This is a genomic window from Flavobacterium succinicans LMG 10402, from assembly GCF_000611675.1.
Classification (GTDB): Bacteria; Bacteroidota; Bacteroidia; order Flavobacteriales; family Flavobacteriaceae; genus Flavobacterium; species Flavobacterium succinicans.
The window spans coordinates 115343-173013 of sequence record NZ_JATV01000007.1 but is presented as its reverse complement, the minus strand read 5'-3'; the positions used below and the strand labels follow the sequence as shown (position 1 = coordinate 173013).

The following is a 57671-nucleotide window of genomic DNA, read 5'->3' as shown; positions in this document are numbered from 1 at the left end:
CTGCGGTCCCATTTAAGGTATCTGGATTGGTTGGATTATTACCTAATACATTACCTGCATTTGATGTTCCTGTCGTTCCATTACCACCTGAAATAGTATCGTCTTGTGCACATATAACATTTGAGATAACAATAGGATCTGATGCTAAAGAAACACAACCTTCACTTGATTTAGCTGTTACTGAATAAGTTCCAGCAGCAAGCAAATTGAATACTCCAGTAGTGTTGGTATAAGTTGATCCATCAATACTATAAGTCATACCTACACCTGTAGGAGCAGTTATGGTTATTGTTCCAGCTACTACAGCACAAGTTGGTTGCAAAGTTGCAGAGGCAGTTGGTTTAGCTGGCAACGCATTTATAGTTAAAGGCGTTGTTACTTTTGTTGAACATCCTGAAGTGGTAACCGTATATTCTACCGTTACTGTTCCAGCCGTTACTCCTGAAACTACTCCTGAGGCATTGATTGTTGCTGTTCCTGTTCCATTTGCAATAGTCCAAGTTCCGCCTGCTGTTGTATTAGTGAATGCAGCTGTTGTTGCTCCAACACATACCGTAGTAGCTCCTCCTGCAATGGCTGCAACTACTGGCAACGCATTTATAGTTAAAGGCGTTGTTACTTTTGTTGAACATCCTGAAGTGGTAACCGTATATTCTACCGTTACTGTTCCAGCCGTTACTCCTGAAACTACTCCTGAGGCATTGATTGTTGCTGTTCCTGTTCCATTTGCAATAGTCCAAGTTCCGCCTGCTGTTGTATTAGTGAATGCAGCTGTTGTTGCTCCAACACATACCGTAGTAGCTCCTCCTGCAATGGCTGCCACTACTGGCAACGCATTTACGGTTACTGTCACAAACGCTGCCGCTGCTGATTCACAATCTACTCCATTCAAAGTAGAAACGGTTATACGTCGGTATTGAGTGGTTGCAGTTAAACCTGTTGGCGCATCATAAGTTGCTAAAGTAGCTCCTGATATTGTATTCCAAGTACTAAATGGACTTACAGAGCTCTCCCAACGGTAACTGATAGTTCCGAATCCTGTACCATCTGTAGTGCTAGTAAAGGCTGCTGGGTTACCTGAATTACATATTATTTCGTCTTTTGAAATTGCTCCCGCAGTAGGAGGACAACAAATATTAACTAAAGGATTTTTACTATCTCCAAGAGCTTGAGGAGAGCCAGCTTTAGTCGGCACCCCATTAGCATTGACAACATTACCTAAATTACTTTTAATAGGCAAATTATATGTACCAGATGTTGCTCCTACATTACCTCCAGAAATAGTTGAAGTAACAAGATCCGAACCTGTAAAATTAGCTGCGCCTTCTATAGCATCTGGGCAACCATCATTATCTGTATCAAGATCTAGATAATCTGGAATACTATCACCATCTGTATCAATAGCCGTAACACAAGTTCCTTTTGAAACTATAATATTATCCGTGTATTCATCAAACGAAACACCTATAGCTGCATTGGACAACCAAGGATAATTACTAGCAGGACCAAAATTAATTCCATTAGCAGTATATGAAGTCTCTGGAACACCAGCAACAGAGTATCTATAAGACTCATTATCAGCGTAAAGGGTTAAAATCCCTGAAGCATTTGGTCTTATATAGTATGATGTTTTTTGATGAAACCATCCTGCTACTCTTGAAGGAACACTAATAGTAGACAAAGCTGAATTAGGCTCTCTAATTAACGGCGCCATTGTATTATTTGTATCTGAAGATGAGTGACCATATATAAAAACAGCATCTGGAGCACCTACATAGTCATCTGCCCAAACGAAATCTTGCCCTGAAGCACCTAATGCAGTTCCAAATTCATTATTATTATTAGAACCGTCACTTTGAAACAAAGAAAAATCGCCTTCTACAGTATATTTAGCTCCATCATAAAGATTTAAACCTTTATAGACTACAAAGGAGGACATTGCTAGATTATCACCAAAATCAGTTCTATTGGCAAGAGCAACATTGGTAAGTGCCCCATTATAACCAGCTACATTAGCAAAAATTCCCGAATAAGAAGAGCTAGCATTATCTGGATCCGAATTATATCCTTCCAAAAAACCTTCTGTACCGGTAACTCCAGAAAAAGAACCTTTTGGAATACCTACACCAACAACGGCGTTTTCAAAAGCACTTGATTTAATAACAACCGATGATGAAGGAATACAATCATTCTCTAAAGCATCCAAAATCCCATCATTATCATCATCTAAATCACAGGCATTTGAAATTCCATCACCATCTGTATCTAATCCTAAAGCAGGATTCGAAGTTACAACCACATTGGCAGATGCAGCAGAAACACAACCTCCCGAATTAGCAACCGTATAAGAATAAGTATTTCCTGCTACTAAACCCGTTATAGTTTTTGTAGTGCCAGTTCCCGTAATTCCTCCTGGATTAATGGTCCAAGTTCCAGTAGTTGGCAAACCATATAATTCTACACTTCCTGTTACCAAAGCACAAGTAGGCTGAGTAATTGTCCCTATTATTGGAGCCGCTGGATTTACACACGAAGAAACTCCCAAAGTAAACACATCACCAGAGTTGAAGGTAATGTTATTAAATACAGCTTGGCTACCAACAAAAGAACTTACTGGTACTCTAGTTACTGTACCTGTCGTAAAGTCTCCATTACCGTCGGTATCAATCAACAAAACCAAATTAGAAGCGGTAGCACCCGTTAAAGTGATCCCAGTAAGATTAAAATTCAAACTTACATTTGAGATATTACTACCATCCGTATTGCTTAACTGCGTTTTCCATTCCCTATTTAATCTAGTGGAAATTGAAGATGGCAATTCTGTTCCTTGCTGTACAGGAAGGGCAGCACTACCCGTGTTGTTGGCAATAAGCATAAATTCTTTATCGCCGTTTATGGCAGTTCGGGCAGCATCCAGATTTAAACTAGTTAAATCCGAGTTGGTAGAAACGGTTAATATTGTGTTGTTATTTATACTTTTTGAAATGCGTTGATTCAATCCATAAAGATCATCACGCCCTAATCCAAAGACATCATATTTATAAGTTGCATTTGATGTCCAAACATCAGACCCTGCTGAATTTACATAACTATAAGATACATTTCCCGCAGTAGCACCCAATGTATCGGTACCTCCAGTAATGGTTACCCCATATTTTATGGCAAGATAGGACTCTACAGTTTTTCGTTCTACCTCTGTTAGAACTCTATCATAAACTAAAACTTCAGCGATTAAACCATTCAACTTACCTTCTGACGAAAGATTACTAGGGTCTGCCGAAAAATGTTTTCCCAACCTTACCATAGAAGGCAATGGTCTACCTGATCCAGTATTTGTAATATTAACCACTGCCTCATCTGTAGAACCATTTGCATACAAGCTATAAGTAACTGAACTTTCACCAGCGACATTTCTTTTTAAAACCCCTATCGAAGGCAATGTAAGCAAATTAAAATCGCCTGGGTTATAATAATCGCCTTCAGATCCTCCACCAAAAGAAAGTCTTCCGGTAGAAGGCACTCCCAAAGACATATCCGAATTAGTAGTCGCAGAACTACCACTAGGGTCGGAAATATCACCACCATACAACAATCCCGTAGAGTATTGACTAGAACCTACACCCGCAGTTTTAAAAACAACAAAAACGGTTTGGTTATTTAATGCCGGTGTACTCATCTGTACGGCATTACCCGCGCCCACGTTATTAACAAATTGAACAACCGGATTAAAATTGATATTATTATTACCTGCATCATAACGATAGGTTGGCATCGTTGGCAGAGGAGGTTCAGCATTTTCTCCTGGATGCTTTGTGGCAGCCACTCCATTTTGAGCGGTACCTCCCGACAGATCGTACCAAGTAGTAAGAGTTGTTCCTGTTGCTGGAACACCAGCTAGAGAATTTACCCCCTTATCCCCCTTAAACCATAAAACATTGTTTGCAACTTGAGAAAATAAAAAGGTTTGATAAAGAAAAACAAGAGAAAAAAAGAAAATTCTCTTGAGCGAAAAAGTAGTTTTTGGCATAATTAAATGATATTATCCTTAGTATTAGCATTTTAACCAAAACAATGATTTAAAAGAAAGATCAACACAATGTTTAACAATGTTTATTGTGTTAAAATATTTAAAATACTTAATTGGCGGCGCAAAAATAAATATTAATATTTTAAAATTGCTTTAAATCATTAATTATTAACCAAATCGCATGCTTTTATCGATATACTACACATTTAATCGATGAAATACACTTTATCAACTTCATAAGACTAAAATATTTCATGTTAAATAACTTATTTCACATAGTATTAGACATGTTAATTACTACTAAAATTGTAGTAAACAATTGTGAATAAAAAAGAAGGGAAACAATAATTTTAATGAAGAATATTCTTTCTTTTTAATAAAATATAAATCACAATCATTATAACAATTCCAGACTTTAAAAAAGAAAAAAAATAAAGCATTCCTGCCTTAAAAAAACACAGCGGAAAAATATATTGCATTTTTAAAAACCAACTCCAACAACAAAACAATTTGAAATCTAGTCCCTATAATTTGTAACTAATCCACTAAAACTAACCTTCTAATAGACAAGGTTAAAATAACTTCCAAATAAAAAAAATGCATTGAAACGAATTTCAATGCATTTTGAAGGGAATACTATTTTTGCTTTTTTCTATACTCTTTACAGAAAAAGTAAAACTATACTATCTAGAATAATTAGGCGCCTCTTTAGTGATCGTTACGTTATGAGGATGACTTTCATTAATTCCACTTGCCGTGATGCGAACAAAACGACCTGTTTCTTGTAAAGTTGGAACGTCTTTTGCACCGCAATATCCCATACCTGCACGAAGTCCACCGATGAATTGTTGCATGCTTTCGTTCAACTCGCCTTTATATGGTACGCGTCCAACAATTCCTTCTGGAACTAGTTTCTTCGCATCGTCTTCTACGTCTTGGAAATAACGATCTTTCGATCCTTCTTGCATGGCTTCAACAGAACCCATTCCTCTGTAAGATTTGAATTTTCTTCCTTCAAAAATAATAGTCTCACCAGGCGATTCTTTGGTACCTGCTAATAATGACCCTAACATTACGCAATCCGCTCCAGCGGCAATAGCTTTAGGAATATCTCCTGTATATCGAATTCCTCCATCAGCAATTACTGGTACACCTGAACCTTTGATAGCAGCAGCAACTTCAAGCACTGCAGAAAACTGAGGGAAACCTACACCCGCTACAATACGAGTCGTACAAATCGAACCAGGGCCAATACCTACTTTTACACCATCTGCACCATTTTCTACCAAGTACTGAGCTGCTTCTGGTGTTGCAATATTGCCAACAATAACATCAATTTGTGGGAACTTGGATTTTACTTCTTTTAATACATTAACCACTCCTTGAGTATGACCGTGAGCAGTATCAATAATGATAGCGTCTACTCCAGCATGAACTAAAGCTTCTGCTCTTTGCACTGCATCTCCAGTAACACCAATGGCTGCTGCTACACGTAAACGACCATAAACATCTTTATTAGCGATAGGTTTTTGAGTCAACTTAGTAATATCTCTAAAAGTAATCAAACCCACCAATTCGTACTGATCATTTACTACAGGCAATTTCTCGATTTTATGACCTTGCAAAACCACTTCAGCTTGTTCTAAAGAAGTTCCTTCAGCAACCGTAATCAAATTATCTTTGGTCATTACCTCAACAATAGGTCTTGAACTATTTTTTTCAAAACGCAAATCTCTGTTGGTCACAATTCCTTTTAGAATTTTATTTTCATCAACGATTGGAATTCCTCCAATACCATATTCTTTCATAGCCATTTTAGCATCGGCAACCGTAGAAGTCAAAGGCAAAGTAACAGGGTCGATAATCATTCCTGACTCAGCTCTTTTCACTTTTCGTACTTTGGCTGCTTGTTGCTCAATCGTCATGTTTTTGTGCAACACTCCAATACCTCCTTCTTGAGCCATAGCAATAGCCATAGCACTTTCGGTCACTGTATCCATAGCTGCGGATACAATAGGCACATTTAAAGTTATGTTTCTTGAAAATTTGGATTGAATACTCACTTCGCGAGGAAGAACGCTGGAGTAATTTGGAACTAATAATACATCATCGTAAGTTAAACCTTCACCGATAATCTTGGAATTGTGTGCTTTCATGGTGCAATTTCTAGTTGAATTGCGTGCAAATATAGACAATCTTAAGCAAAAAAACAGACAAACCCACTATTAATTATTTAAATTGCATTGTCTAACAAACTTGGAGCTACTTTTTTCAATACTAAAAACAACACTTATTAATTATAATCATGTTCGAATCCAGTTCAACCTCTATCCAAGGGCTTTCTTCAGAAAAAGTTATTGCCTCTAGAACAAAAAACGGTGCCAATTCAACCGAACATCAACAAAAAAACAACTTTTTGCACTCGCTCTTCGAATTGATTAAGGAGCCTATGTTCATATTATTACTCACCGCTACGAGTGTGTATTTTGTAACTGCAGATTATAATAATGGAATTTTTATGCTTTTGGCTATTATTTTGGTCGTATCCATTTCCTTGTACCAAGAATCAAAAAGTAGAAATGCCATTGAAGCGCTGTCTAAATTAACACAACCCAAAAGTAAAGTCATTAGGAATGGAATTGTTGTTGAGATTCCGAGTGAAGAAATTGTTTTGGGCGACTTTATACAGACGGAAGAAGGCACTTTTGTTCCCGCCGATGGAATCATCATCCAATCCAATGACTTTTCGGTCAATGAATCCATATTAACTGGAGAATCTTTATCGGTATCAAAAAATGAACAATCCGAAAACAAACAAGTGTATCAAGGAACCATAGTCGCAAGTGGACTGGCTATTTGCCAAGTTACCGCCATTGGAAGTCAAACACAATTAGGAAAAATCGGAAAAAGTCTAGACAACATCGTCGAAGAAAAAACGCCATTACAAATTCAAATTAGCAATTTTGTCACCTATATTTCTTTGATTGGTTTGGTTGCTTTTATCATTGTCTGGGGAATCAACTATTGGAATTCAAAGCTAATTTTAGACAGTTTGCTTAAAGCATTAACGCTTGCCATGAGTATCATCCCAGAAGAAATTCCAGTAGCTTTTACCACTTTTATGGCACTTGGTGCTTGGCGACTACTTCGAATGGGAATTATTGTAAAACAAACCAAAACAGTTGAAACTTTAGGAAGCGCCACCGTAATTTGTACCGATAAGACAGGCACCATCACCGAAAACAAAATGAGTCTTGCCGAATGGTTCACTCTTGATGCCACAACTGTTACAGCAACTCATTCCAACTTAAACCCCAAAAAACAAGAACTAAATAACGCAGCTATGTGGGCGAGTGAACCCATTCCGTTTGATCCTATGGAAATAGCATTGCATGACGCCTACACCATTTCCATTGCAACTGACGAACGTCCTCAATATAAAATGATACACGAATATCCTTTGAGTGGCAAACCACCCATGATGACACATGTATTCGAAAACAAAGAAGGACATCGAATTATTGCAACAAAAGGAGCACCAGAAGCCATTATTGCCTGTTCTAAACTATCTGAAACTGAGAAAGAAAAAATCAACACGGCTTTTCTCGCTATGACCAAAAAAGGATTTCGAGTATTAGGCGTTGGGACAACCGATTTTAACGGAACCAATTTCCCTAAAACACAGCAAGAGTTTGAACTAGATTTTAAAGGTCTTGTTGCTTTTTATGACCCTCCAAAAAAGAACATCAAAGCAGTTTTAGAAACTTTTTATAAAGCCGGAATTACCGTTAAAATAATCACAGGTGATAATGCCGAAACCACCGCTACGATTGCTCAACAAATTGGCTTTAAAAACCCTGAAAAAATACTCAATGGAAACGAACTAATGCAAATGAGTCCAGCTAGATTGAAAGAGAAAGTAATGGAAACTACTATTTTTACTAGAATGTTTCCTGAGGCTAAACTCAAAATCATTCAAGCGCTAAAAGACAATAATCAAATTGTAGCTATGACTGGTGATGGAGTAAACGATGGACCCGCTTTAAAATCAGCACACATCGGAATTGCTATGGGCAAAAAAGGGACAGAAATTGCCAAACAAGCCGCGAATTTAATTTTGGTTGACGATGATTTTTCTAAAATGACCGACGCCATTGCTATGGGAAGAAAAATCTATATGAATCTCAAAAAAGCCATTCGCTACATTATCTCTATCCATATTCCTATCATTTTAATCGTGCTTATTCCATTAGCTTTGGGATGGATGTATCCCAATATATTTTCACCAGTCCACATCATTTTCTTAGAAATGATTATGGGTCCCACCTGCTCTATCATTTATGAGAATGAGCCTATGGAAGACAATTTGATGACACAAAAACCAAGACCATTGAGCACCACTTTTTTCAGTTGGAAAGAAATCACCATTAGCTTAATTCAAGGACTATGGATAACCGCAGGATTGTTGTTCATTTACCAATTTGCCATAGCCAATCAGTATAGTGAAAGTGGCACTCGAACTATGGTGTTTTTGACCTTGATTTTCTCGAATGTGTTCTTGACATTAGCCAATCGCTCTTTTTACTATTCGGTGCTAACAACTTGGAAATACAAAAATAATCTTGTAGTGCTCATCATCGGAATCACGCTTTTCATTACAACTTTACTGCTTTTTATTCCTCCATTATCTAAATTTTTCTTATTCGAAAAAATCACTTTACTTCAAATTGGATGGTGTACTCTGGTAGCTGTAATTGCAGTCTTTTGGATTGAAATTTATAAATTCTTCAAAAGAAGAAAGAGCTAAAAAACACAAATTTCAAGAATAAAAAATCCCAAATCCCAACTATAACTTTGGAATTTGGGATTTACTATTTAGGATTTGCCCTTCGACTGCGCTCAGGATGATAAATTGGATTTTGGATTTTGTTTATTCCATTCTTATTCCCCATCCTTTTTCTCAGCAAAAATCAGATTAAGTCCTAATTGAAAAGAGGCACTTTGCGCCTTGACAACATCTCTAAGTTCTAACAAATTATCTGCCATCAAATAAAAATTTACAGGACCTATTTGTGTCGACAAACCCAAACCAATATTCTTACTCGAAAAAGAATCTACGGTATACGTAGCTTTGGCTTCTAAACCCGTGAAGAGTTTCTTTCTATAAAAAGCCGTCAACGCCATCATTGGAAGTCTTGGAGTAGACATAGCAAAATACTGCAATCCAACGGAGTTATTATATTTTGCAGCACCATCACTGGATTTACAATTACAATCTTTTTCTTCGGTTTGTCCGAAAGAATATTGTGCAGAAGCATTAAATTTCACCGGTCTCCACGAGGTATAACTTCCTTTTAAGGTATCTCTAGGAAAAGCATCTTCAAATTCTTGCGACACATTATTGCCTCCTGTTCCTGTAAAAAAATCTGGAAGAATGCCTTCATAGTTATATATCCCTTTCGCACGATAGCTTTCTACTTCTTTTGAATGACGAATAAAACCAACATCAAGCACACTAGCGGTAATTTGAATGTCTTTCTTGGGATAATAGGTGATTCCAACATCAAAACCCAAACCTAGATTCCCTCCTAAAAGCGCTCTTTTTTTGATGTCTTTGGCCACATCCGAGTCGTCATCTTTATCATCATATTTTGCAATTCCAGAGGTATTCAATAACATGTCAGCCGAGATCACTTGGTCATAAATACTTGCATTGTCGACAGAAGGAATGGTGTACAAATAACCAGAGTTTTTAGTAGAACGAGCATCGAAAATACTAGAATAAATCTTTCCTCTCACTCCCCAAATCAATTTTTCGCTTTGTCTTTTATTGTACCCTACATGAAAAACGGTTAACATTTCGGCACGAGCATTCAAATCACTCAGATTAAAATATTTTCCTAAATAATTTTGATTTCCGTCTAATGCCAAAAGAGCAAAATCTTTTGGAACATAACTCAATACATCTAATTCTTCATACATTCCAAAAGAAATATATGCAGTATTGTTCCAATCACCAACTTTAAATCCTCCTTGAAAAACCTCTGCTTGTTGGTTTACACTCACTTTATCATTTCTTGAAGTTGAAAAAATGACCTTGCGTAATTTGGTATTAAAATCAACGCCATCATCTGCAAACAAATCATAGGCAGAAAAGCCCGTAGAGCCTACATTTGCTGAAAATCCTGACAATAACGGAATTCCTGCATACCATTTGTAGCTAACATCAGCTCCAGGATTTAAAGATAATGATTGAGGAATTGCCGTAAAATTATATAAAACGGCTTTGTTTTGAGCGAAAAAAAAGTTGCCTACTGAAAGAAGCACAATCAAAGTAATTTTTCTCATTTAATATCAAAATAGGCGGTTATACTAGAACGTAATTTCAAATTTCCAACACTAGTAGCGCTCAACGGAGGGCCTGGCAATAGTGTAATTACAAAGGCAATTTTTTTGGATTGCTTTAGCAAATCAAGATTCGCTCCTTGATAGACTACTGTTCGTTTGGTAACATTAGAAGTTCCAGCATAAGCCGGAATATCCATTCGAATAGAACTTACTGGTGCATTGGCATTATCCAAAAAGAAAAGTTGAAGTTCAAAGTTTCGGTTGATCGTGTTATCCACTTCAAAAAACAAATCCGTTTGGATTAGATTTTTTTTAAAAAAAGTATCATCAAAAACTCCTAATTCTGGAGTGTCAATACTCACTGTTTGTTCCAAACCATTATTTACAAACTGATTTGCTACAAGATCAAAACTCGCCAAATTTCCAATAACTACAGGGCGAAGTTCAATATCATTGGCTTGGTCAAAATCAAGATCGCTGCTACAAGAAAAAGAAAACAGTATCAAAAAAAACACGAGTAGGGTTTTGTAGGCTTTCATTGCATTCACATTTTAATTATGGTTAAAAACGTATGTCCCTTTATTTTAGTATTCTAGATTAATGAAACTCCCCAAACAATTTAGAGGCTTCGTTGTAAGCACTCTCAAAACTCATCGCGCTCAAATTGGTGTTTTCCTTTTTAGCGGTAAAAAAAGAGAGTAGTTTTTCCGTAGGCATATTTCCAGTTAAACGATCTGTAGCCATTGGACAACCACCAAAACCCTGAATCGCTCCATCAAATCGTCTGCAACCAGCATGATAAGCGGCATCAACTTTTTCAAACCATTTATCTGGAGTAGTATGCAAATGAGCCCCAAATTCTATCGCGGGATATTTAGGAATCAAATTAGAGAACAAATGCGTAATAACTTCGGGGGTGGAACTACCAACCGTATCGGACAAAGAGAGAATTTTTACCCCCATTTGCGCCAATCGTTCTGTCCATTCGCCTACAATTTCTTCATTCCAAGGATCTCCGTAAGGATTTCCAAATCCCATAGAAAGATAGGCAATCACTTCTTTTTGGTTTTGGTCGGCAATTTCGAGAATTTCTTGTAAGGTAATTAATGATTCTGTAATCGTTTTGTGCGTATTTCGCATTTGAAAATTCTCAGAGATCGAAAAAGGAAAACCCAAATATTGAATCGGTTGATGCGATGCGGCATCTTTAGCTCCTTTTACATTAGCGATAATTGCCAAAAGCTTACTATCGTTTTTGGACAAATCCAATTGTGCTAAAACCGCAGCGGTATCCTGCATTTGAGGAATCGCCTTAGGAGAAACAAAACTCCCAAAATCAATACTATCAAAGCCTACTCGCAACAAAGCCTGTAAATAGGAAACTTTCCGAGCCGTAGGAATCCATGTTTTGATTCCTTGCATCGCATCACGAGGGCATTCGATAATTTTTATTGGCTCCATATGCATCAAAGATAGCAAAAGGAATTAAAGTTCAAAATCGAAAAATAAGAAAGTAAGGGAGTGATTAGTGATTAGTAACTAGTGATTAGTAACTAGTGATTAGTAACTAGTGATTTATCGACAGCCAATAGCTAAAAGCCAATTAGTCCTTTAACTAGCTTTTATGTGCTTAGTTTTAAATAATTTTCAATGACATTCAAAACATAATATAAATGTTTTGATTTCAGAATTGATCCAAAAAGGCACTATTTCATTTTCTTCAAAATCGCTTTATTGATCGCCTTAATCAAAGCGGGACCTTCATAAATAAATCCAGTGTACAACTGAATCAAACTCGCTCCTGCGTCTAATTTTTCTAAAGCATCTTCTGCAGAATGAATCCCTCCTACTCCAATAATTGGAAAAGCATGGTTGCTTTTTTGTGATAAAAATCGAATCACTTCCGTAGATCTCTTAGTCAAAGGCTTACCGGACAAACCACCCGCTTCCATTTTGGCTTCAGAAACCAATCCTTCTCTAGAAAGAGTTGTATTGGTAGCAATTAAACCTGCAATTTTGGTTTCGGCCATGATGTCAATGATATCCAATAACTGATCATCGGTCAAGTCTGGCGCGATTTTCAATAAAATAGGTTTAGGATTAGCTCTTTCTAGATTTTTACTTTGCAACGTTTGCAACAATTGAGTCAAAGGCTCTTTATCTTGCAAAGCTCTTAAATTTGGCGTGTTTGGCGAACTTACATTGACCACAAAATAATCCACATAATCAAACAAAGCTTCAAAACAAATTTCATAGTCCGAAGTAGCGTCTTCATTGGGTGTCAACTTATTTTTTCCAATATTACCGCCTATCAGCACATTGGTATTTGATTTTAAACGCTCTACAGCCTCCAAAACCCCTCCGTTATTGAATCCCATTCGATTAATAATGGCTTCGTCAGAAATCAATCTAAAAATTCGTTTTTTAGGATTCCCATCTTGTCCTTTAGGTGTTAAGGTTCCAATCTCAATAAATCCAAAACCAAAATTTGAAAACTCTTTATACAAACGAGCTTCTTTATCAAATCCAGCTGCTAAACCTACAGGATTTTTAAATTTCAATCCAAACACTTCTCGCTCTAATCTAGGATCTTCCACACAATATATCATTCTGAAAAGAGCAGAAAAACCAGGAATTTTAGATATGAATTTGATAAAAGCAAAAGTAAAATGGTGCACTTTTTCGGGATCAAAACAAAAAAACAAAGGGCGGATGAACAATTTATACATGTGAGGTAGGATATAATTATTTTGAACTGCAAAAATAAAGAATTGATTTTAGAAAGCACTTAAGTATACCAGAAATGAAAACAAAAAAACAAGTCGAAATATGTACCTTTGCTCAAAAATTAAGTACCATGCAACATATTATCGATCGTTTTATTAGTTATGTAACTGTTGATACAGAATCTGATCCAAATTCTGAAACCACCCCAAGTAGCGCCAAACAATGGGATCTAGCCCACCAACTTGTGGCTGAATTAAAACAAATAGGATTACAAGACGTTACTATTGATGACAAAGCCTATATCATGGCGACGCTGCCAAGCAATATAGACAAAAAAGTGCCAACCATAGGATTCATTTCGCATTTTGACACGACTCCTGATTTTACAGGCGCGAATGTAAAACCACAAATCATTCCGAACTACGACGGCAAAGTCATCGTACTCAACGAAGCGCAAAACATTGTGCTTTCGCCAAAATATTTCAAAGATTTATTGCAATACAAAGGACAAACCTTAATCACCACCGACGGAACTACGCTTCTTGGTGCCGATGATAAAGCCGGAATCACCGAGATTGTTTCGGCAATGGAATTTTTGATTCAAAATCCGGATATCCAACACGGAACCATTAAAGTTGGTTTTACTCCAGATGAAGAAATTGGTCGAGGCGCACATCATTTTGATGTAGAAAAATTTGGAGCCGACTGGGCTTACACTATGGACGGCAGTCAAGTAGGCGAATTAGAATACGAAAACTTTAATGCAGCTGGAGCCAAAATCATTTTCAAAGGAAAAAGTGTTCACCCTGGTTACGCTAAAGGAAAAATGATCAATTCAATGCTTCTTGCCAATGACTTCATAAGTGACTTACCAAAAGATCAAACCCCTGAAACCACCAAGGGCTACGAAGGTTTTTTCCATGTACATCACTTAAAAGGGAGTATAGAAGAAACCGTTTTGGAATTAATCATCAGAGATCACTCTAAGACTAAGTTTGAAAAAAGGAAAGAACGCATTGAAAAAATGGTTCGAAAAATCAATAAAAAGTTTGCCAAACAATTCGGAGAACCTATCGCTATTGCCGAAATCAAAGATCAATACTATAATATGAAGGAAAAAGTACTTCCTGTAAAACACATTGTAGATATTGCCGAAGAGGCTATGAAACAAGTTGGCGTAAAACCAATCATCAAACCGATTCGCGGCGGAACGGACGGTTGTCAACTTTCTTACAAAGGATTGCCTTGCCCAAATATTTTTGCAGGTGGCCACAACTTTCACGGAAAATACGAATATGTACCTGTAGAAAGCATGCAAAAAGCAATAGAAGTTATTGTAAAAATTGCCCAACTTACTGCTACTACTGATTTTGAAAATCCTGCCCCAAAAACAAAACGCAAAAGATAGGTAACTGCCTATCTACAGTCCTCAATTTAAAGAGTCTTGAAAATTAATACCTCCAAAAAGTCATTCCACTTTTTGGAGGTATTTTTATGTTCAATTTCTAATTCAAGTTCAACAAAAAACTTAACATTGGAATTGATTAATGTTTGATATATTTGTTAACAATAAATAAACAATTACTTAACATTAACAAATAAGTCAATAAAACCATAATTAACAGCCGACACCATGATAGACAAAACAGAAAACCATAACACTCCAGAGGCTACACCTCCAACACCAGAACAACCAAAATCGGAAAAGCCGATTGCAAGAAGAACAAGAACAACAAAAACAGCAACACCTGCCGCAAAAAAGGCCACACAAGAGACTACAAAAACAAGCGTTGCTAGACCAAAAACAAGAACACGCAGTACAAAAGCAATCACTCCCTCTACTGCTCATGAAGAAAATATCAGCCCTGAAATTGAAGAAACTGTAACGGTAGAAAAAACAGAAATCACGGCACTTGATCTAATCCCTACTAAAAAACCAAAGGACAAAAAAAAGAAAAAAAACAAAGTAAAAATGAGCGAAAAGGAAAAGAAAAAAGCCAAAAAAGCTAAGGCAAAAGAGAAAGCCAAAGCAAAAGCCAAGAAAGCTAAAAAGGCCAAAAAAGAGAAAGCAAAAAAAGCAAAACTTAAAGCGAAATTAAAAGAGAGAAAGGCCAAAGCCAAAGCTAAAAAAAACAAAAAAAGCAAAAAGAACAAGAAAAAATAACCCGATTGTTCCAAACTAAAAAACCCCAAATTCCAATTAATTAGGAATTTGGGATTTTTTGTATTCGATTAGTAAAACTACTATTTCTTAGCTAAAGCTGCACTCATTTCCATTGAAATAGCAGAACGCTCCATTTTCAATTTTCCTGACATAGTTTCGATAATAACTGTCGTTTCAGCTAACTCCGCAACTTTTCCGTGTAAACCACTTTTAGTCACGATTTTATCTCCTACTTTTAAACTGCTTTCAAATTCTTTTTCGTTTTTAGCACGTTTTTGTTGTGGTCTAATCATGAAGAAATAAATCACCACAAACATCAATAAAAACGGCAAAAACTGTTGTAATTGTTCCATAATAAAAATCTTAATTTGTTATTCTTAGTTTTGTTTTAATTCTGTTTATTAATTACTAAAGACGATCGGCGACAACACCAGCACTATAGCAATCCTCTTCCTACTTTAACCAATTTCTTGCTTTCAGTCAATTCTTTGACCAAGTTATCTAAAATTCCATTGATAAAAATACTACTTTTTGGAGTAGAATACTCTTTGGCAATCTCTAAATATTCATTCAAAGTTACTTTTACTGGTATCGATGGAAACTTCAAGAACTCACAAATTGCCATTTTTAAGATGATCGTATCGATTTCTGCAATACGATCACTGTCCCAGTTAGGTGTTTTATCGTCGTAAGTTTTGGCCAATTCCTTTTCGTTCAAAAGGGTTTTTCGGAATAAATCGCGAACATATTCTTTATCTTCGGTATCCTTGTATAGTTTTGGCACTCTAAAATTATCCTCTTCAAGTGGTTTTAAAGCTTTTAATTGCTTTAAAATATGAGTATTCACCATCGGAATATCATCAATCCAAGTCAACTTATCATCTTCCAAATATTCATACAATTTCTCGTTTGGAACAATAACCTCTTCAAAAATTGCTGCAATAAAATCGCGGTCTTCCTCAAAAGTATTCACCGAATTTTTCATGTACTCTGCATACAGCTTACTTTGCTTTACCGCATTCAACAAAATGATAATATAATCATCATTTAAAGTCCAATTGTTGATTTTGCGATTTTCCATAGCAATACTCAAAGAATTATTCTCTGCCAAAATCTGAAAAACAGCATTTTTGATAAATTTTTCGTTAGGATTGCGTTCTTGGGCAGTTGCTAGGTGTTTTTTACTGGAGAGGTGTAAAAAAACTTGTTCTTTTTTACATATTTCTAACAAAGAAGAAACCATTGTTAGATATAAATCTAGAATGCTATCAATACTGTAAAAAAGAAATTTTTCTTCTTTTTCAAGCGTATCCGAACCATTTTGATGGATTGCATAAATGGATTGCATGACTTTAACTCGAATGTGTCTTCTGTTTACCACCTTGTAAGAACTTTAAAAATTAGCTGGCAAAATTAAGAATTTCATCTCTTAAATGAAAATTTGCAAGGTATTTTATTTTATAAATAAAAAAGCGCCCCAATTAATGAATGATTCGAAAAAACATTCACTAATTGAAGCGCTGTACAATCACAAAATTCTTATTTGCTGTTAGCTAACTTACGCTCTGCAATACGTTGCTGTGCGATAGTTAATGCCGCCTGATGAGTTGTCATTTTATTTGCTAATGCAAAATCAAAAATTTCTAAAGTAGTATTGTAAATATTTTCGGTTTTAGCCATGATTTCTGCTTTTCCGTAATGTGCTAATTCCGCATATACATTGATGATTCCACCTGCATTGATTAAGAAATCTGGCGCATACAAAATACCTCGTTCTTGCAAAATTGCACCGTGAACTACTTCATTAGCTAATTGATTATTGGCTGCGCCAGCAATTACTTTGGCTTGTATTTTACGTACTGTATCATCGTTAATTGTGGCTCCCATAGCACATGGCGCGTAAATATCTACTGCTTCTGAATACACATCACTACCTGTATACACCGTGGCATTGTATTTTTTTCCTACTTCATACAAACGCTCTTCATTAATATCTGTAATCGTCACCAAAGCGCCTTCTTTAGTCAAATATTCTACCAAAGCTTCTCCTACGTGACCAATTCCTTGCACCAAAACCTTCTTTCCAGTTAGCACATCCGAACCAAATTGTTGTTTTGCTGCAGCTTTCATTCCCATATACACACCAAAAGCAGTTACTGGCGATGGATTTCCAGCTCCACCTCTTTCTTCTGAGATTCCTGTAACATAAGGAGTCACATCTCTCACGATGTCCATATCGGCAGTTTCCATTCCAACATCTTCGGCTGTAATATATCTTCCACTTAATGAATGTACAAATTCACCAAATTTACGCATCAATTCTGGAGTTTTTTGCGTTTTGGCATCACCTATAATTACCGCTTTTCCTCCACCAATATTTAACCCTGTAATGGCCGATTTAAAGGTCATTCCACGTGACAAACGCAAAACATCATTTAAAGCTTCCCACTCATTGGTATAATTAAACATTCGTGTACCTCCTAAAGCAGGCCCCATTACCGAATTATGAATACCAATAATTGCTTTTAAACCTGTATCTTTGTCGTTGCAAAACACAATTTGTTCATGGTCATCAAACGAGATTTGTCCAAAAACTGGATCCATTTTTTGAATTTCCTTAGCGGTTGCTAGTGTTGCATTCATAAGAAAGTTGTTTTTTTTGATTTTATAAATATGATAAAATTTCGATTCAAAAATATAAAATAATTAAACATAACCTAATTTTATAGCTACATTTTAAATATATCATAATTATAAATCCTTCAAAACTTTCATAAACTTCTTTTTATTATCAAAAAACATTCAGACAGCACCTTATAAAAATGAAAGAATTACGTTATTTAGACAAGTACTTTTTAAAATACAAATACAGCTTTTCACTTGGAATAGTTATTACAATAGTAGCACAGATTTTTTCATTGTTTACTCCCAAACTAATCAGTAGTTCTTTAGAAGCCATTGAAAAATTTGATCAACTTTCTAGTATTGAAAAAGCCTCTACACTGGTTATTCGTGATTTCAAAGAAGAACTCATTCACAATGTGCTGCTGATCATTGCCACCACGATCATTGCGGGATTTTTGACCTTTTTAATGCGTCAAACTTTAATTGTAATGTCCCGCCATATCGAATTTGATTTAAAAAACGAGGTGTTTCGTCAATATGAAAACCTATCCCAAAACTTCTACAAACAAAACCGCACCGGCGATTTAATGAACCGTATTAGCGAAGATGTCTCCAAAGTACGAATGTATGTTGGCCCAGCGGTAATGTACTCGATCAATACTTTTATTCGTTTTGCTATCGTGATCGCTTATATGTACAACGTTTCGCCCACGCTTACGCTATACACCTTATTACCATTACCACTTTTATCTTATGCCATTTTTAAAGTAAGCTCGGAAATCAATAAAAGAAGTACTATTTTTCAGCAATATTTATCCAAAATCTCCAGCTTTACGCAAGAAATATTCTCAGGCATACGCGTCATCAAAGCCTATTCCCTAGAAAACCAACAACAAAACAACCTAGTGGATCTTGCAGAAGAAAGCAAAAGCAAAAGCTTGAATCTCGCACGTACGCAATCCTTATTTGGCCCTTTAATGCTAGCACTAATTGGCGTTAGCAACTTGGCTGTTATTTATTTTGGAGGAATGTTGTACATAGATGGCACCATAAAAAGCATCGGAACAATAGCCGAATTTATACTATATGTCAACATGCTTACTTGGCCGGTAGCCTCTTTAGGATGGGTTTCATCCATGGTACAAGAAGCCGAAGCTTCTCAAAAAAGACTCAACGAGTTCTTAAAAATCGTTCCAGACATTCAAAATAAAAACGAAAACGATAGCAAAATAGAAGGCCATATTGCTTTCGAAAATGTAAGCTACACCTATCAAGACACCAATATCGAAGCCTTACAAAACATTTCATTTACCGTAAAAAAAGGAGAAACACTTGCCATTTTAGGTAACACCGGTTCCGGAAAGTCAACAGTACTAGCCTTGATTTCTCGAATGTACGACGTAACCAATGGACAACTCAAAATAGACGGAAAAGAAATCAGTCAATTGAACTTATTCGATCTTAGAAACAGTATCGGAATTGTACCTCAAGACGCCTTCCTTTTCTCTGACAGCATCAAAAACAACATTAAATTTGGTAAAGAAAACGCATCTGACAACGAGGTATTCCAAGCCGCGAAAAACGCGGTAGTTCATGATAATATTGAAGGCTTCAACAAAGGATATGACACCGTTCTTGGAGAGCGAGGCATCACACTCTCGGGCGGACAAAAACAACGTGTATCTATTGCTAGAGCCATCATTAAAAATCCAGAAATATTATTGTTTGACGATTGCTTATCTGCCGTTGACACCGAAACGGAAGAAGCGATCCTTAATAATTTATTCGAAATTTGCAAAGACAAAACCACCATTGTGGTAAGTCACCGCATTTCGTCAGCCAAAAATGCCGACAAAATTATCATCCTTGAAAACGGCAAAATCATACAACAAGGAACTCATAATCAATTAATAAACCAAGAAGGCTATTATGCAGCCCTATATTTAAAACAACTTTCAGAAAAAGAATTACTCTAAATGTTGCTAAATAGATAATTTTTTATCATTTTTGATTACTATTAATAAAAGGATCGAAAGAATTATGAGAGAAAATGACATGCTAGAAAAAGAAGAAATTTACTCTAAAGTGCTTCGCGCTGGAAGAAGAACCTACTTTTTTGACGTAAGAGCCACCAAGGCAGACGATTACTACATTACCATTACCGAAAGCAAAAAATTCACCGAAGAAGATGGGTCTTTCCACTTCAAAAAACACAAAATTTACTTATACAAAGAAGATTTTGCTGCTTTTGAAGAAATTTTAGGCGATATGACTTCATACATTTTGAACCATAAAGGCGAAGAGGTAATTTCTGAAAGACATCAAAAAGATTTTAAACGCGAATTCAATACCGAGACAACAGAGCTTGAAACCACTCCAAAAGTATCCAGCTTTACCGATATCGATTTTGACGACATTTAAGAAAACAAACTACAAAACGAGTCCAAAAGTCATTTGATTTTTGGACTTTTTTTTTGAAGCACCTCAACCCTTTTTTACCAGACAATCCCTCCTGCTGTACACTATATCTTGCTCGGCGAACCCCGCCAAGCAAGGATGCCGTTCCCATCAGGGCTATAAAAGAAACCCTCTTTTTCATAACTTTTTAACTCCATAAAAACACAAAATTGAGTATATTTAGGTTTTAAAAAAAACAGCATGAAAAAAACACTTGTACTACTCCTATCACTATTAATTTATTCCGCCAACTGGGCCCAAAAAACCGAATACGTTCAAATCAACAATCTTCCCTATTACCCCGAATACAACACTAAACAAGATACCTACCTCAAAGAAAGATGTGTATTGGACTTGTATTACCCCAAGAACACCAAAAATTTCGCTACCCTTATTTGGTTTCATGGCGGCGGGTTAACGGGGGGAAATAAAGAAATTTTAGCAGGCTTAAAAGAAAAAGGGTTCGCAATTATTGGCGTAAACTATCGTCTTTCCCCTAAAGTAAAAGTCAAAAATTGCATTGAAGATGCCGCAGCAGCAATAGCATGGACTTTCAAAAACATTGAGAAATATGGCGGAAACAACGCACTATTATTTGTTTCAGGACATTCTGCAGGAGGCTATTTAGCCATGATGACAGGCTTAGATAAAAAATGGCTCCAAGCACACAACATAGATGCCAACAAAATCGCAGGGCTTATTCCACTTAGTGGCCAAGTCATCACCCACTTCGAAAACCGAAAAGAGAGAGGCATACCCGAAACACAACCACTTATTGATGAATTCGCTCCTCTTTATCATGTTCGAGCAGACGCACCACTTTTACTATTGATTACAGGTGATCGCGAATTAGAACTGCTAGGCCGCTACGAAGAAAACGCTTACATGATGCGCATGATGAAGATCAAAGGCCACACCGCCACCACACTATACGAACTGGATGGATACGATCACGGCATGATAGAACCTGCACTACCCTTGGTCATTAAAGAAATCAACAAAAGAAGTCAATTCCTATCTCAAACCAAATGATACCACATTTTCTAATACTCTCAGGCCTTGGCGACTCAGGACCACAACATTGGCAAAGCTATTGGCTCAAACAGCTACCAAATACCACCAAAATAAAACAGGACAATTGGGATAAACCTCAGCTCGACGAATGGCTGGATCGGCTTAACCAAACCCTTCAAACTTTGGAACATCCTACAATTCTTATTGCACACAGTTTGTCTACAATTTTAGTAGCGCATTGGACTCAAAAATACCAGCATCCCAACATCATCGGAGCATTACTAGTAGCACCGGCCGATGTTGAATCTGTAAATCATACGCCTGAAATAATTTGGAACTTCGCTCCCATTCCAAGAGAAAAAATGCCATTTCCTACAATTGTAGTTGGTAGCGAAAATGATCCTTACATGACCTTACCCCGAGCCAAACAACTTGCTAGTACTTGGGACAGTGAATTTATTAACATAGGAAAGAAAGGCCACATTAACTCAGATTCTAACTTAGGCGATTGGGAAGAAGGCAAAAACATAGCCTTCCGCTTGACTGAAATGGCCATTACAAAATTCTCAAACCATTCTCCACTTTAAAATCCAGAGCTAATAACACCACATCACCTGAGTTTCCTACAGCCCCCAAAACCAAACATTCGCTCATAAACTTACCAATTTGTTTTTTGGGAAAGTTAACCACTGCAACAACTTGTCGTCCTACCAAATCCTTTTTTTGGTAACGCATCGTAATTTGCGCCGAAGATCTCCTAATACCTAATTCAGTACCAAAATCAAGAATAAGTTGATACGCTGGTTTTTTGGCTTCAGGAAAATCAAGGACATCTATCACTGTAGCTACCCTCATTTCTACCCGTTCAAATTCCTGCCAATTGAGCGGTGTTTGATTTTCAAAATTCATAACCTCTTATTTTTATAATAATCAATACTACAAAAAAAATCTCAAAACAGTACTGCTTTGAGATTTCTAATTTATATCAGATGAACTGATTACTTATAAGAAGTAGAATAAAAACTATTATTTCACGTCCATCAATTCTACGTCAAAGATCAAAGTAGCGTGTGGTGGTATTACACCTCCTGCTCCACTTGGTCCGTAAGCCAAATCAGACGGAATTACAAAACGAGCTTTATCACCTACTTGCAACAAAGCAATACCTTCGTCCCAGCCTTCAATTACTTGTCCTTGACCTAAACGAAATTCGATTGGTTTTTTTCTTGGGTAAGATGAATCAAAAACTTTTCCATTTTCAAGAGAACCTTCATAGTGTACCGCTACCGTTTTTCCGTTTTCGGCTTTTTTTCCAGAACCTCTTTGAATGAATTGGTAACGCAATCCACTAGCTGTTTTCTCAAAACCAGCAGCTAATTGCTCCATTTTCGCTTCTGCTTCGGCTTTCAAAGCTGCTTCACGTTGCATTCTTGTTCCTTTTAAACTAATAAACGCTTCGATTGCATTCCAGTTTTTAGCCTCATCCCCAACACGAATAATCTCTAAAGTCTCTAGTTGATCACCTTGAGCTACTGCATCCACAACAGACTGACCTTCTATTACATGACCAAATACGGTATGTTTATTATCCAACCAACTTGTCGGAACGTGTGTAATAAAAAACTGAGAACCATTAGTACCTGGCCCAGCATTAGCCATAGACAAAACCCCTGGACGATCATGTTTTAATGAAGGATGAAACTCATCATCAAATTTATACCCTGGATCCCCTGTACCCGTACCTTGTGGACAACCACCTTGGATCATAAAATCAGGAATTACACGGTGAAAAGACAAACCATCATAGTATTTTACGCCTTGAGGCTTTACTTTATTTTCCATGTTTCCCTCTGCCAAGGCAACAAAGTTACCTACGGTTCCTGGAGTTAAGTCATGCGTTAATTTTACTAGAATTTCACCTTTTGAGGTATTAAATTTAGCGTATATTCCGTTTTCCATTATTCTTTTTTTTTATTGAGCAGCAAATTTACAAAATAAACTCGATATCAATTTCTACTAATTCAAATTAATAGTTACAACTTACTCCTACTGCATTTCATTAAAAATAAATTTTAAATCTTTTTGCATTGGAAAAAAAACAACCATTTCAAGATCTAAATCAATTATTCCCTCTTGCATTTGCCCTATTACCTCCAGCTGGTCGAGAAACAGGATTTGATGCCGGTCTAGCTGCGGGTCTAGTTACTGGACGACTAGAAGAACTAGCGGGTCTAGTGGTAGGCCTAGTAGAAGGAGTACTCGGTCTTGTACTTGGACTTACCGGTCTAGTAGAACCCGTATTTTGATTGGACGGTAAAGTAACGGGACGATTTGCTCCTGTATTAGGAGCAGTAGGTCTGTTCGTGCCAGTAGACGGCAACGTAGTAGGGCGATTGGTTCCTGGGCGATTCGTTCCAGTATTTGAGCCAGAAGGTCTATTTCCTGTGTTAGACGGCAACGTAGTAGGTCGATTGGCTGTAGGTCGATTAGAACCACTAGGACGAACACCCGGATAAACCGGTTTTTTATACACCTTGCCATTGTAAGTAGATCGATATAAACCATTGACACGGTTATTGACTACAATAGGTGAATATACTCTACGATTGGAATAATAGGTGCGATAGTATGGCGCCCTAAGTATAGCTGTACGACGATAATAATAATGATTATGATAACGTCTGTGATACCCCCAATAATCGTAATAATATACTGGTCTCCAAGGTCTCCAATACGAAGGATAATAACCCCATCGCCAAGGAGAATGCCATGCAATGAAAAATGGTGAAAACAAATGGATAATTACTGGCCAAGCACTCACCGTGGTACCCGAATCAGAAGAATAGTTATTCGTTGTATTGTTGATAATTGTAGTGCTATTCCCTGTATACCCAGGATTAGGGGTATCCAACCTTTGCGAGACATCGTTTGGCTCTACAATGTAATTTTTGCCATACAATTCCTCATCACCAATAATTTGAACAATAATTTCGCCTTTTTTATTTCTTTCTACTTCAATAACGGCAACATCTTGTTTTTGACTTTGATTCACAGCAATTTGCAAAACGATAAAGTGGGTGTTGTCTTTTTTTTCACTTACCACCTGAATGTAGTCAATTGTGTTATCATTATTCAAATCCAAATTATTGATTTTAGTTTCAGGATTGTTGATGGCGGTCTCAAAATCCTCTAATGTTTTCGATTTTTGAAAAACATCCAAAACCGCAACTAAATTCAAATTATCTCCCGGTAAATCCAAAGCTTCTGGCTCATCTGCATACTGAGCATAACCAGAAAAACTGATACTACTGACAAAGACAAGAGTAAGAAAAGTGAAGAAATGTTTCATTTTATAATGTTTTAAAATGTTTATGAATGTCTAAGATAAAAAAAACACTCCTAGGTTTAATGCAAATACCATGTTAAATACAAAAAAAATACTCGCATTTTTAGTAATTTTACGGAACAACAAACAAATTCAATGCCACTTTTTATATCAATTTGAAAAAAAAACTATGAAAAAATTGATTTTTGATCCGTCAAGACTCTTTCGGATTACAAAAAACGTTCTTTTTTATTTAGGCTTTACATGGGCTAGTTATGGGCAAATTACCGTTTCTACAAGCTTAAATGAAGCCATCAATCAAGCATTAGAAAAAAATTACGCGCTAAAAAACAAATCTTTAGAAATTGAAAGATTACAACTTCAAGAAAAAGAAATCTGGAACAAGTATATTCCCAAAATTGAAGCAAGCGCGCTATACTCTTATTTTGACAATAAACTAACCGTTGATTTGCCTACTACACAAGTACCAATAGTCAACTATCCTCTATTTGACGGTAAAACTAGCTTTAACAACTACGGAAACCTTTTCAATGGTAGTGTAATGGCCAAAACGATACTGTTTAGTGGTTTTCAAATTCCAAATGCTGCAAAAGCCATTAAAGCAAAAACTAAAGGATCAGAGTACTTACAACAATCCGAAAAAAACAGCATTATCAAAGAGGTCATCAATACTTTTGACCAACTAGTCCTTTTAAAAACCATAGAAAATCTAATTAACGATAGCGATCGTCGACTTGAAACCGAGAACAAAAGAATCTCTAAGGCTATCGCCCAAGGTTTGGCCATTCCCTATGATAGAGATAAAATAAAACTAGCTTCGCTTGAATTAGAATCTAAAAGAATAGAATTAACAGGCAAAAGAAAACTAGTCTATAAAAAAATTGAACAATTGACCGGTTATACAGAAGCCGAAATTGATAAAGTCATATATACCTTGTCTCCGTTCCTACTTTCAGACATTAGTTTAGGCATTGAAAACAAAGAAGAAATTAAAGCTTTAGAGTCCTTTAAAACGGCTTATGAATTTTTGTTAAAGAAAGAAAAAGGCGCTTATTTACCCACACTAGGTGCATTTGGAGGTGTTACTTACTCTAGTCTGTTTGATGCAAAAGCCACTACTCCTGTTATAACCGGAATTAACGAAGCTTTGTATTTAGGTCTTAACGAACTAACCATTAGCAATAATTGGATGATTGGAGCAGCACTAAAATGGGAAATTTTTGCCGGATTTGAAAGAGAACACAAAGTACATGAAGCCAAAATCAACATTAAGCAAGTTCAGAATCAAATAGATGATTCGAAAGAAAAATTAAACTTATTACTAGAAAACAACCTAGTAAACTACTCCGTTTTGAATCAAAAAATCAATATTACTTCACAACAAGAAAAGATAGCTTCCAATAACCTAATACTATCCGTAAAACAATACAAAGAAGGCTTAATTACCATATCGGAGCGTTTAGAAGCAGAAAATGATGTATTCAAAAGCGCGGTAAGCAAAATCAACACCATCATTGAACAACGACTAGCCACTATTGAAACTATAATCACAACAGGAGACTTGTCTAAAAAGATCAAGACACAATAATTTATTATTTGAGACCTATTATTATGAAAAAAATAGCTACACTATTACTTTTGACCCTTACATTTTTTAGCTGTCAAAAAACAAAAAAAAATACAATTATTCAAGGCAAGGTAGAATACGAACAAATTGCTGTGGTCAGTAAAGTGCCGGGTAAGATTGTCCGCTTGTTTGTAAAAGAAGGAGATTGGGTCAAAAAAGGAGATACCTTAGCGCAATTGGATATTCCAGAAGTTGACGCAAAGAAAAACCAAGCCAAAGGAGCCGTTGTGAGTGCTAAAGCACAATATACAATGGCTTTAAAAGGAGCAACAGACAATCAAATGAAGCAGTTAGAAGCCAAAAGAATGGGACTAAAAGAACAATTTGAATTTGCTCAAAAATCCATTCAAAGACTAAAAAACATGCTCAAAGACTCCTTAGTTTCCCAGCAAACCTACGACGAAACTTTTGCCAAATACCAAGGCGCTTTAGCACAATATAATGCAGTACAAGCCGAAATAGACGACGCTAAAAAAGGCGCAAGAATAGAACAACAAACCATGGCCTTAGGACAACAAGAAAGAGCCTATGGCGCCTTACTAGAAGTAGAAACTGCAGAACAAGAACGCTTTGTTATTGCACCACAAGATATGTCAATCGAAACCATAACATTAAGTTTAGGCGAATTAGCTTTACCTGGCTACACCCTTTTTAATGGCAACATCAAAAACAGTGTTACTTTCCGTTTTACACTGCCTGAAAGTAAATTGAACCTATACAAAAAAGGAGAAACAGTTAGCGTAACCATTCCGTACTCTAAACAAACCATTCAAGGTGTTGTAACATCTATAAAACAATTAAGTGCTTACGGAAATATTGCAACGGCATATCCAGATTATGAATTACAAGAAAGTCTTTTTGAAATTAAAATCACCCCTACCAACCCTTCTGAAACCAAGGACTTAATTTCGAAAACCACCGCAACCATAGCTCTTAAATCATGAAAAATTTCCTTTTTTTATTCAAAAGAGAATTTGGATTGTTTTGGCAAAACAACATTCTCCGAATGCTATTTATTGGGGCTCCATTACTTTATGCTATCTTGTTAGGATATGTCTATAGCAAAGGAAAAGTAACCGACTTACCGATACTCGTAGTAGACTTGGATCAATCTGAAATGAGCGCCAAAGCCATTGAAATGTTTAACGACGACGAAGTCATAAATGTTGCTAAAGTACTTTACGACCAAAACAACCTATCCGATCATGTCATTGAACTCGAAGCCAATAGCGTTGTCATTATTCCAAAAGGATTTCAAAAAATGGTGTTCACCAAAAAATACCCCGAAATCACTACTATTGTCAACACGGCCAATATTTTAACAGCCAATTATGCCTCAACAGCCATACAAGTGTGCTTAGGAACGTTGAAAGCTGGCGTTCAAATGGAAACGTTGCGTAAACAAGGAATCCCCGAAAAAGCCATTAGCTCACAATACGAACCATTCAAAACTACCTTCATAAAAAAATTCAACCGTAGCACCAACTACATGTATTACTTGTGGCCCGGAGTATTGGCTGCAGTATTACAACAAGTCATGCTTTTGGCATTAGCCTTGTCTTTTGCTTCAGAATTTGAAAATGGAACGTTTTCTTTTTTAGTACAAAAAAGCAATTCTATAATACAAATGATGGTGATCAAAATACTCCCATATCTAATCATGAGTTTTGGCGTGTGGCTGATGTATTGGTTTTTTACTTTTTATTTCCGAATTCCCTTCTTTACTAACTTACCAGAACTGACACTAGTCGCGGGAATTTTTATACTTTCGGTTTCTTTTATTGGCATTTTGGTCTCCATATTGATCCCAAGTCAACTAAAAGCCACCGAAATTCTAATGGTCATTGCCACACCTAGTTTTATTTTGAGTGGTTTCAGCTGGCCGCTAAGTCAAATGCCCAATTGGGTTCAGGGTGTTGCGAATGTAATTCCATTAACCCACTTTTTAAAAGCTTTTAGAACCTTAATCATTGAAGAAGGATCGCTCTACCAAGTACGAAGCTCCATTATAAACATGATCATTATTGGGCTCGTCTGCTCCATATTATCTTTCATTGCCTTGTATTTCAAAAGCAAAAAGGTAACACAAGCAGAATCATAAAAAACACAAAAAAGGCAAGTGAACGAACCACTTGCCTTTTTTTATATTTTAGAAAAACTAAATTATTTCTTTTCGATTTCTCGCATACTATCCATTTTCTTATGAGCAAGAAAACCTTTGATGTCTTCAAAATGTTCTATCACTCGTTTGTTTCCAAACTCGAAAACTTTTGTGGCCAATCCGTCAAGAAAATCCCTGTCGTGCGAAACTAGAATTAAAGTTCCGTCAAAATCACGCAACGCATCTTTAATAATATCTTTAGTTTTCATATCCAAGTGATTGGAAGGCTCATCCAGAATTAGAAGATTTACGGGTTCTAATAACAATTTAATCATGGCCAAACGCGTTTTTTCTCCCCCAGAAAGCACTTTTACTTTCTTTTGAATATCATCTCCTTGAAACATAAACGCGCCAAGAATATTTTTTATTTGAGTTCGAACATCACCCACTGCAATTCTATCAATGGTTTCAAATATGGTAGCATTTTCATCTAACATTGCTGCTTGATTTTGAGCAAAATAACCAATTTGTGCATTGTGTCCAACTTCTACAGAACCTCCATTAATTTCAATTTCTTTCATAATGGCTTTAATCATCGTAGATTTACCTTCACCATTTTTACCTACGAAAGCCACTTTTTGTCCGCGCTCAATGACTAAATTGGCATCTTTAAAAATCAATTTATCACCATACGACTTTTCCAAATCTTTAACAATAACTGGATATTGACCTGAACGAGCCGATGGTGGAAATTTCAATTTTAAAGCCGAAGTATCAATTTCATCTACTTCAATTGGAACAATTTTCTCTAACATTCTGACACGAGATTGCACGGCATCGGTTTTAGAAAAAGTACCGCGAAAACGCTCAATGAATGCTTGATTATCTGCTATAAATTTTTGTTGCTCATCGTATGCCTTTTGCTGGTGAACGCGTCTGTCTTTTCGCAACTCTAAATAGTGAGAATATTTGGCTTTGTAGTCGTAAATTCTTCCCATTGTCACTTCGATCGTTCTATTTGTAATATTATCTACAAAAGCTCTATCGTGAGAAATTACCATTACCGCTTTGGCTTGATTAATCAAAAAGTCTTCCAACCATTCGATACTATCCATATCCAAGTGATTGGTGGGCTCATCGAGTAGAATCAAATCAGGTTTTGTCAAAAGAATTTTCGCCAATTCAATTCGCATTCTCCAACCACCAGAAAACTCTTTCGTTGGACGACTAAAATCTTCTCTTTCAAAACCTAAACCTTTTAATATTTTTTCAACTTCAGCTTCGTAATTAACCTCTTCAATAGAATAATATTTTTCTGAAAGTTCTGAAACTCGTTCAATCAATTTCATGTATTCATCACTTTCATAATCCGTACGAATCGTTAATTGCTCATTGATTTCGTCAATTTCTTTTTTCATATTCAAAACACCCGCAAAAGCTTTGGATGTCTCTTCCATAACAGTACAATTATCTTCCGTCAATAAATGCTGTGGCAAGTAAGCCACCACCGCATCACTTGGCGCCGAAATAATACCGCGAGTAGGCTTATTTGCACCTGCAACGATTTTTAACAAAGTAGATTTTCCTGCTCCATTTTTACCCATAAGGGCAATTTTATCAGTTTCGTTGATAGCAAATGTAACTTCGCTAAACAGCGTTGTGCCACCAAATTCAACGGCAATATCGTTTACTGTAATCATTAATTTAAAAATAAAAGGTTAGAGGTTAAAAATCAGATGATTTCGAACGCCAAAATTTTGAAGGTGCAAAGATAGTTTAAATAAAGAATTGCGCAATTGCTAACCTGATTATGTACAATAAAAAATGCCTCTCCAAAACGAAAAGGCATTTTCTATAAATAGTTGAAGCGCTAACTATTCTTTGCGATATTTTTTGGTCACTTCAAAAACATGTTCTAAAATAGCTGCTTCTTTTTCATCAAAAGCCACATTGCGACGCGACATGACCAATCGTGCAGTTTCAAAAGCTTTTTTGGTCAAATATGTCGTAAATCCAGAAGCTCCTCCCCATGAAAAACTCGGAACAAAATTTCTAGGAAACCCACTGCCAAAAATATTAGCACTCACTCCTACTACAGTCCCAGTATTGAACATCGTATTGATACCACACTTACTATGGTCGCCCATCATTAAGCCACAAAACTGAAGCCCTGTTTTTGCAAAACCCTCAGTTTCATAGCTCCACAAACGCACTTCTTCATAGTTGTTTTTAAGATTTGAATTGTTACTATCAGCACCAATATTACACCATTCGCCCAAAACCGAATCTCCTAAAAACCCTTCATGGCCTTTATTTGCGTTGGCAAAAACAACCGAGTTTTTAACCTCTCCACCAATTCGAGACCCTGGCCCTACTGTGGTAGCACCATAGACTTTTGATCCCATTTTTACTTGTGCCTTTTCACATAAAGCGAAAGGGCCACGAATCACAGAACCCTCCATAATCTCGCTATCTTTACCAATATAAATGGGTCCAGACGAAGCGTTCAACGTCACAAACTCTAATTTCGCACCTTCTTCGATAAAGACATTCTCGGGAGCAATGACATTGACACTTTTAGGTATTTGTTGCGATCTTCTATCTTGAGTCAAAAACTCAAAATCTTCTCGAATAGCAGCATCATTTTTTGAAAAAATATCCCAAGTATTTTCAATAGTAATACAATCGTCGTTGTATTCTATAATTTCATACGTATCAAAATCGACTTCTTCTTGATTTTCGGATGTATAAAAAGCAATGATTTCATCTTTCTTAAAAATAGCTTGATTGGCTTCAAGGTTACTCACTAATTCGGCCAAAATAGCATTAGGCAAAAAAGACGCATTGATCATGACATTTCCTTCTAATTCAACCATCGGATATTTGTCCGATAAATACTCTTCGGTCAAAGTTGTGGTAGTCGACCCAAGGTGCAATTCCCATTTTTGACGAATGGTCATAATACCCACCAGAATATCTGCAACGGGTCGGGTAAAGGTAAACGGTAACAAAGCATTTCGAGCGGGTCCGTCAAAAAGTATGTAGTTCATAAAAATTTAATTTGGCTATTGTTTTATTTCGATTTGGCTATCGCGCACAAAGTTAAATTATTTTATGGTATAAATTAAAGACGCCAGGTCTGTAAACCGAATTACGATCACAAAAAAAGCCTCTCTGTAAAGAAAGGCTTTGCTGAATTTAAAAACGAGTTAAAATTATTTAACGTGTTTTGCGTATTTAGTTTTGAATTTATCAATACGTCCTGCAGTATCGATAAGTTTAGATTTACCTGTGTAAAAAGGGTGAGAAGTTCTAGAAATCTCCATTTTTACTACTGGATATTCAACGCCTTCGTGAATAATTGTTTCTTTAGTTTCTGCTGTAGATTTAGTAATAAAAACATCGTCATTTGACATGTCTTTGAAAGCAACTAATCTGTAATTCTCTGGGTGAATACCTTTTTTCATCTTAAATCTTTTTTTTATTAGTTCAATTATAATTTGTTTTGCAGCTTTTCTTCTGAGTGAAAAGGTATAAACATCTTATAACTTTTTATTTACACTATTATTTTTGAGTGTGCAAATTTACACTTATTTTTAGAATTACAAACCTTTACTTTGTTTTTTTTAGCTTTTCCTAGGAAACATTTTTTAGCCTCAATAAAAGCAGAATTGCTATATTTGTGGACTAATTAAAAACCAAACCACTATGATCAACGAAATTATTAAAAAAAACGGTATTACTTTTGGCATTATCAGCGGGATTATCTCATGTTTAACTATTGCAATAATGTACGCAATAGATTTAAATTTATTTCTTAATTCTTGGCTTTTCCTTATCAACATTACCATTTCGTTGACTCTATCTATCATTTTACTTACCAAAACCAAAAAAGAATTACAAGTTGACTTTTCATTTAAAGATGCTTTTACCACCTATTTTATTTATACCGTTATCGGTCTTTTGATCGTGACACTTTTCAACATCGTACTTTGGAACTTCATAGATCCTGCGGCCAAAGAAACGCTAGAAGAAATGACCATCAAATTCACGGTAAATATGATGAAAAAATTTAACACACCTGCCACCGCAATAAACGAGGCAATCAAAGGCATGAAAGAAAATAGTCAATTCAGTATTGCTTCGCAATTTAAAGGTCTTTTTACTAATATTGCCCTAAGCTCTATTTTCGGATTACTTATGGCTGCCTTTTTCAAAACAAGAAAAACACATCAAGAATAAAACAATTAAATGAATTTAACTATCCTAATACCACTTCTTAACGAAGAGGAATCCTTACAAGAATTGTACACTTGGATCCTAAAAGTGATGCAATCCAATAATTACTCCTATGAAATCCTTTTTTTAGATGACGGAAGTACCGACAATTCTTGGACTATTATTGAAAATTTTGCCGCAACAAATTCCAACGTAAAAGGAATTCGTTTTATGAAAAACTTTGGTAAATCGCAAGCACTACATGCTGGATTTGCTCAAGCCAAAGGCGAAGTGATCATCACTATGGATGCCGATTTACAGGATAGTCCTGACGAAATTCCAGGATTATACAACATGATTACCGAGCAAAAATACGATTTGGTATCAGGATGGAAAAAGAAACGTTATGATTCGATAGTTGCTAAAAATCTTCCTTCTAAATTATTCAACTGGGCGGCCAGAAAAACTTCTGGTGTACAACTGAATGATTTCAACTGCGGATTAAAAGCGTATAAAAATGTAGTAGTCAAAAACATTGAGGTTTCTGGCGAAATGCACCGATATATTCCAGTTTTGGCTAAAAATGCTGGATTTGGAAAAATTGGAGAAAAAGTTGTACAACATCAAGCTAGAAAATACGGAGAAACTAAATTTGGAATGGACCGTTTCATTAATGGCTTCTTAGATTTGATTACCATTTGGTTTTTATCGCGTTTTGGCAAAAGACCTATGCATCTTTTTGGCGCTATTGGCTCTTTAATGTTCATTATCGGCTTTTTTGCAGCTGCTTATATTGGTGTTTCAAAACTGTATCATTTGTATAACGACATGAAGTATACTTTGATCACCAATAATCCTTGGTTTTACATTGCTTTAACTACAATGGTTCTAGGAACTCAACTATTTTTAGCAGGTTTTCTGGGTGAAATTATTTTGAGAACCAAAAACAATGAAGCGCGATACAAAATTGCAAATCAAATTAATTTATAATTGAGTTACACAAAAAAGCAATCACAAATTATTGTTTCATATAAAATCAATAAAAAATGAATATCCCACAAAACATTCTAGACGCACTAAATATCTGGCTTACCCCAACCTTTGACACCGCTACTCAAGATGCTGTAAAAGAATTAATGACTACCGCTCCAAAAGATTTAGAAGAGAGTTTTTATAAAAATCTAGAATTCGGAACCGGAGGAATGCGCGGCGTTATGGGCGTAGGTGACAATCGAATTAACAAATACACCTTAGGAAAAAGCACGCAAGGATTGTCTAATTACTTGAAAAGTGTTTTTCCTGGTGAGCAAATAAAAGCAGCCATTGCTTTTGACTGTCGTCATAATAGTAAAACACTAGCAAAAGTTGTAGCAGATGTATTTTCTGCTAACGGAATCGAAGTGTTCCTTTTTTCGGATTTACGTCCTACACCAGAATTGTCTTTTGCCTTAAAACACCTGAACTGTCATTGTGGAATCGTACTCACTGCCTCTCACAATCCCCCAGAATACAACGGATACAAAGTATATTGGCAAGATGGCGGACAAATTGTTCCTCCTCAGGATGGAGCCATCATCGATGTGATTGAAAATTTAAAATACGATGAAATTAATTTTTCGGCTAACGAAGATTTGATTCATTTTATAGATACTGAGTTAGACCAAGCCTTCATTCAATCCTCTATTGAAAACTCTAGTTTTAACACTCCCGCAGCCGCAAAAGAAAACTTAAATATCGTATTCACTTCTTTGCATGGAACATCCATAACGATCATCCCAGAAACATTAAGCAAAGCAGGCTACACTAACGTTAATATAGTTGAAGAGCAAGCCATTCCTAACGGAGATTTTCCAACGGTAAAATCTCCAAATCCAGAAGAACCAGAAGCTCTTACTATGGCTTTGGCATTGGCCGATAAAACCAACGCTGACATTGTGGTAGGAACAGATCCAGACTGTGACCGTTTGGGAGTTGCTGTTCGCAATAACGAAGGAAAAATGGTATTGCTAAACGGAAATCAAACCATGATTTTGATGACCTCCTTTTTGTTAGAAAAATGGAAACAAGCCGAAAAAATCAACGGTAAACAATTTGTAGGTTCTACCATAGTTTCCACTCCAATGATGATGGAATTAGCCACTGCTTATAACGTAGAATGCAAAGTGGGCTTGACAGGATTCAAATGGATTGCCAAAATGATCAAAGATTTCCCTGAACTACAATTCATTGGTGGTGGAGAAGAAAGTTTTGGTTTCATGGTAGGCGATGCTGTAAGAGACAAAGATGCTGTAGCTGCTACCCTATTGGTATGTGAATTGGCTGCTCAAGCCAAAGCCAAAGGAAGCTCTGTTTACAACGAATTGATTCAACTTTATGTGGATCACGGTTTTTACAAAGAACATTTGGTTTCATTGACCAAAAAAGGAATGGACGGCTTGCAAGCCATTAATCAAATGATGATTGATTTGCGCGAAAATCCTGTAAAAGAAATCGACGGACAACGTGTAATCATGGTGGAAGATTACCAATCCTCAATTGCTAAAAATTTATTATCTGGTGAAGAACTGGCTATGGATATTCCAAAATCTAATGTGCTAATTTATTATACTGAAGATGGTTCGAAAATTTGCGCAAGACCAAGTGGCACAGAACCTAAAATTAAATTCTATATCAGTGTAAATACTACACTAGAAGCTGTGGAAGATTTTGTGGAAGTAGAACACATTTTAGATCAAAAAATAAAAAATATTATTGCTGCAATGCAATTAAACTAATGGATAAAAATTTAATAAAATTACTACCTTATACAAAAAAATACCAGTCAAACATTGTTTGGAACGTGACGTATAATATTTTGTATGCCCTATTTAGTACCATTTCAATGCTGACTTTATTACCAATGCTGGAAGTATTGTTTGGCAAAAATAAAGCAATAGAAAAAGCTCCTGTTTATAAAGGAATAGGCAATATAATGAGTTTTGGAAAAGATTTATTGTATTATCAAATTTCAGAAATTACCAAAGATAGTGGCAAACAATTTGCTTTATTATTAGTGGTCTCTTTAGTAATTACTACCTTTTTATTAAAAAATATTTTTAATTACCTAGCCTCTTATCACATCATGCACCTTAAAAATGGGGTATTAAGGGATTTGAGAAAAAAAATGTTCAACAAAATAATTGAATTACCCATATCCTATTATTCTGAAAAAAGAAAAGGCGACGTGATGGCCAGAATGTTGGGAGACGTTAATGAGGTACAAAATTCTTTTTTTTCTATTTTAGAATTAGTTGTAAAAGAACCACTAACGATAGTTTTTGCATTAGTAACCATGTTTGCTATTAGTGCTAAACTAACCTTATTCGTTTTGGTTTTCATTCCGCTTTCTGGGCTAATTATATCCAAAATTGGAAAAAACCTAAAATCAAAATCATTAAGAGCTCAAAACGAAAGTGGGTTATTGATCTCAATTGTTGAAGAAAGTCTAGGGGGCTTGAAAGTAGTAAAAAGCTATAATGCCGAACCAGCTTTTAAAAAGAAATTCAATGATTCGATAACAAGATTACTTAATTTATCCAACAGCATAGGAAACAAAAACAACCTAGCCTCACCTTTAAGTGAATTCATGGGCATTACTACTATTGCTGTTTTACTTTGGTACGGAGGAAATTTAGTTTTGGTTGATGAAACGCTAGATGGTGCTTCTTTTATAGTTTATCTAACATTAGCCTACAACATACTTACACCTGCAAAAGCGATCTCTAAGGCATCATATTCTGTAAAAAATGGTTTAGCCGCCGCAGAACGAGTTTTTGAAGTATTAGAAGTAAAAAATGAAATAACTTCTAAAGAAAATTCGATACAAAAAAACACTTTTGATGATAAAATAAGCCTTCAAAATATCAACTTCCGATATGAAAACGAAAATGTACTTAAAAATTTCTCTTTAGAAGTAAAAAAAGGACAGACGGTGGCTTTGGTAGGACAATCGGGTAGCGGAAAAAGTACGATTGCCAATTTACTGACACGCTTTTACGATGTGAACGAAGGCATAATTTCTATTGACAATCACAACATCAAAGATTTTGATTTGCATTCGTTAAGAAGCCTAATCGGACTCGTTACTCAAGATAGTATATTATTTAACGATACTATTAAAGAAAACATAGCACTTGGCAAACCTGACGCAACCGATGAAGAAATCATAGAAGCTTTAAAAGTGGCGAATGCTTATGAATTTGTAGTTACCTTACCAAAAGGAATTTACACTAACATTGGTGACAGCGGAAACAAACTTTCAGGTGGACAAAAACAACGCTTATCTATCGCGAGAGCAGTCTTGAAAAATCCTCCTATAATGATTTTGGACGAAGCTACCTCAGCTTTGGACACTGAAAGCGAAAAATTTGTTCAGGTGGCACTCGAAAATATGATGCAAAACAGAACTTCGATTGTTATTGCACACCGACTTTCTACTATTCAGAAAGCTGATGTAATTGTGGTAATGAAAAAAGGAAAAATAGTAGAGCAAGGAACTCATGAAGAATTAATCGCTATGAATGGCACTTATAACAAATTAGTAACCATGCAATCCCTTGAATAGCCTGAAAATTTTGTATCTTTAAAGTAGTTTACTACTCTTTAAATTTTACAAATGTACCTTGACAATCCCAACATAAAATTACCCGAAGATCCAGAAACTATAGTATGGAAATACCTAGACTTGTCTAAATTTTTAGATTTATTATTATCTAAAAAATTATTCATGTCTAGGTCGGATAAATTTGAAGACCAATACGAAGGCACCTTTAGCGAACCAACTTTTGAGGAAATCAGAAAATTATCCAAAGACAAGCCTGACTTTTTAAATTACTACAAAACCCATCGCGAAAAAGTAGCCATTAGTAGCTGGCACATCAATGAATACGAATCGTTTGCGATGTGGCAAATTTTCACGCAAAACAGTGAAGGTTTAGCCATCCAATCCACAATAGGCAGATTACAAAAAGCATTGGAGCCAGAGCATCATTTTGATCAATACATTGGAGAGGTCAATTATATTGACTACAAAAAAGAATACATTCCGTTTGACGATTTATTTTTTCCTTTTTTATACAAACGAAAAAGTTTTCAGTACGAACGCGAAGTCCGCATTATCAGTGATGTTAGTCAAAACAACATCAAATTAAATGACGGCTTAAAAATCAATGTAGTTGTAAATGAATTGATCGAAAAAATTTACATCCACCCAAAATCAGAGAATTGGTATAAAAATTTAGTGATTGAATTGGTAGATAAATTAGGCTACCAAATCAACATTGAAAAATCGGATTTAGAAAGTGATATTTTGATTTAAACGAAAATGTTATTCGAATCGATATTGCGTTAGGGATTACTTCACTCATACTATTTTCATAGGAGTTCAGTGAACTTCGTTTGTAGTGAAAATCCTTTTTGAGGCTTTTTCGGCCTCAAAAAGATTGTAACGTAAAGCCCGACCCTTGTGGTAACGCCCAAAAAAGTCAAATGCCTTAATTTGTTGAAACTCGAAACGTTCGGAAATTAAATAGGGGAATATCGGACTACTTCCCAACTGTTTTTGGTCAAGTCGATGTAATTATAATGCACTACATCTTTGGGATCAAATTGGCCATTTTTATTGGTGTCTTCGATGGTTCTAAAATAGAGCCTGTTCATAGATTCTATCAACTCCCAGTCGATTAATTCTTCTAAATCGGCCGACATTTTAGTGAATTTCTTTCCACTAATAAAACTCAAATATAAGGTATTGATATCGTTGGTATCGAGTTTTCCGTCTTTGTTGGTATCAGCATCGACCATAGTGTAAACCATGATTTGTTTTTGAATGCGATCTGAAACGGATTTCAAATATGTAGCAGTTTCAATAACAATCGGCTCAATGGATAAGGAACGAATGGAGTCGGAATTTATTTTTTGGAATTTTAAATTTTGTAAAAAACCAGTGATTTCATTTTGTGCTACATTGCTGATGGTAAAACTCACATCGTTGACCGCTGATGAACCAAACTTGGATTTTTGGGCTCGATCAGAAATACGCAAATCTCCTACGGGATGGATCAAATAATCCGTTCCTTCCATTTGAATTGGCAAATCAGCTATGGCTACTTTGGAAGAATCTCTTCTGGGCTCCATGGCAACTTTTGGGGTGGTATCATAGATCACTTTGGGTTTTTCGGCTTCTTTTTGGCAACTTACCATCAAAAGAACACTTGAGACTAAACCAACGATTGTTTTATTTTTCATGCTAACATTATTTATTCAAAAGTAATCATTTCTATTAAATTCGTACTTGATAAGTTTTAAAATCGAGCATTCAAGGTAATATTAAACACACGAGTTGTCATATAATTTGGAATTCCATACTGCGTTTTGGTATACACATCGCGAACCCAAGTATTGGTAATGGCGTTTTGATTATTAAAAATATTAAAAACCTCTAGCCCTAGAGCCAACTCTTGAAAGCTATTGGCCCATTTTCTATATATTTTATTAGAGGTTTTATCGATTAAAACTTTAGAAAAACCAACATCGGCACGACGATAATCTCGTAATCTGTTTTGATACAAATAAGGATCAGCATAAGAAGGCGAACCTCCTGGCAAACCAGTATTATAAACCAAATTAAGATACAATTTCACACTTGGAATATTGGGCATATAATCCTGAAATAGCATGGCAAACTTTAATCGTTGATCGGTGGGACGAGCAATAAAACCTTTACTATTGGTATTTTCTTCGGTTTTCAAATACCCAAAACTAATCCATGATTCGGTACCAGGAACAAACTCACCATTCCATCTTATATCGACTCCCTGCGCATAGGCTACCGCATCATTAGTAGCGGCATACCGAATGCGGACATTATCAATGGTATAAGTATTGACAGCTGTAAGTGATTTATAGTACAACTCGGTCACTAATTTAAATGGTCGATCCCATAAAGAAAAGCTGTAATCATTACCCAAAACAACATGTACAGACTGCTGGGCTTTAACATTGGGTCGTACCACGCCATCAGCTCCTCTGAGTTCGCGATAAGAGGGCGGTTGATGATAGAGCCCACCTGATAAACGAAACAAAAGATTCGTATTACCATTGGGTTTTATACTGAATTGCGCTCTTGGGCTGACCGTTAGCTGGGAATCTCCTGCAACAGAAGCGCCCAGTACTTGCCAACTATGCATTCTAACCCCAAAATTATACCAAACAAGACTTCGACCAATAATGTCTTTGCGACTCCATTGTGCATAGCCCGAAAAACGATTAACAGTATTAAAATTAATCGCTCTTACTTCTTGATACGGCACTAACGGCCCATTGAAAACAGTATACTGCTCATCTTTGTTGGGTAAAAATTTAGGCGGATTGATGGAAAATCCAGCCGAATCAATCACTTCCCATTCGCTAATTCTGTCTCGAATAGATTCTCGAGTGTACTTGACACCCCATTCCATGAGATTATTGTTCCAATTATGAATTCCTTTTACTTCGACATTAGCAATCAGAGCATCTAAATCATTGCGTGCATGATTCAATTGCGACCCAATACCTCTTGAAAAAGAAACATCACCCAAGCTTTCGGACCCAATATTGGTATCTATTTCAGCCAAACTATATTCTGCCAAAATATCAAAATGTTCTTGCTCTAGTGTATGAAAAACAGCACCAATAAATTTGTAGGTTGAGACATCAGAAGCCTTAAATGTAGTTTTCAAAGACCCAAAAAAGGTTTGATACTGATCGCGTTCCTGCCCTTCATAAAAAACCAATAAGGCTTGAGGATTATCAATCGTTCCAAAATTTGTCTGGCGTGTTAGAGGCTCATAATTGTATTTATTTTGAGAAATATTTCCTAAAAAACTCCATTGCCACTTTGAAGAAGCTTGGAAATTAACAGCGGTTTGAACATCAACAAATGAAGGCGTAAAATTAGTCTGTGTTTCTTGACTATTGACCAATAAACTATTATTTCTGTAACGAACGCCTGTAATAGCGGTCCATTTTTTGTCTTTAGAAATAACATCCATGGCAACACTTCCTCCTAAAAAACTAGCGTTGACACTAGCTCCAAATCGTGTAGGTGTGCGATAGGTAATATCCAACACAGACGATAATTTATCACCAAATTTAGACTGAAAACCACCTGCTGAAAAATCAATATTCTGTATCAAATCGGTATTCGTAAAGCTCAATCCTTCTTGTTGCCCCGAACGAATCAGGAAAGGACGATACACTTCCACTTCGTTTACATATACTAAATTCTCATCATAATTTCCACCTCTAACAGCGTATTGCGTACTCAATTCATTATTAGAATTGACTCCTGCCAAAGATTTTAATACATTTTCGATCCCTGGATTAGCGCCTGGAATATTTTTTAACGTTTTGGGATCCATCGCCAATATGCCTTGAACACTTTTTTTATTATTGGCACTCACGATCACCTCTCCCATTTGTTCTTCTCTTTCGTTCAAAACCAAATTAAAATCGACGACTTCATTTGAAGTGACATTCAATAATAACGTTGCTTTTTTGAACGTAACATGACTAAAAATTACTTTTAAATCAACATTAGAAGACAAGTCGATCGAATAAAACCCTTTTTCGTTAGACTTCGTAGTAAAACCAGACACTGAAACATTAACATTCTCAATTGGCTTATTCTTTGTGTCAAAAATATAACCTTGCATTTTGGCCTTTTGAGCATAAAATGGAGCTAAAAAGAAAAAAAAGGCTAAACAAAAAAAGTATTGATATCGTTTCAAAAGAAGAAAATTTAAAAATTAACGTTTGTAAAAACGTGTTTCAAAGATAGAGGAATTACCCATTTGATCTACCACTATCACTTTAAGATGATTAGAACCGTCTACCAACTTCCCTTCATTTACCGCATGCGTTAATAGTTTCGTTTTATTATCGTATTCCATCAAAATCCATTGATCATTTACAAAGGCATTGTACGATTTAATTCCCGAAAGAGTATCATTAATTTTGACTTGAATAACGTCATTTTCACTAACTGTTTTACCAGCAAGAGGTTTAATCATTGTAATCACGGGAGGAACATTGTCTAAAAAAAGCCCATATTTACCTAAGGTTTTAACTTTGGTCGTCAACACATTCTCTTTACGGTACGTTGAATTGTAAACTACACGTCCTCCTTCGATTCTTCCAATAAAGATTTTTTCCAATTCCTCATTGGTATGAATGGAATCAACGGCTTGAATCGAAAAATTGCTATGAACAGGCACTGTATCATCATGAAGCGTTAGTACTTTATTGGCTACAGAAAAATTAATATCAAAATCATTATAAAACGTTTGGGCTGGAAAAGTGACCGTCCAGTTCTCTTTTTCAAAAATCGCTTCTTTTTTGGCTTTAATAAAATAATTAGATCGAATAGCTTCTTTTGGAACTAGGACTGGCTTTGTATCATAGGCAATTGGAACCGTAATTACCGTTTTGTTCTTAAAAAAATCAGCTATTTCAATATGATAAGTACCTGACAAATTGGGCACAACAGCTATCGCACCATTATTCTGATCGGTTTTGATGATGCTTAAATCAAATGGTTGGGTTCGAAACAAGCGCTGAATACGTTGTTGTGATTTTTTATATCTTGAATAATCAATCAAAACGTTGATGTAACGCATTTCATCGAACGAATACGTATCAAATTGAAACGCATAAGTTGGCGTCCCGTTGTAAAAAGATTGCACATCAAATACCCCGTTTTTGTTAAAGGAAACATCATCCGTATCGGTAGCAATTATTCCAAAACCTATTTTTCCATTCGCCAAAACTCGATCAGCAAGGTAAGATCCGTCTTTTTGCAATGTCACATTAATGGGAATGGGACGCAAAGACTGATTTACGCTAGTTTGGTTATCCAATGGAAAAACATAAACCGCTGAAACCAGTGGTCTTTTAGTATCTTTCAAAAAAGCATCAAAACCAAAAAACAAAGGATTGATGATGAATTCTGTTTTAGAATCTCTAATTTCAAAATGAAGATGTGGTCCCTCAGAAGCTCCAGTATTTCCAGAAAGAGCAATTTGCTGTCCTTTGGTTACCACAAGCTCATTCGGTTTTAAGAAAATTTCGACTTCAAAGGATTTCTCTTCATATTGTCTACTTTTTATCAATTCTTGAATAGGCCCAACGGCCTTTTGTAAATGTGCATAAACTGTTGTATAACCATTGGGATGCGTGATATAAATAGTCTTTCCATTCCCGAATGTAGAGATTTTGATTCTAGAAATATAACCGTCAGCAGCGGCATAAACTGCTAATCCTTCGCGTTGTTGTGTTTTATAATCCAAGCCCGCATGAAAATGATTGGGACGTAATTCACCAAAATTACCCGACAACTGCATCGGAATATCCAATGGTGCTCTAAAATAATCTTTAGGGTACTGAGACTGAGCCATCAAAACATGACCGAAAAACAACAAAAAATAGAATACCTTCATTTTAATCTTTTTGCTAAGGTAACCAAAACTGTTAAAAAGCAAAAAAAGATTTTATTTTTACAAGTATCTATTTATCAATTATTTAAATAATTTAGCACAAAAAAACAAATAAAATATTGTAATAATAAAAAGGAATACTAACTTTGTAAGATTAAGAAATGAATTGGCCCAAAAATGAGTGTAATTGCAGAAATAATTGATACTCTTGAAAATAAGATTGCAAAACTTTTTTCTAAAATACAATTTCTAGAGAAAAACAATCATGAATTAGGAGCAAAATTAAACCATGCAAGCCAAATCATATCGCAGCAGTCTCAAGAAATTGAAGTGTTGAAAAAACAATATGAGGCACTCAAATTAGCCAACACATTGCTAGGCAGTGAAGACAACAAAAGAGATACAAAGCTTAAAATAAATTCATTAATTCGCGAAATTGATTACTGTATAGCCCAGCTATCAGACTAAAAAATGGAAGAAAAGCTTAAAATAAAGATATCGATTGCAGATCGAATTTACCCGCTAACGGTTGATGCGAATCAAGAAGAAGGATTGCGAAGTGCATCCAAAAAAATAGATATCATGATTAAGCAGTTTGAAGAAAATTATGCTGTTAGAGACAAACAAGATGTACTGGCCATGTGTGCCCTACAATTTGCCTCACAAGTGGAACAAAAAAGTATTGATAACGCAATGAATGGTAGCGAAACTATCGATCGTTTACAAAAAATCAATACATTACTGGATCACTATCTCGATTAACGTTCATACAAAAGATTAAGATACTGCCTACATTAGTTCTTATTTGGTAAACTCAACACTAACAATTTAGAATGAGCAAATCATCGTTACTATAGCAAGCCAATTCAGTTTGGAAGCTTGAACAACGAGTTAGCTCAAAACTTGTCTTTTCGAGTTTATACAATCCCACTAATGTAGGTTTTTTTATATATAATTTAAATACAAAATGGATAGCACACTACTAATAATTGTTTCAGGTATAATAGGTATTGCGGCTGGTTTTGGAATTGCCAAAATCATAGAAAAAAGCAATATTTCTAATTTAATAAAAAACGCAAAAAAAGAAGCTTCTTCTATTTTGAAAGATGCCAATTTAGAGGCAGAAAACATTAAAAAAGATAAAATTCTTCAAGCAAAAGAAAAATTTATCGAATTGAAATCGGAGCACGAGCAGGTGATTTTGGCTAGAGATAAAAAAGTAGCCGAAGTTGAAAAAAGAGTTCGTGATAAAGAATCTCAAGTTTCGAGTGAATTGTCTAAAGCAAAAAAAATCAACGATGATTTCGAAGCAAAAAAAGCTGAATTTCAAGCCAAAATTGAAGTTCTAGACAAGAAACAAGTAGAAGTTGAAAGATTGCATAAAAGCCAATTACAACAACTTGAAGTAATTTCTGGATTATCTGCTGAAGAAGCTAAAGAACAATTAGTAGAAGGATTAAAGGCTGAAGCTAAATCAAAAGCGATGTCTCACATTCAAGACACTATTGAAGAAGCCAAATTAACTGCGCAGCAAGAAGCTAAAAAAATCATCATTAACACTATTCAACGTGTTGGAACAGAAGAAGCTGTTGAAAATTGCGTGTCTGTTTTCAATATCGAATCCGATGATGTAAAAGGTAGAATTATTGGACGTGAAGGTAGAAACATTCGTGCACTAGAAGCTGCCACAGGGGTTGAAATCATTGTAGACGATACGCCAGAAGCGATTATTCTTTCTTGTTTCGATCCTGTTAGAAGAGAAATCGCTCGTTTATCGTTACATAAATTAGTAACTGATGGACGTATTCACCCTGCAAGAATTGAAGAAGTTGTAGCCAAAACCACCAAACAAATTGATGACGAAATCATAGAAGTTGGTAAACGTACAGTTATTGATTTAGGCATTCACGGATTACATCCTGAATTGATCAAAGTAGTAGGACGTATGAAGTACCGTTCTTCTTATGGACAAAATTTATTGCAACACTCTCGTGAAGTTTCTAAGCTTTGTGGAATTATGGCAGCCGAATTAGGCTTAAATGTTAAACTAGCCAAAAGAGCTGGCTTACTTCACGATATTGGAAAAGTACCAGATGCAGAAAGCGATTTGCCTCACGCCTTATTAGGAATGCAATGGGCTGAGAAATATGGTGAAAAAGAAGAAGTATGCAACGCCATTGGTGCTCACCACGATGAAATTGAAATGAAATCGTTGCTATCACCAATCATTCAAGTTTGTGATGCTATTTCAGGAGCTAGACCAGGAGCTAGAAGACAAGTTTTAGACTCATACATACAACGTTTAAAAGATCTTGAAGAAGTAGCTTATGGCTTTAACGGTGTTAAAAACGCATACGCCATTCAAGCCGGTAGAGAATTACGTGTGATTGTAGAAAGTGAAAAAGTATCAGACGATAATGCAGCGACTTTATCTTTTGAAATCTCACAAAAAATTCAAACTGAAATGACCTACCCAGGACAAGTAAAAGTAACAGTAATTAGAGAAACTAGAGCGGTGAATATTGCAAAATAACACCAATCTATATACATAAAAAGGCTTCTATACGGAAGCCTTTTTTTATGCAATTAAAACAAGCCTCACGTTGTTTTCTTGAAATAAACTTTAAATGTAGACCCCACGTGTAAAGTACTTTCTACCTCAATCTTACCTCCCATATTTTCAATTTGATTTTTAGTAAGATACAGTCCCACTCCTCGAGCGTCATTGTTTTTATGAAACGTTTTATACAGTCCAAAAATAGAATCCTTATATTTATTCAAATCGATACCCAAGCCATTATCTTTGATGTTTAAAATAATAAAATCATCGTTTTCTTCAGAGGTGAAAATAATTTTAGGAACTTTTTTACTGTCCGAATATTTAATAGCATTGGTCACAGTATTTAGAAGAATACTTTCCAAATAAGCCGGCAAACAGTCTATAGTTACACAAGTTTGAATGTAATTCAACACCAATATATCTTTTTGCTTAATAGAATCATGCAGTACATCCAAAACTTTATTGATGTATACATTCAAATTCAATTCTTCTATCTCCTTATCTTTTACGGTGTGTATATTGACCAACTCATTCAAATTCTCAATGGTAGAAAACAATTCATCAGAAACAATTTGAATGTTACTCAAGGTATCAGCGTCCGAAAGTAAATCTTCCTTATGTAAATCCAATAAAGATTTGATATTACCACTATGCGTACGCAAATTATGAGACACAATGTGAGCAAAATTGAGTAACTTATTATTTTGAATATTCAAAATTTCAAGCATCTTTGCCAATTCCAGTTCTTTTTCTTTTTGATCAGAAATATCAGTATGAGTACCAACAATACGTAAGGGCTTACCCTCAGCATCTCGCTCAATGACTTTACCTCTATCCAAAATCCATTTATAACGACCGTTACATAAAACTCTATGACAGGTTTCGTAGAATGGAATTTTATTTTCAAAATGCAAATTTATATTTCCATAATACTCCCCTCGGTCGTCAGGATGCACTCGTTCGTCCCACTCTTCTGGACTAGCCACCAAATCCGATTCGGTGAGCTCTAAAATTTTCATAGACTCTGAGGAATAATACACTTTTCCTGTAACCATGTCCCAGTCCCAAACCCCACGATCAGAAGCCTGAACGGCAAAATGATATCGTTCATCAGCTACTTTCATTCTTATTTCTTGTTCTTTAACATCAGTAACATCCGAGATTAATCCATAAAAGACGATCTCGTCAAGTTCATTTTTCTTCGGAGTGGCTTCAATTCGGATCCATTTATAACTACTATCAGGCAATAATAATCTAAATTCAACATCCCAAACTTCAATGTTAGCCACTGAACGCTCATAGGATTCTAAAAAACCTTTAAAATCAGGTTCGTAAATCGTGTAATTGGACAAATTATTAGCATCTTCCAGAAATTCATTAAAGGAAAACTCATTAAAAAAATCAATAGGTTTACTCAGAAAATCAATCGCAATTTTACGATCAGCATTAATACGGATTTGAAAAATAATATTAGGCAGTTGCTTGATTAAGCTTTCGTATAATTTATTTAAATCTTCGGGATTTCTGTTTTTTGTAAATATCATCTTTGCACAGCTTACATTTTGATAAAAATAGTAAATGTTTTCCTGAATCCAGCATCAAAAAACTATTAGTGTAAAAACAGTAACAGACTACTTATCGCCTAGGATGATAGGTTTGCATTACCTTCTTTAAAAAGGTACGATCCAAGTGTACATAAATTTCAGTAGTAGTGATCGATTCATGTCCTAACATTAATTGAATCGAGCGCAGATCTGCTCCATTTTCAAGTAAATGTGTGGCAAAAGAATGCCTAAAAGTATGAGGGCTAATTTTTTTATTCAACTCTATTAAAGCAGCTAAGTTTTTAATTATGGTAAAAATCATAGCTCTAGTGAGTTGTCTACCTCTACGATTTAAAAACAAAGTGTCCTCATGACCTTTCTGAATAGGTAAATGTACCCGAACGGTTTCTTTATAGATTAAAATATACTGCTGAGTGTGTTCTCCAACAGGAACGAAACGTTGTTTATCTCCTTTACCACTGACTTTGATAAAACCTTCTTCAAAAAAAAGATCTGAAATTTTTAAACTAATTAATTCGGTTACCCGAAGACCGCAGCCATATAAGGTTTCAAGCATAGCTCGATTGCGTTCACCTTCGTTCGAACTCAAATCAATAGCCGAAATTAGATCATCAATTTCTGAAACCGACAAAACATCCGGCAATTTCCTGCCCAATCTAGGCGATTCAATCAACTCCATAGGGTTATCGGTACGGATGTCCTCAAAAATTAAATACGAAAAAAAGCTTTTTAACCCCGATATGATTCGAGCCTGAGAACGCGCATTTACTTCTTTAGAAATGGCATAAATAAAAAACTGCACTGTTTCCTCAGAAATTGTCAGAGGTGTTTCCTCAATTCTTTGCTCGGTCAAAAACAAGCACAAGCGTTCCGTATCAAAAGTATAATTGGCTACAGTGTTGACTGACAGCCCTCTCTCAATCCTAAGATAGGACTGGTACTGCTTGATATAATTACTCCAACTCATACCACAAAGAAACATAATTTTAAGGCATAAAAAAACCTCCTTTTTAGGGGAGGTCTAATAATTATAAAAATTGATCCTTAAAATTTATACCCAACAGAAAACATAAAGTTACTGTTCTTTATTTTTGAATCATCTCCATCTACAGTTTCTGCAATATTAGCTAATCCTAAGTTATATCTAACATTAGCAAATAAATGGTTTGTAAAATCATAACCCGCTCCAAAATTCAAACCAAAATCAGTTGATTTAAAAAAGTCTTTCGCGTCTTGTTTTACCTCTTGATTAAAACCGCTTAGCTTAGTTACTGTCTTTGCACCGGTCAAAATTCCTAACTGAGGACCAAGTTCAAAATAGAAAGATTTATCTACATAAACCTTAAACATAACAGGAATATTAATATAAGATAGTCTAAAGTTAATATCTGCCGTATATTCAGTAAAATCAAGATATGTTGAAAAACCATCAATATTAGTACCTTGCTCTGAATACAAAAGTTCTGGTTGGATGCTGAGCTTATCAGAAATTTTAATTTCTGCAAAACCTCCTACATGGAAACTTACTTTTGAAGAATTATCTTCTACATCTCCGCTAAAATTGGCAATATTCATACCGCCTTTAAGACCAAATTTTGTTTCTTGCGCATTAGCAAATGCAAAACCAAATACCGCAATAGCAGTTAAAATATTTTTTTTCATATTTTTTTATATTAAAAAAACCTCCTTTTTACGGGAGGTTCATATGGTAAAATAAAAGAATTACAATTTAAAAGCAACTCCAAGGTTTAATGAAGAAAATGTTCCTCCATCAACTGAAATTCCTTTATAACCTAAAAACAAATCTGCTTTACCAAAAGAGTATCCTACTTTAGGTTGATACAAAAACCCTCCACTATTACCATCAGAGTCCAATAAAAATGCATACCCTAAATCAGCCCCTAAGAAAAAGTTATCGCCAATTGTATACTGAGCAGTTGCTGCTAAAGGAATATAAGCAGAATCATCAGCTTTAATTTCAATACCTCCTCCAAAATTTACTTTTTTTCCTAAAAAAACAGAATAACCAGTTGTAACACCTAAATCAAATTTAGCATCAACTTTCCATGTATAAGCGGCATCCAAACCCAAATTTACTGATGTAAAATCTTTTATATCTCCTGTAGGCAAACCAACATGAGCACCTAATTTAAGACCACCATCTTGTGCATTAGCAAATGCAAATCCAAATACTGCCACAGCAGTTAACATAATTTTTTTCATTTTTTGTTTTGTTTATTAAGATTACACAGCTAATATATACACATTGAATGAATTAACAAAAAAGTATACATGAAGAATTTGCAAACAAATACCTCTAAAACCAAGAAAAAAAGAAGATTCACAAACACAACTCTCTATACAACAAGTTGTTAAAAACTACTCCATCACTAAATTCAGGTATTTTTCACACAGAACAAAAAAAAATACATTTAACCTGTTTTTTCTGAAAAATAAAATTGTAAAAAAGCATTAAAAGTGCTTACTTCGCACCAAAATTTAACAGAAGACAATCGCCCTTTTTGAACTATACTATTGCAACAAAAACAGCGTTATTTGTCTTAAAATCTATACATCATGAAAAAAATTATTATTGTTGCAGCTTTTGCCTTGCTAGGCACATTGGACTCACAAGCACAATTATTACGTTTAGGAGCAAAAGCGGGTATTAATTACGCCAACCTTACCGGATCAGACATTACTGTTAACAAACAAAACTACAAATCAGATGCTATTACAAGTTATCATATTGGTTTATTAGCAGAGGTGAAGTTAACCGAAAAACTTGGCATACAACCTGAGTTATTGTATTCAACACAAGGAGCTTCTTATAAAAATGCCATTAAGGAATTCACTAATGAATTGGGATATTTATCTATTCCTGTCATGGCCAAAATTTATTTAAACAATACTTTTAGCTTAGAATTAGGACCTCAAGCTTCTTTCCTTTTGAGTGAAAAGAAAAATGTAGATTTTGAAGATTCCAAAACATTTGACTTTGCCATTGCAGGTGGTCTAGGAGTAAAAATTACCAAAAGTATCTTTGTTCAAGGGCGTTACGGCTTAGGTTTAACTGAAGTTTCAACGAATGCAAAAGCAAAAAATTCGGTAGTTCAAGTATCTGCGGGATTTATGTTTTAAGAAAAATAAAAAATCAACCTTAAAACCGTACTAGTATTTAGTACGGTTTTTTTATTTTTACCAAAAACAAAAATCATGAAAATTGCAATTATCAACGGACCCAATCTTAATTTACTCGGAAAACGCGAACCCGAAGTGTACGGAACCGCTACCTTCGAAGACTACTTTGAGACCCTAAAATCAACGTTCCCAAAAGTTGAATTCATTTATTTCCAAAGTAATATTGAGGGCGAATTAATTGACAAAATTCAAGAATTTGGCTTTTCTTATACCGGAATCATTCTCAATGCTGGCGCTTACACCCATACCTCGATTGGTATTGGCGATGCCGTAAAAGCCATCACTACACCAGTTATCGAAGTACATATTTCTAACACATTTTCGCGAGAAAGTTTTAGACATCAATCTTATATTTCCGGCAATGCCAAAGGAGTCATTCTTGGCTTTGGCTTAAAAAGCTACGAATTGGCTATTCAGTCCTTTTTATAGTTTTTTAACCAACACCAAATAAATTAACAAAATTTTAAGGTGTAAGTTTTTTCACATATGTATTTTTACAGAAAAAACATATGAAACATTTGTACTTGATTGCCTTTGTATTAATTAGCACTTCCTATACCGCTCAAATTAAAGGAATCGTTAGTGACGAAAAAGGAAACCCATTACCTTTTGTTTCTGTTATCATTCAAAATTCCTATTCAGGAACTACTACCAACGACAAAGGAAAATACGAACTGAACCTCAAAAAAGAAGGTGATTACACCCTATTATTCCAGTTCCTTGGTTACAAAACCGTAAAGAAACCGATTCATTACGAGAAAACACCAATTACAATTGACATTCAATTATCAGAAGAAAATTACAACCTCAACGAAGTAGTCATCAATCCAAAAAATAATCCTGCCAACGCCATTATCAAAAGTGCGATTGCAGCACGAAAAGAAAACGCTGAAAAAACAGCTCGATTCACTGCCGATTTTTATTCTCGTGGCTTATTCAAAATCAAAAATCTACCTAAAAAGATTTTAGGAATGAAATTAGATATGCCAGATGAAATGACCACTGGCTTAGATTCAACTGGAAGCGGTATTTTGTACTTATCTGAAACCGTATCAAAACTCACCTTCGAAAAACCAAACAATTATAAAGAAAGAATTATTGCCTCTAAAATTTCCGGGAACGACAAAGGCTTTAGTTACAATACTGCTCGTTCTTCATTTTACGATTTTTATGACAATACAGTCGATTTTGATGTAAAAATGATTTCACCCATAGCTAACAATGCCTTTCAATATTACAAATACAAACTCGAAAGCACTTTTTTTGATGAAAGCAATCATCAAATCAACAAAATTAAAGTCATTCCAAGACGAGACAAAGAACCCGTTTTTGAAGGTTACATTTATATTGTAGAAGACAGCTGGGCGATTTATGCCGTTGATTTCGACATCAAAGGCTATCGTATGCGCAATGAATTCACCGAAGTGATGACCTTAAAACAAAACTTCAATTACAATTCCAAAACTAAAATTTGGAGCAAAAATGCCCAAAGTTTAGCTTTTACCGCGGGTGCTTTCGGTATCGGATTCTCAGGTACTTTCAATTATGTGTACAGCAATTATGAATTCTTTGATGCTTTTGATAAAAAGACCTTTGGCAATGAAATTGTAAGCTTTGAAAACAACGCCAACAAAAAAGAAGATACTTTCTGGGAAAGCACAAGACCTATTCCACTCACCGAAGAAGAGAGTAAAGATTATATCAAAAAAGACAGCATTCAAACCATACGCTCGTCCAAAACGTATTTGGATTCTATCGACCAAAAACGAAATGAATTCAAACTATTAGACCCAATAACTGGCTATAATTATAGAAACACCTTCAAAAAATGGTCGTTCGATTATGCTGGATTAATGGACATAAGCTCACTAACTTTCAATACGGTTCAAGGTTTCAATCTAGACTCTGGCTTTACTTATCGTAAATGGGATGATGAATCTGGAAAAAGCACAGCCATTGCAACTACTTTCAATTATGGTTTTTCAGACGAACGTCTTCGAGTGGTCGGAAACTTTAGCCACCGATTTAACAATCAAAATTACGCTACAATTTGGGTTTCAGGAGGAACAGCGGTTAAACAATTCAACGAAAACAATCCAATTTCCCCTTTTATCAATTCGATAAGCACGCTCTTTTTCAAAAACAATTTTATAAAATTGTACAACAAAGAGTTTTTCAATGTGGCTTATTCACAGAATATAGCCAATGGCATCAACTTTACCGGAAAACTAGAATACAGCCAACGCAAACCTTTATTTAATACTACTAACTATACCTTTATCAAAAATGACGACCTTTATTCTTCAAACAATCCTTTGGATTCTAATGATTATTCAACTGCTAGTTTCTCAACTCATCAGTTACTAAAAGCTAATTTGAACTGGCGCATTAACTTTGGCAACCAATACATTTCGCGCCCTGACGGAAAATTCAACCTCCGAAACAACAAGTATCCAACCGTACTTTTAGGCTACGAAAAAGCCTTTGCTGCTAGCCAAAAAAACTACGAGTATGACTTAATAAGTGCACGTATTCTGTATGACCTTCCGTTGGCCAACAAAGGTGATTTGGGTGTAAATCTAAGAGCAGGCAAATTCTTCAATGCCGAAAATATTGCCTTTATGGATTACAAACATTTCAATGGCAATCAAACACGAATTGGCCAAACCGAACGCTATTTAAACGTTTTCAACCTATTGCCTTATTACAGTAATAGCACAAACGATGCGTATTTTGAATTCCATTCAGAGTACAGCGACAATGGTTTTATAATGAACAAAATACCAGGACTCAACCTTTTAAAAAGCAGTTTAATGCTCGGTTTTCACAACTTAGCTATTCCAAATCGCAAACCTTATCAGGAAATCAGCATAGGGCTAGATAACTTAGGAATCGGGAAATTCAAACAGTTCAGAGTAGATTATGTCCGCTCTTACCAAAATGGTTTTCAAGGTGACGGGGTAATTTTTGGACTAAAACTATTGAATATTTTAGAATAAAAAAACAACCCTTTCAAAGTCTGGCTTAGACTCTAAAAGGGTTATGTTAAATTTTTATACCCAATAATTAATTCGGTTCTACATGAATCAAAACATGTCCCAAAGAAGGGATTTCCGCTCGAAGGGTGTCTTTTAAATCATGCGCAATATCATGTCCTTCTCTAACTGTAATGATACCTTCTACCCTTGCATGCAAATCAACATGATACTGCATTCCTGCTTTTCTTATAAAACATTTCTCAGTATCTATAATTCCTGGAACCGTTAAGGAAACAACTCTAATTTCCTCAACCAATTCATCATATAGATGCTCATCCATTATCTCGCTCAAAGCGGGTCTAAATATTTTATAGCTATTGAATAAAATAAAACCAGAGGCAAAAAGAGCCGCCCAATCATCGGCAGATTCATAACCTTTACCGAAATAAAGTGCAATAGAAATCCCTAAAAAAGCCGCTACCGAAGTAATGGCGTCGCTCCTATGATGCCAAGCATCGGCTTTCAAAGAAGAGCTATTGGTTTCTTTACTTCTTTTCATCACCAACTGAAACGAATACTCTTTCCAAATAATAATGGCTCCCAAAATATAAAGCGTCCAAGATTTGGGCAAATCATGAGGTGTCCCAATGTTTTGAATACTCTCATAAGCAATAATCGTAGCCGAAGTAATCAAAAAACCAACTACCAAAAACGTAATCAAAGGTTCTGCACGACCATGACCGTAAGGATGATTATCATCGGCAGGTTTATTAGAATATTTGATTCCAAAAAGCACCAAAAAAGACGCAAAAATATCAGTAGTAGATTCAATCGCGTCGGCAATTAGCGCATAAGAATTACCGAAAAAACCAGCCAATCCTTTTACAATAGCCAAAGAAGTATTACCAACAATACTGAAGTAGGTGGCTTTTATCGCCGTTTGTTCTTTAGTCATAAATTAGTCCTTAGTACTTAGTGATTAGTCCTTAGCAGATAGTCCTTAGCAATTAGTCAATTTGGCTAATTACTAAGGACTAAAACTAATTATTAATTTTAAGCGAATTGTTGATTTAGTAAAAACTAATATTTTATTTGATTAAGATTTAGCAACTAGTATATTGAGCTATTCACTATGGACTAATTACTAAGTACTCAAAAAAAACTAAGCTCTTACAATATTGGCTCCAATAGCTCTTAAACGCTCATCAATGCGCTCGTAGCCTCTATCAATTTGTTCAATATTTTGAATAGTGCTTGTTCCTTTCGCAGAAAGTGCAGCAATCAATAACGAAATACCCGCACGAATATCTGGTGAAGACATCGTAGTAGCTTTCAATTGGGATTTAAAATCGTGACCAATAACTACCGCTCTATGAGGGTCACACAAAATGATTTTTGCTCCCATATCGATTAGTTTATCCACGAAAAACAAACGGCTTTCGAACATTTTTTGGTGTATCAATACATCACCTTTTGCTTGAGTCGCTACTACCAAAATAATACTCAATAAATCTGGAGTAAAACCAGGCCAAGGAGCATCAGCAATGGTTAAAATAGAACCATCAATATCAGTTTTAACTTCGTAACCATTCACGTGAGCAGGAATGAAGATATCATCTCCTTTTCTCTCTAGTGTAATCCCTAGTTTACGGAATACATTTGGAATAACTCCAAGATTTTCCCAACTTACATTTTTTATAGTAATCTCAGATTTAGTCATTGCTGCTAATCCTATCCAAGAACCAATCTCAATCATATCCGGAAGAATACGGTGTTCACATCCACCTAATGCTTCTACTCCTTCAATAGTCAACAAATTAGATCCAACACCAGAAATTTTAGCTCCCATGGCGTTCAGCATTTTGCATAATTGTTGCAAATAAGGCTCACAAGCAGCGTTGTAAACTGTAGTTGTACCTTTAGCCAAAACGGCAGCCATTACGATATTTGCCGTACCTGTAACAGAGGCTTCATCCAATAACATATCTGTACCTGTAAGTCCATCTGGAGCTTCTACTCCATAGAAATGATCTTCTCTATTGTATCTAAACTTAGCACCTAAATTGATAAATCCTTCAAAATGGGTATCCAATCTTCTTCTTCCAATTTTATCTCCACCTGGTTTCGGAATATAACCTTTACCAAAACGAGCTAATAATGGACCAACAATCATAATCGAACCACGCAAAGAACCGCCTTCTTTCTTAAAGGCTTCAGTCTCTAAATAGCCCATATTTACTTCATCAGATTGAAAAGTAATGGAACTATTCCCGTTTTTTTGAATTTTAACTCCAAGATTACCCAACAAAGTGATTAACTTGTTGATGTCAATAATATCTGGAATATTATTGATTGTTACTTTTTCTGGAGTAAGCAATACAGCACATAAAATTTGTAATGCCTCGTTTTTTGCTCCTTGTGGGGTGATTTCTCCTTTTAACTGGATGCCACCCTCGATTTTGAAAATTCCCATTTTACTATATTTATATTGTCCAATAATTATCGTTAGATCAATTACTGCTGTTTTCTATTTTGATTTTTATGCATGGGTGTTTTACCCGTTTTTATTTTGTTATTCTGATTTTTCTGTTGATTGGAAGGAGTGATTTTATTCGACATTCTTTTATTGGTTCGAAGCAAATCTGTAGTTCCCAAAAGCTCTTCATTGCTTTGCAACAAATTCAATTTTCCGCCAGAGAGTTCATACAAGTGCTCAAAAATAACATCGTCTTTTACGGTGTCTTTATTCCAACTCAAGTAGGATTTTTTCATATGATTGGCGATTACCTTTACCAAAGCACTTTTCATTTCGCCTTCTTCCCATTTATTGGCCACATCTATCATGTACTTAATATTATTTCCATAATATCTGTACTTAGGATAGTTCTGAGGATATTGCAAAATCTCAGGTTTCAATTGCAAAACTTCACGAGAAGGGATAGGATATGGAGAGTCTACCGCCAAACGAAAATCGGACATAATAAACAACTGATCCCATAACTTGTGCTGAAAATCAGGCACATCACGCAAATGAGGATTTAAACTTCCCATTACTTGAATGATGTATCTAGCAGCTTTGTTACGCTCTTCATCATTCTCTATAATGGTTGCTTGTTCAATCAATTTTTGCAAATGACGACCGTACTCAGGAATGATTAAATGTTTTCTTTCAGAATTATATTCTAAATGATACACTACATCATTGGCGATTTCTTTTTTATACTTTTCGATCATATTTATAGGGAAACAATACCTTCAATTGTAGATAATTCTTGGTATTTTTCAATAATTTCTTGTGAGTTTTTCATGGTAACATCAACAGAAACACTTGTAAACTTGCCCGTTTTCGATTGTGTCGTTTTAATCACGGCGCCCATACAATCAAATGCATCTTGCACCTTTTTCACATTACCTTCTACCGATGGAACAATAAATTTAAACAAATATTCTGCTGGCCAACTGTTGCTTTTATCCAACTCAACTTGCAATCTTTCGTAAAAAGCGGCAATCTCTTTTTCTTTGTCTTTATCCATTACTAAATTAAAATAAACGCAAATATACATTTTTGAATGCAGATTATAGAATTTAGTTCTTGGATTTGATGTTTTTTTGCCCGATTACTACTCAAATAAAGTGTATTCTGAACAAAAAAAGCAAACATAAAAAATCTCTTAAAAATGATTACCACTAACGATAACGATAAAGCAGCAAATGTCATTTAAAGAGAATCACTCCATTGACAAACAAAATCAACTTCAAAAAGACCTGAGCAAAAAAAATGTTTTACAAACCAATAAGTTTCGGTAAATTTGCATTTTTATTTTCAAATCGTGCAAAAAGAAATCATCGTAATAATAGGCGGCCCAGGAACAGGAAAATCAACCCTTATCAACCAACTAACATCATTAGGACATTGCTGTTACCCAGAAATATCCCGACAAGTTACCGCCGAAGCTCAAAAATCAGGAATAGACCAATTGTTTTTAACTGACCCCCTTTTGTTTAGCCAAAAACTTTTAGAAGGAAGAATTCAACAATTTAACAATGCAAAAAATGAAAATCATGCTATGGTTTTCATTGATCGTGGGATACCTGATGTTGTGGCTTATTTAAATTATATCGGAGACCAATATCCATCTCATTTTGAAGAGGCTTGTTTGGAACATACCTACACACAAATATTCATGCTTCCTCCTTGGGAA

48 protein-coding genes (2 of these 48 running past the window's edge) are annotated in these 57671 nt (G+C 35.4%); 22 read left to right on the top strand and 26 right to left on the bottom strand.

Annotation, left to right across the window (positions count from 1 at the left end):
• Window positions 1-4027 carry part of the coding region annotated (locus tag AO58_RS17085) for a beta strand repeat-containing protein (protein ID WP_035717537.1) on the bottom strand (this coding region is incomplete at its 3' end). 2183 nt of the annotated region lie to the left of the window's left edge, so 4027 of the 6210 annotated nt are shown.
• 683 nt (window positions 4028-4710) lie between these two features.
• A complete protein-coding gene (gene guaB, locus AO58_RS0108895) occupies window positions 4711-6183 on the bottom strand; it encodes an IMP dehydrogenase (protein ID WP_024981380.1) in 1473 nt (490 codons plus the stop codon).
• Window positions 6184-6332: 149 nt separating this feature from the next.
• On the opposite strand from guaB, the gene AO58_RS0108890 reads away from it, so the two are divergent.
• Window positions 6333-8834, top strand: coding sequence for a cation-translocating P-type ATPase (locus AO58_RS0108890; protein ID WP_024981379.1), 2502 nt, complete (start codon window positions 6333-6335; stop codon window positions 8832-8834).
• Between the two features lie 134 nt (window positions 8835-8968).
• Here AO58_RS0108890 and AO58_RS0108885 read toward each other — a convergent pair whose 3' ends face one another.
• The 4 genes from AO58_RS0108885 to AO58_RS0108870 form a co-directional block, all read right to left on the bottom strand.
• The gene (locus AO58_RS0108885; protein ID WP_024981378.1) at window positions 8969-10375 is read right to left on the bottom strand and encodes a DUF5723 family protein; all 1407 of its coding nucleotides are present in this window, start codon (window positions 10373-10375) and stop codon (window positions 8969-8971) included.
• Window positions 10372-10914: a hypothetical protein gene (locus tag AO58_RS0108880; RefSeq protein ID WP_024981377.1), complete on the bottom strand. Its 543-nt coding sequence runs from the start codon at window positions 10912-10914 to the stop codon at window positions 10372-10374. Before AO58_RS0108880 ends, AO58_RS0108885 begins: the two co-directional genes overlap by 4 nt.
• A 58-nt stretch (window positions 10915-10972) precedes the next feature.
• The gene (locus tag AO58_RS0108875; RefSeq protein WP_024981376.1) at window positions 10973-11836 is read right to left on the bottom strand and encodes a hydroxymethylglutaryl-CoA lyase; all 864 of its coding nucleotides are present in this window, start codon (window positions 11834-11836) and stop codon (window positions 10973-10975) included.
• A 245-nt stretch (window positions 11837-12081) separates the two neighbouring features.
• Entirely contained in the window at window positions 12082-13104 is a 1023-nt protein-coding gene (locus tag AO58_RS0108870) for a quinone-dependent dihydroorotate dehydrogenase (RefSeq protein WP_024981375.1), read from the bottom strand.
• A gap of 128 nt (window positions 13105-13232) precedes the next feature.
• On the opposite strand from AO58_RS0108870, the gene pepT reads away from it, so the two are divergent.
• Together pepT and AO58_RS17980 are read left to right on the top strand one after the other, a co-directional pair.
• Window positions 13233-14510, top strand: a complete 1278-nt coding sequence (pepT, locus tag AO58_RS0108865) for a peptidase T (RefSeq protein ID WP_024981374.1) — start codon at window positions 13233-13235, stop codon at window positions 14508-14510.
• A gap of 225 nt (window positions 14511-14735) precedes the next feature.
• On the top strand, window positions 14736-15266 hold the full coding sequence (locus tag AO58_RS17980) for a hypothetical protein (RefSeq protein WP_024981373.1): 531 nt from the start codon (window positions 14736-14738) through the stop codon (window positions 15264-15266).
• An 80-nt stretch (window positions 15267-15346) separates the two neighbouring features.
• Here AO58_RS17980 and yajC read toward each other — a convergent pair whose 3' ends face one another.
• From yajC to AO58_RS0108845, 3 genes are all read right to left on the bottom strand, one after another.
• The gene (gene yajC / locus AO58_RS0108855) at window positions 15347-15619 is read right to left on the bottom strand and encodes a preprotein translocase subunit YajC (RefSeq protein WP_024981372.1); all 273 of its coding nucleotides are present in this window, start codon (window positions 15617-15619) and stop codon (window positions 15347-15349) included.
• A gap of 83 nt (window positions 15620-15702) precedes the next feature.
• Window positions 15703-16614, bottom strand: coding sequence for a transcription antitermination factor NusB (gene nusB / locus AO58_RS0108850; protein ID WP_024981371.1), 912 nt, complete (start codon window positions 16612-16614; stop codon window positions 15703-15705).
• A 191-nt stretch (window positions 16615-16805) separates the two neighbouring features.
• Window positions 16806-17909, bottom strand: coding sequence for a Glu/Leu/Phe/Val family dehydrogenase (locus AO58_RS0108845; protein ID WP_024981370.1), 1104 nt, complete (start codon window positions 17907-17909; stop codon window positions 16806-16808).
• Window positions 17910-18088: 179 nt separating this feature from the next.
• On the opposite strand from AO58_RS0108845, the gene AO58_RS0108840 reads away from it, so the two are divergent.
• The 4 genes from AO58_RS0108840 to AO58_RS0108820 all read left to right on the top strand — a co-directional run bounded on the left by AO58_RS0108840 (window position 18089) and on the right by AO58_RS0108820 (window position 21949).
• A complete protein-coding gene (locus tag AO58_RS0108840; protein ID WP_024981369.1) occupies window positions 18089-19867 on the top strand; it encodes an ABC transporter ATP-binding protein in 1779 nt (592 codons plus the stop codon).
• A gap of 64 nt (window positions 19868-19931) precedes the next feature.
• Complete coding sequence (locus tag AO58_RS0108835; RefSeq protein ID WP_024981368.1) at window positions 19932-20312, top strand: PUR family DNA/RNA-binding protein; 381 nt, start codon at window positions 19932-19934, stop codon at window positions 20310-20312.
• A 237-nt stretch (window positions 20313-20549) separates the two neighbouring features.
• A complete protein-coding gene (locus AO58_RS0108825; protein WP_024981367.1) occupies window positions 20550-21380 on the top strand; it encodes an alpha/beta hydrolase in 831 nt (276 codons plus the stop codon).
• Entirely contained in the window at window positions 21377-21949 is a 573-nt protein-coding gene (locus AO58_RS0108820) for an RBBP9/YdeN family alpha/beta hydrolase (protein ID WP_024981366.1), read from the top strand. The genes AO58_RS0108825 and AO58_RS0108820 overlap by 4 nt, the downstream gene beginning before the upstream one ends.
• On the opposite strand, the gene AO58_RS0108815 is transcribed toward AO58_RS0108820, so the two are convergent.
• From AO58_RS0108815 to AO58_RS17565, 3 genes are all read right to left on the bottom strand, one after another.
• The gene (locus AO58_RS0108815) at window positions 21918-22271 is read right to left on the bottom strand and encodes a tRNA-binding protein (protein WP_024981365.1); all 354 of its coding nucleotides are present in this window, start codon (window positions 22269-22271) and stop codon (window positions 21918-21920) included. The genes AO58_RS0108820 and AO58_RS0108815 overlap by 32 nt on opposite strands.
• Window positions 22272-22388: 117 nt before the next feature.
• Window positions 22389-23321 carry a peptidylprolyl isomerase gene (locus tag AO58_RS0108810; RefSeq protein WP_024981364.1) on the bottom strand — a complete coding sequence of 311 codons (933 nt, stop codon included), beginning with the start codon at window positions 23319-23321 and terminating at the stop codon, window positions 22389-22391.
• 160 nt (window positions 23322-23481) lie between these two features.
• Window positions 23482-24711: a dermokine domain-containing protein gene (locus AO58_RS17565; protein ID WP_024981363.1), complete on the bottom strand. Its 1230-nt coding sequence runs from the start codon at window positions 24709-24711 to the stop codon at window positions 23482-23484.
• A 166-nt stretch (window positions 24712-24877) separates the two neighbouring features.
• Between AO58_RS17565 and AO58_RS0108795 the strand changes: the two genes are divergently transcribed.
• From AO58_RS0108795 to AO58_RS0108785, 3 genes are read left to right on the top strand one after another with little or no spacing between them, the layout of a single operon-like run.
• Window positions 24878-26296, top strand: a complete 1419-nt coding sequence (locus tag AO58_RS0108795) for a TolC family protein (protein ID WP_051536651.1) — start codon at window positions 24878-24880, stop codon at window positions 26294-26296.
• Between the two features lie 23 nt (window positions 26297-26319).
• On the top strand, window positions 26320-27279 hold the full coding sequence (locus AO58_RS0108790) for an HlyD family secretion protein (RefSeq protein ID WP_024981361.1): 960 nt from the start codon (window positions 26320-26322) through the stop codon (window positions 27277-27279).
• Window positions 27276-28436, top strand: a complete 1161-nt coding sequence (locus tag AO58_RS0108785; RefSeq protein WP_024981360.1) for an ABC transporter permease — start codon at window positions 27276-27278, stop codon at window positions 28434-28436. The genes AO58_RS0108790 and AO58_RS0108785 overlap by 4 nt, the downstream gene beginning before the upstream one ends.
• Window positions 28437-28498: 62 nt before the next feature.
• On the opposite strand, the gene AO58_RS0108780 is transcribed toward AO58_RS0108785, so the two are convergent.
• The 3 genes from AO58_RS0108780 to AO58_RS0108770 all read right to left on the bottom strand — a co-directional run bounded on the left by AO58_RS0108780 (window position 28499) and on the right by AO58_RS0108770 (window position 31903).
• Complete coding sequence (locus AO58_RS0108780; RefSeq protein ID WP_024981359.1) at window positions 28499-30136, bottom strand: ABC-F family ATP-binding cassette domain-containing protein; 1638 nt, start codon at window positions 30134-30136, stop codon at window positions 28499-28501.
• A gap of 174 nt (window positions 30137-30310) precedes the next feature.
• A complete protein-coding gene (locus AO58_RS0108775; protein WP_024981358.1) occupies window positions 30311-31486 on the bottom strand; it encodes a GlmU family protein in 1176 nt (391 codons plus the stop codon).
• Window positions 31487-31651: 165 nt separating this feature from the next.
• On the bottom strand, window positions 31652-31903 hold the full coding sequence (locus AO58_RS0108770; RefSeq protein WP_024981357.1) for a type B 50S ribosomal protein L31: 252 nt from the start codon (window positions 31901-31903) through the stop codon (window positions 31652-31654).
• 241 nt (window positions 31904-32144) lie between these two features.
• On the opposite strand from AO58_RS0108770, the gene AO58_RS0108765 reads away from it, so the two are divergent.
• The 5 genes from AO58_RS0108765 to AO58_RS0108745 are packed head-to-tail and all read left to right on the top strand — an operon-like array spanning window position 32145 to window position 38010.
• Window positions 32145-32678: a DUF4199 domain-containing protein gene (locus tag AO58_RS0108765; RefSeq protein ID WP_024981356.1), complete on the top strand. Its 534-nt coding sequence runs from the start codon at window positions 32145-32147 to the stop codon at window positions 32676-32678.
• Between the two features lie 9 nt (window positions 32679-32687).
• Window positions 32688-33644, top strand: coding sequence for a glycosyltransferase family 2 protein (locus AO58_RS0108760; RefSeq protein ID WP_024981355.1), 957 nt, complete (start codon window positions 32688-32690; stop codon window positions 33642-33644).
• A gap of 56 nt (window positions 33645-33700) precedes the next feature.
• Window positions 33701-35428, top strand: a complete 1728-nt coding sequence (locus tag AO58_RS0108755; protein ID WP_024981354.1) for a phospho-sugar mutase — start codon at window positions 33701-33703, stop codon at window positions 35426-35428.
• Window positions 35428-37257, top strand: coding sequence for an ABC transporter ATP-binding protein (locus AO58_RS0108750; protein ID WP_024981353.1), 1830 nt, complete (start codon window positions 35428-35430; stop codon window positions 37255-37257). The genes AO58_RS0108755 and AO58_RS0108750 overlap by 1 nt, the downstream gene beginning before the upstream one ends.
• A 51-nt stretch (window positions 37258-37308) precedes the next feature.
• A complete protein-coding gene (locus AO58_RS0108745) occupies window positions 37309-38010 on the top strand; it encodes a DUF2971 domain-containing protein (protein WP_024981352.1) in 702 nt (233 codons plus the stop codon).
• Window positions 38011-38216: 206 nt separating this feature from the next.
• On the opposite strand, the gene AO58_RS0108740 is transcribed toward AO58_RS0108745, so the two are convergent.
• The 3 genes from AO58_RS0108740 to AO58_RS0108730 all read right to left on the bottom strand — a co-directional run bounded on the left by AO58_RS0108740 (window position 38217) and on the right by AO58_RS0108730 (window position 43168).
• Window positions 38217-38939, bottom strand: a complete 723-nt coding sequence (locus AO58_RS0108740) for a hypothetical protein (protein ID WP_024981351.1) — start codon at window positions 38937-38939, stop codon at window positions 38217-38219.
• 56 nt (window positions 38940-38995) lie between these two features.
• Complete coding sequence (locus AO58_RS0108735; RefSeq protein ID WP_081764657.1) at window positions 38996-41386, bottom strand: TonB-dependent receptor; 2391 nt, start codon at window positions 41384-41386, stop codon at window positions 38996-38998.
• A gap of 93 nt (window positions 41387-41479) precedes the next feature.
• The gene (locus AO58_RS0108730; RefSeq protein WP_024981349.1) at window positions 41480-43168 is read right to left on the bottom strand and encodes a M23 family metallopeptidase; all 1689 of its coding nucleotides are present in this window, start codon (window positions 43166-43168) and stop codon (window positions 41480-41482) included.
• A gap of 174 nt (window positions 43169-43342) precedes the next feature.
• Here AO58_RS0108730 and AO58_RS0108725 point away from each other — a divergent pair, with 174 nt between their 5' ends.
• From AO58_RS0108725 to rny, 3 genes are all read left to right on the top strand, one after another.
• The gene (locus tag AO58_RS0108725; RefSeq protein ID WP_024981348.1) at window positions 43343-43633 is read left to right on the top strand and encodes a coiled-coil domain-containing protein; all 291 of its coding nucleotides are present in this window, start codon (window positions 43343-43345) and stop codon (window positions 43631-43633) included.
• A gap of 3 nt (window positions 43634-43636) precedes the next feature.
• Window positions 43637-43927 carry a cell division protein ZapA gene (locus AO58_RS0108720; protein ID WP_024981347.1) on the top strand — a complete coding sequence of 97 codons (291 nt, stop codon included), beginning with the start codon at window positions 43637-43639 and terminating at the stop codon, window positions 43925-43927.
• Between the two features lie 205 nt (window positions 43928-44132).
• On the top strand, window positions 44133-45698 hold the full coding sequence (gene rny, locus AO58_RS0108715; protein ID WP_024981346.1) for a ribonuclease Y: 1566 nt from the start codon (window positions 44133-44135) through the stop codon (window positions 45696-45698).
• Window positions 45699-45763: 65 nt separating this feature from the next.
• On the opposite strand, the gene AO58_RS0108710 is transcribed toward rny, so the two are convergent.
• From AO58_RS0108710 to AO58_RS0108695, 4 genes are all read right to left on the bottom strand, one after another.
• Window positions 45764-47269 carry a sensor histidine kinase gene (locus AO58_RS0108710; protein WP_024981345.1) on the bottom strand — a complete coding sequence of 502 codons (1506 nt, stop codon included), beginning with the start codon at window positions 47267-47269 and terminating at the stop codon, window positions 45764-45766.
• A gap of 91 nt (window positions 47270-47360) precedes the next feature.
• On the bottom strand, window positions 47361-48257 hold the full coding sequence (locus tag AO58_RS0108705) for a site-specific tyrosine recombinase (RefSeq protein WP_024981344.1): 897 nt from the start codon (window positions 48255-48257) through the stop codon (window positions 47361-47363).
• A 77-nt stretch (window positions 48258-48334) separates the two neighbouring features.
• Window positions 48335-48952 (bottom strand): porin family protein, encoded by a 618-nt coding sequence (locus tag AO58_RS0108700; RefSeq protein WP_024981343.1) that lies wholly within the window; start codon window positions 48950-48952, stop codon window positions 48335-48337.
• 60 nt (window positions 48953-49012) lie between these two features.
• Window positions 49013-49513, bottom strand: coding sequence for a hypothetical protein (locus tag AO58_RS0108695; protein WP_024981342.1), 501 nt, complete (start codon window positions 49511-49513; stop codon window positions 49013-49015).
• 354 nt (window positions 49514-49867) lie between these two features.
• Here AO58_RS0108695 and AO58_RS0108690 point away from each other — a divergent pair, with 354 nt between their 5' ends.
• The 3 genes from AO58_RS0108690 (at window position 49868) to AO58_RS0108675 (ending at window position 53490) form a co-directional block, all read left to right on the top strand.
• Window positions 49868-50431 carry a porin family protein gene (locus tag AO58_RS0108690; protein WP_024981341.1) on the top strand — a complete coding sequence of 188 codons (564 nt, stop codon included), beginning with the start codon at window positions 49868-49870 and terminating at the stop codon, window positions 50429-50431.
• Window positions 50432-50506: 75 nt separating this feature from the next.
• Window positions 50507-50920: a type II 3-dehydroquinate dehydratase gene (aroQ, locus tag AO58_RS0108680; RefSeq protein WP_024981340.1), complete on the top strand. Its 414-nt coding sequence runs from the start codon at window positions 50507-50509 to the stop codon at window positions 50918-50920.
• 80 nt (window positions 50921-51000) lie between these two features.
• Window positions 51001-53490 (top strand): DUF5686 and carboxypeptidase regulatory-like domain-containing protein, encoded by a 2490-nt coding sequence (locus AO58_RS0108675; RefSeq protein WP_024981339.1) that lies wholly within the window; start codon window positions 51001-51003, stop codon window positions 53488-53490.
• Between the two features lie 67 nt (window positions 53491-53557).
• Here AO58_RS0108675 and AO58_RS0108670 read toward each other — a convergent pair whose 3' ends face one another.
• The 4 genes from AO58_RS0108670 to AO58_RS0108655 form a co-directional block, all read right to left on the bottom strand.
• The gene (locus tag AO58_RS0108670; RefSeq protein ID WP_024981338.1) at window positions 53558-54424 is read right to left on the bottom strand and encodes a cation diffusion facilitator family transporter; all 867 of its coding nucleotides are present in this window, start codon (window positions 54422-54424) and stop codon (window positions 53558-53560) included.
• Window positions 54425-54631: 207 nt separating this feature from the next.
• Window positions 54632-55942: a UDP-N-acetylglucosamine 1-carboxyvinyltransferase gene (gene murA, locus AO58_RS0108665; RefSeq protein WP_024981337.1), complete on the bottom strand. Its 1311-nt coding sequence runs from the start codon at window positions 55940-55942 to the stop codon at window positions 54632-54634.
• Window positions 55943-55983: 41 nt separating this feature from the next.
• Complete coding sequence (locus tag AO58_RS0108660; protein WP_024981336.1) at window positions 55984-56703, bottom strand: DUF4290 domain-containing protein; 720 nt, start codon at window positions 56701-56703, stop codon at window positions 55984-55986.
• A gap of 2 nt (window positions 56704-56705) precedes the next feature.
• Window positions 56706-57002, bottom strand: a complete 297-nt coding sequence (locus AO58_RS0108655) for a DUF493 family protein (protein ID WP_024981335.1) — start codon at window positions 57000-57002, stop codon at window positions 56706-56708.
• A 297-nt stretch (window positions 57003-57299) separates the two neighbouring features.
• Between AO58_RS0108655 and AO58_RS0108645 the strand changes: the two genes are divergently transcribed.
• Window positions 57300-57671: the 5' portion of an AAA family ATPase gene (locus AO58_RS0108645; RefSeq protein ID WP_024981333.1), read on the top strand. Its footprint extends 171 nt past the window's final position; only the first 372 of its 543 coding nucleotides appear in the window; it begins with the start codon at window positions 57300-57302; the stop codon falls past the right edge of the window.

Bases quoted from the DNA above. Each gene is read 5' to 3' on its own strand.
- guaB (WP_024981380.1), bottom strand. From the start codon at position 6,183: ATGAAAGCACACAATTCCAAGATTATCGGTGAAGGTTTAACTTACGAT.
- AO58_RS0108890 (WP_024981379.1), top strand. From the start codon at position 6,333: ATGTTCGAATCCAGTTCAACCTCTATCCAAGGGCTTTCTTCAGAAAAA.
- AO58_RS0108885 (WP_024981378.1), bottom strand. From the start codon at position 10,375: ATGAGAAAAATTACTTTGATTGTGCTTCTTTCAGTAGGCAACTTTTTT.
- AO58_RS0108880 (WP_024981377.1), bottom strand. From the start codon at position 10,914: ATGAAAGCCTACAAAACCCTACTCGTGTTTTTTTTGATACTGTTTTCT.
- AO58_RS0108875 (WP_024981376.1), bottom strand. From the start codon at position 11,836: ATGGAGCCAATAAAAATTATCGAATGCCCTCGTGATGCGATGCAAGGA.
- AO58_RS0108870 (WP_024981375.1), bottom strand. From the start codon at position 13,104: ATGTATAAATTGTTCATCCGCCCTTTGTTTTTTTGTTTTGATCCCGAA.
- pepT (WP_024981374.1), top strand. From the start codon at position 13,233: ATGCAACATATTATCGATCGTTTTATTAGTTATGTAACTGTTGATACA.
- AO58_RS17980 (WP_024981373.1), top strand. From the start codon at position 14,736: ATGATAGACAAAACAGAAAACCATAACACTCCAGAGGCTACACCTCCA.
- yajC (WP_024981372.1), bottom strand. From the start codon at position 15,619: ATGGAACAATTACAACAGTTTTTGCCGTTTTTATTGATGTTTGTGGTG.
- nusB (WP_024981371.1), bottom strand. From the start codon at position 16,614: ATGCAATCCATTTATGCAATCCATCAAAATGGTTCGGATACGCTTGAA.
- AO58_RS0108845 (WP_024981370.1), bottom strand. From the start codon at position 17,909: ATGAATGCAACACTAGCAACCGCTAAGGAAATTCAAAAAATGGATCCA.
- AO58_RS0108840 (WP_024981369.1), top strand. From the start codon at position 18,089: ATGAAAGAATTACGTTATTTAGACAAGTACTTTTTAAAATACAAATAC.
- AO58_RS0108835 (WP_024981368.1), top strand. From the start codon at position 19,932: ATGAGAGAAAATGACATGCTAGAAAAAGAAGAAATTTACTCTAAAGTG.
- AO58_RS0108825 (WP_024981367.1), top strand. From the start codon at position 20,550: ATGAAAAAAACACTTGTACTACTCCTATCACTATTAATTTATTCCGCC.
- AO58_RS0108820 (WP_024981366.1), top strand. From the start codon at position 21,377: ATGATACCACATTTTCTAATACTCTCAGGCCTTGGCGACTCAGGACCA.
- AO58_RS0108815 (WP_024981365.1), bottom strand. From the start codon at position 22,271: ATGAATTTTGAAAATCAAACACCGCTCAATTGGCAGGAATTTGAACGG.
- AO58_RS0108810 (WP_024981364.1), bottom strand. From the start codon at position 23,321: ATGGAAAACGGAATATACGCTAAATTTAATACCTCAAAAGGTGAAATT.
- AO58_RS17565 (WP_024981363.1), bottom strand. From the start codon at position 24,711: ATGAAACATTTCTTCACTTTTCTTACTCTTGTCTTTGTCAGTAGTATC.
- AO58_RS0108795 (WP_051536651.1), top strand. From the start codon at position 24,878: ATGAAAAAATTGATTTTTGATCCGTCAAGACTCTTTCGGATTACAAAA.
- AO58_RS0108790 (WP_024981361.1), top strand. From the start codon at position 26,320: ATGAAAAAAATAGCTACACTATTACTTTTGACCCTTACATTTTTTAGC.
- AO58_RS0108785 (WP_024981360.1), top strand. From the start codon at position 27,276: ATGAAAAATTTCCTTTTTTTATTCAAAAGAGAATTTGGATTGTTTTGG.
- AO58_RS0108780 (WP_024981359.1), bottom strand. From the start codon at position 30,136: ATGATTACAGTAAACGATATTGCCGTTGAATTTGGTGGCACAACGCTG.
- AO58_RS0108775 (WP_024981358.1), bottom strand. From the start codon at position 31,486: ATGAACTACATACTTTTTGACGGACCCGCTCGAAATGCTTTGTTACCG.
- AO58_RS0108770 (WP_024981357.1), bottom strand. From the start codon at position 31,903: ATGAAAAAAGGTATTCACCCAGAGAATTACAGATTAGTTGCTTTCAAA.
- AO58_RS0108765 (WP_024981356.1), top strand. From the start codon at position 32,145: ATGATCAACGAAATTATTAAAAAAAACGGTATTACTTTTGGCATTATC.
- AO58_RS0108760 (WP_024981355.1), top strand. From the start codon at position 32,688: ATGAATTTAACTATCCTAATACCACTTCTTAACGAAGAGGAATCCTTA.
- AO58_RS0108755 (WP_024981354.1), top strand. From the start codon at position 33,701: ATGAATATCCCACAAAACATTCTAGACGCACTAAATATCTGGCTTACC.
- AO58_RS0108750 (WP_024981353.1), top strand. From the start codon at position 35,428: ATGGATAAAAATTTAATAAAATTACTACCTTATACAAAAAAATACCAG.
- AO58_RS0108745 (WP_024981352.1), top strand. From the start codon at position 37,309: ATGTACCTTGACAATCCCAACATAAAATTACCCGAAGATCCAGAAACT.
- AO58_RS0108740 (WP_024981351.1), bottom strand. From the start codon at position 38,939: ATGAAAAATAAAACAATCGTTGGTTTAGTCTCAAGTGTTCTTTTGATG.
- AO58_RS0108735 (WP_081764657.1), bottom strand. From the start codon at position 41,386: ATGCAAGGTTATATTTTTGACACAAAGAATAAGCCAATTGAGAATGTT.
- AO58_RS0108730 (WP_024981349.1), bottom strand. From the start codon at position 43,168: ATGAAGGTATTCTATTTTTTGTTGTTTTTCGGTCATGTTTTGATGGCT.
- AO58_RS0108725 (WP_024981348.1), top strand. From the start codon at position 43,343: ATGAGTGTAATTGCAGAAATAATTGATACTCTTGAAAATAAGATTGCA.
- AO58_RS0108720 (WP_024981347.1), top strand. From the start codon at position 43,637: ATGGAAGAAAAGCTTAAAATAAAGATATCGATTGCAGATCGAATTTAC.
- rny (WP_024981346.1), top strand. From the start codon at position 44,133: ATGGATAGCACACTACTAATAATTGTTTCAGGTATAATAGGTATTGCG.
- AO58_RS0108710 (WP_024981345.1), bottom strand. From the start codon at position 47,269: ATGATATTTACAAAAAACAGAAATCCCGAAGATTTAAATAAATTATAC.
- AO58_RS0108705 (WP_024981344.1), bottom strand. From the start codon at position 48,257: ATGAGTTGGAGTAATTATATCAAGCAGTACCAGTCCTATCTTAGGATT.
- AO58_RS0108700 (WP_024981343.1), bottom strand. From the start codon at position 48,952: ATGAAAAAAAATATTTTAACTGCTATTGCGGTATTTGGTTTTGCATTT.
- AO58_RS0108695 (WP_024981342.1), bottom strand. From the start codon at position 49,513: ATGAAAAAAATTATGTTAACTGCTGTGGCAGTATTTGGATTTGCATTT.
- AO58_RS0108690 (WP_024981341.1), top strand. From the start codon at position 49,868: ATGAAAAAAATTATTATTGTTGCAGCTTTTGCCTTGCTAGGCACATTG.
- aroQ (WP_024981340.1), top strand. From the start codon at position 50,507: ATGAAAATTGCAATTATCAACGGACCCAATCTTAATTTACTCGGAAAA.
- AO58_RS0108675 (WP_024981339.1), top strand. From the start codon at position 51,001: ATGAAACATTTGTACTTGATTGCCTTTGTATTAATTAGCACTTCCTAT.
- AO58_RS0108670 (WP_024981338.1), bottom strand. From the start codon at position 54,424: ATGACTAAAGAACAAACGGCGATAAAAGCCACCTACTTCAGTATTGTT.
- murA (WP_024981337.1), bottom strand. From the start codon at position 55,942: ATGGGAATTTTCAAAATCGAGGGTGGCATCCAGTTAAAAGGAGAAATC.
- AO58_RS0108660 (WP_024981336.1), bottom strand. From the start codon at position 56,703: ATGATCGAAAAGTATAAAAAAGAAATCGCCAATGATGTAGTGTATCAT.
- AO58_RS0108655 (WP_024981335.1), bottom strand. From the start codon at position 57,002: ATGGATAAAGACAAAGAAAAAGAGATTGCCGCTTTTTACGAAAGATTG.